This is a genomic window from Methanothermobacter sp. KEPCO-1, from assembly GCF_008033705.1.
GTDB lineage: Archaea > Methanobacteriota > Methanobacteria > Methanobacteriales > Methanothermobacteraceae > Methanothermobacter > Methanothermobacter marburgensis.
This window is the reverse complement of the sequence record NZ_CP042937.1, coordinates 287,357-342,112: the sequence shown is the minus strand read 5'-3', so window position 1 is coordinate 342,112 and position 54,756 is coordinate 287,357. Positions and strand designations below refer to the sequence as shown.

The window sequence follows — 54,756 nt, the reverse complement described above, 5'->3', positions numbered from 1 at the left end:
GATTCCAATGACATCCCCAGTAACTGGAGTCAGGCTGGGGGAGAAGATACCAATGGCAGCACCGGTTACAGAGGAGAAACTTGATTATGAGGGAGTTTACAGGATATCTTTTACCATGCCACCATCATACACCCTTGAAACACTTCCAGAGCCCGGTGACACACGTATAAGGTTCAGGGTTGAGAAGAATCAGAGATTTGCGGTCTATAAATTTTCAGGAAGGGTAAATGAGAGCATGGTGGAGGAAAGAACTGGTGAATTCAGGGAGTGGCTCAGAAAAAATTCCATAAAACCCAGATCCAGCTTCATAATTGCCCAGTACAACCATCCTGCAGTTCCTGGTTTCCTGCGAAGGAATGAGATCCTTGTGAAGATATGAATGGGGGGATTCTGATGAATGAGATTGAAAGGAACCGTTACTTCCTGAAGGACAGTATAAGGAAGAGGATAGATTTTTCAAAAACACCCCAGAGCATGGGTGTGGCTGCACCACCATTCGAGAAGCCATGGCCAGATGATGCTGAAATGGTTGACCTCCCGGTACTTGACTGGGCTGAAATGGTGGATGCGAATATTGTAAGCTGCATAAGAAACCGTGAGAGCCGCAGGAGTTACGCTGAAAGGCCCCTTAAACTTGAGGAACTTTCTTTTCTTCTCTGGGCCACCCAGGGTATAAGGATGGTTGCGGGTCACAGCGCCTTTCGCACAGTCCCATCAGCCGGCTGCAGGCACACCTTTGAAACTTACCTTGCGGTATTCAATGTGGAGGGCCTCGAGGAGGGCCTCTACAGGTACATACCATCGGTGCACCGGTTGCTGGTTGAGTACCTTGACGATAACCTCTCCCAGAGGATAGTGGAGGCATCCTTCCACCAGCGCTTCACAGGAGAATCCGCTGTGACATTCATCTGGACCACGATACCATACAGGATGGAGTGGAGGTATGGTCTTGCAGCCCACAGGGTGATCCTCATTGACGCAGGACATGTCTGCCAGAACCTCTACCTTGCCTGTGAGGCCATAGGTGCGGGTACATGTGCGGTCGCAGCCTATGACCAGGAGTACCTTGATGAGGTGCTGGGGGTTGATGGTGTGGATGAATTCACCATTTACATGGCGCCGGTTGGAAAGGTTTAAGAAAAAAATTGAAGTGTGGTGTTACCTTCACCTTATGAGGAGCCACTAAAAAATTAGATTTTCACGGATGATGGTAGCTGCATTTTTTTACTGGATGTGTGGGTCCTTGTAATCCCTGAGTACATTCTGAGGAGGTCCCTGTAACCTATTATTCCATTTTTAAACCGTATATAATTCGGTGCCCTCAGATACCTTCTCATGTAATTGTTGACATCGGCTGCAAGTTTCCGGTATTCGGTCCTTGAGAGGTAACCATGGAATGTGCTCTTAACACCAGGATTTGAGGGTCCCCTTACCTTCAGGTATCTTATGGGTCCGTTCATGTAGTCTGTTACCATGAGAAGGAATGTCTCTGGTCTGTAACCATTGTAGGTCCTTTTGAGTTTTCTGCCGTTTTTCAGGTCAGTGTGTATTCCATTAGCCACACGGGCCATAACTGCAGGGTCAATGCTGTGGTAGGCTATGAGTTTGCTGTTGTAGAATCTCCCCTTCTTCTGAGTTATCCCGGGGGTTTCATTCAGGATTCTCATGATTTCCGATGCTATGAACCGGCACTTCTCTTCCCAGGATGCGCCGGGACAGTCAATGTTCGGCTGTATGATTCTTACACCTGCGGAGGTGAGGAACCTGTAGGGGTACCTGATACCTGCAAAGTACCTGGTGGAGAAGTTATCGTCCCATGCCCTCCTCAGCATGTAGGTATTTTTGAGGTTGAGTTTCCCGGTGTTTACAAATATCACACCCTTGGATGTGGTTGCTGCAAGTTTAGCGACTTCTCTCATTGCCCCAGGGCAGGAGGCTGCAAGGTAAATCGCTACTCCCCCCTGAGGAGTGCAGCTTATTGCACGGCCACCCTCACCAGGTTTCGGGGCTTTGGGGTCCACTGTAACATTGTGTTCACTTTCGTTTTCAATGCAGCTCTTGATGAGGTTGAGGTTTTCAATATCAGAGGAGCTGTTGCCTGTTATGCAGTCTGAGGTGAGGAATATATCAACTGCCGCAGCATCACTGATATTCACTGAAAAAAGGACAAGGGCTGTCATGAACAGTATAATTCCCTTTAATTGCAAACTATCACCTTTATAAACCTCTATTCATGGCCCTTTAAGTAATTTTTCAGGAAGATTTATATAAGATGAGGTTCTACATATAAGCCCCGAATTTTTTCTTATAATCCTCTAATGGTGATAATTTGGTTCCTGAGATAAAACAGAAGTGTTTGATCTGTGGCGAGCAGTGGATTGATGGAAAAGATACCTGTCCATACTGCGGAGGCAAAAATAAGACTGCAAGTATAGATTCCGAGAATGATCTTGCTCTGCTGAGATCACTTAACAGCATCCTGAAAAAGGAGAAGGTTTCAGAGTAAACTTCTCAAACCTTTTTATTTGTATATCTGAAAAAGAAAATCAGATAACCCATATCATGTACTGTTTTATGTTTTCCCGTACTGTTGCTGATGCTCTGAAGCCTATCTTATGTACTGTTTCACGTTTTCTCGTACTATTGCAGACGCTCCGAAGCCCTTTATCTCTTCAAGCATTTCAGGGAATCTCCTTTTATCTATGAGGACGTTGATCTGTGAAAATTCCCCGCCTGGAACGACGGTCGGCTCATCTGAGCAGTACTCCATCTTCATGAGGAACTCAACCACATCCTCTGCCCTGTGGTTTGCTATGTTGAACTTAACATCAAAGTAGTTCCTGGCCTTGGTGGCGCCGTAGAGCTGTTTGAATATCATCTCAGCCTTTTCAAGTTTTTCACCGGTGCATGATGGTCCAGCATAGAGCCCGGCGCTTGATTCCATTATGGTATCAATTATCTTGAGGCCCGCCTTTCTAAGACTGCTTCCTGTCTGGGTGTTGTCCACTATGAGGTCTGCGCCCTTGGCGATGTAAACCTCGGTTGCACCATCAGAGTTTATTATCTGGACCATCTCATTGTCACCATCCCTGAGGCCCCTTATCTGCACCACTGGTCTTGAGTCACCGAAGAGTTCCCTGTAGCCAGGATTATTCATGAAAAAGTCCCTTGTGAGGTTGGGATACTCTGTGAAGCAGAGTATGGGAGTGTTCCTATCAGCATTTTTCAGGAAGAAGTCCTCCAGTGAGGTGTAGGGTTCCTCTCTGGGAAGTGCCACTATAAGCCTTGTCTGACCGTAATCAAGATCCCCTATCTTTTTTATGGACTCATCGCCACTGTTTATGGATTCCTCACGCACCCAGTCCTCGCCGATTATTGCAATATCAAGCATTTCACGGTTGAGCTCCACCGGGGCACTCTGGGGCCTTGTGAGGTAAGCCTTTATTTCAGGATCGTTGGTGATCTCTATTTCGTTTTCTTCACGCCCGGGCTCGTAGCCCTTAACCTCATAACCGGCGTCCTTGAAGAGCCTGTAGGTGTTTCCACGGTTAACATTGTTTAAACTACCCTTGGGTAATCCCAGAACTATCTTCATAGTTTCACCTGTAATCAGTTGATGATCTTAACTTTTGCAAATCTTTAATTTCCAGTCACAATTAAAGTGATTTTCTTACCATTTCTCAATATGTATCCTTTCAGGGTCAAAAAGGTCCCTTGTCCCAGGGTCCTCTGCAGGGTAACCTATGGGTATCACTGAGAAGGGTATAACGTGGTCTGGAATCTGGAACAGCCTCCTTATACCCTCAACACGGTCTTCAAGGGGGTATACGCCTGTCCAGACCGCACCAAGACCAAGGGAGTGGGCCGCAAGCAGTATATTCTGTGATGCAATGGAGCAGTCCTGCACCCAGAATCCAGGGAATTTTTCAAGGCTGGTGTCACAGCATACTATGATTGCAACGGGGGCATCCTTTACCATTGCCCCGTAGGGATGCACCTCTGGTATCTTCTCAAGCATATCCCTGTTTTTCACCACTATGAAGTGCCAGGGTCTCTGGTCAACCGCTGATGGTCCGCACATGGCCGCCTCCAGTATCTTATGGAGTATTTCATCTGGCACGTCTCTCTTGGTGTATTTCCTTATGCTTCGTCTTGTTTTAATTGCTTCGAGGACTTCCATTTTCCTCACCCTAAAACCTATATGGATGGTGACCTTTATATGTTGGAAGGTTCATAATAGTTCTATAGAATACGAACGAGTGATAACATGAGGGTTGAGGATTTAAAAAAGCCATGTCCTGAGTGCGGTGAAGTGGATAAGGACGTCTCAACGGTTAAATACCCCCAGAATAAGGAAAAACTGAAAGAGGCAGGCATACCTGAGGACCAGGAGATAGTTGGGGCCATAAAGTGCAGTAAATGTGGATATGTATTTGAGTACTGTGAAGGAGGAAAGTGCAGCATAGAGGTCAAGAGGGTTTCCATTGATTAGGAGATTTCAATCGGCGGATGTTTAAGAAGCCTTTAGATTCATTGCCTTAGGAGATTTCAATCGGCGGATGTTTAAGAGACCTTCAGATTCAGTTCCTTCTTATGAATCCAAGAATATCCCTGAAGCCTGACCTTTCACTTTTTCTTTCTACCTTTATGTCCTTCACAAAGTCGGCGAGCCAGTCTGCAAGTCTGTATTTCGAAAGACCAGCCGGTTCAACCCATGCAAAGCCCTCATGTTCGTGGCTCAGCTTCACATTACCTGCGGCTTTGCACTGGATTATGATATGAACAGCGTTTATTATCGGGAACTTCTGTTCAACAACCCCCATAACATCACCGGGGGTTATTTCAAGGCCGGTTTCCTCCCTGACCTCCCTTTTAAGGGCCTCCTCAAGGGACTCGCCGGTACCCACCTTTCCACCGGGAAGCTCCCAGGTGGATGGGTTGGTCTTTGAATTTTCAGATCTTTTGATTATGAGAACTCTTCCGTTATCATCCTCAATGAATGCCCTCACAGCCAGTATATAAACACTTCCCACCATAAAAATCCCTGTTTATGATTGGGGCTCTAAATATATAAACTGGGTATCGATTGCAATGTTTGCTGGGCTACTTCCAGTCCCTGAACTCAATTGAGAAACGGGTCCCACCCTCTGATTCAACTTTGAGGTTACCATTTAGCTGGTCAGTAAGGCTTCTTACAAGCTGCATACCCATACTGGATGTGTTCTGGAGGTCAAAGTTCTCTGGAAGACCCACCCCGTCATCTTCAACCGCAAGAATGTAACTGCCATCCCCTTTTTTAAATGAAACCCTTATTTTGCCTTTTTTTCCCTCAGGGAATGCATGTTTGATTGCATTTGTGAAAAGCTCATTTACAATGAGTGCCAGGGGGACAACCGTGTTTATATCGAGTTCAGCTTCATCTATATCTGTCTCAAGGGCTATGCGGCCCGGATCCGATAGGAATGTCTGGTAGAGGTCCCTCACAAGTCCCCTCAGGTATTCACCGAAGTCCACCCTCCTGTGTTTACCTGAAGTGTAAAGCCGCTCATGAAGCATGGCCATTGCTCTGGCCTTTGACTGGGCCTCCCTGAAGAGCATGAGATCATCCCTATCCTTCACATACCTTGACTGGATATTGAGGATGCTTGAGATTATCATGAAGTTGTTCTTGACCCTGTGGTTTATCTCCCTTAGAAGCATCTCCTTCTCCTTGAGGGCTTTTTCCAGTTCCATGTTCTTCTTTAGAAGTTCTCTTCTGGCTGCAGAGAGCTGGTTGTTTAGCCTTGTGAGTTCATCAAATAGTTCTTCTCTCACATCCCCACCAGCAGATGGACCCATTTCTGGTGTTTCAGGCAGCTCAGTATCAACAAGGCGGTAGATTTTTATCATATCCTCCTTTCTGGCCGCACCAACAGCGTAGATCCTTTCATCAGCCATGAAACCTGAAAAGTGGTAGGTCTTAAGGTTCTTTAAATTCAGTTCCCAGTTATAGGCGGCCCCTTTATCATTGATTTCCTGGATGAAAAGGGAGGCCTTTGCCTGGCTACCTATGTCCATGAGGTCAACGAAGGATTCCATGGTCAGGGGTACGTCGGAGCCATGGTCTATTATCTTCTCAATGAATCCATCCTTCCTCAGGATAAGGAAGATACCCTCAGGTCCATTATTATTCATTTTATAACCTTCAATAGCTTAAAGTCTAAACAGGATCTCCTATTCTGTTTTCAGGAATTCTTCAGCCACCCTCACGGCGCTGGAGGCACTGGCGGCGTGCAGATCGGCTCCGACCTTCCTCCAGAGTTCAGTGTCCACATTGAATGGGTAGCCACCCACCATTACAGGGGGAGAATCATCCAGCTCTCCAAGCAGTTTTATGAGATTTCTCACATGTCCAACATTGAAGGTCATGGTGGCTGATACAGCAACAAGGTCAGGCTTCAATTCGTCCACGATCTTCCTGAAATCCTCCGGTGGTATGCTGGCCCCCAGGTAAACAGAATCCCAGCCATTGATTTCAAAGAAATCACTGACCATCCTTATTCCTATCTCATGAAGCTCATTGTTAACGCATGCAGCAACAAGCCTGAGGTTTTTTCTGTCTGATGCCCTGTATATGTATGGGTAGAGTTCTGACATTATCATCTGTGTCACTGACGTTGCATAGTGTTCATGGGCAACCGATATCTGGTTTGTTTGCCATAGCCTGCCAATTCATGCTGGACAGGCTCAAAAACATGGAGGTATATATCCTCAACAGTCACACCGGATTTCAGGGATGAGATTATGATGTCCCTGGCCTTTTTTGCCTCTGTATTCAGAACAAGTTCAAGGTACTTCTCTGCAAGGTCCCTCAGGGGCTGATCCCTGATGTAGCTTGGCGGTTTATGTTCCATTTCAAGTTTCTTCAGGGACCCCGAGATGTAACTGGAAGCAGTGGAGGCAAATTCATCGTCTAAAACTTCCACTATAACCTCTTCCATACTTTTAAGCGAACCCCTGAGGCACTCTTCAGGGAGTCCAAGGTTCCTCAGAAGGACATCGGCCCAGAGGACGTAGTCCTCAAAGAGTTCAGGACTTGAATTTCTGATGGCCTCCTCCAGGTAGTCCAGATGGTAGTTTATGTCCTGTATGCACAGTTCCCTATCTTCAGGACTTACAAGCCCCTTACCCTTAAGATCGTCATATACGGCGGATACAAGGGATTCCCTTGGGACATTGACCCCCATTAATAACACCCCAATATATTTAAGTTGGAACCTCAATAAGAGATTTATCATTTTTTGCAGTGTTAAATATGAAGTCATCGGAAGGTTTCAGAATAATTTCAACCACAGGAGAATGTCCGGAATGTGTCTATAGATGCGAGGTTGTCCTTGAGGATCTTGGAGAGATTAAGCTTTACTGCAGGCACCCCCTGGGACCGGGTAGCCCCGCACACTGCATATACTTTAAGAGGGATAGAAAAATCAGAGGATGATCAGCTTTCAGGATATTGATACAACATAAAAAAACATATTAGTTAAAAATAATTATAATTATTGTTCATAATAGATCATCAGGTGTTAAGATGCTTACCTCTGTTCAGAAGGAGATACTCCAGACACTCATCAACCTCTACAGGAATTCAAACGGTAAATCCATCAAGGGCGAGGAGATAGCGGCCATAATGAACCGCAATCCGGGCACAATAAGAAACCAGATGCAGTCTCTTCGTAGCCTGGGACTTGTGAAGGGCGTTCCTGGACCTCGCGGGGGATACAAGCCAACCATAAAGGCCTACCATCAGCTGAACATATCATCAAGTGGGAGGGAAACCGCCGTCCCCATCTACAGGGACGGTGAGAGAATCGATGACCTCTCTGTTGCAAAGATAGAGTTCACCAGCATCCCTGATCCCGGGGAGTGCGAGGCCGCAATAAAACTGGTTGGCAGCATAAGGAAACTCGACCTGGGTGATCGGGTGCGCATAGGCCCAACACCCGTTAACAAACTCATTGTTGATGGTGTTGTTGTGGGAAGGGATGATATGGATAACATAATCCTCCTTGACACCACAGCCATAAGGAGCATACCAAAGAGGACGGTTGAGGAGGTTGCAACCCATGACATCATAACTCTCACCCCGGATGTCAGCGTGAAGGATGCCGCGGTTAAACTATCATCACTGGGAATCGAGGGCGCCCCGATAGTGGAGGATGATGAGGTGAAGGGCATAGTTACCCTCAGTGACATAACAGCATCCATAGCGGAGGGCACCGAGAATCTATCGGTTTCAGAGATCATGTCAAGGAATATAATAACAGTTGAACCTCAAATGATGATCTCTGATGCAATAGAAATCATGAACAGACACAATATAGGAAGGCTGATTGTTACAGACAGCGAGGGTAAACTTGCGGGTATAATAACCCGTACAGATATCCTTGACAGTATAGCAGGTCTCGATTGAGACTTCGCTTCATTTACGGTGAAACCAGGAGACATCCAGGGATCACATATTAATGGAGATAGATGATTAACCGGATCTGTATTCTATAAGTGTCGTGGCATGGTTAACATACCATCTCATTCATCATAGAGGAAGTGTTACTTTTGAATGTGAATCATATGAATATAAAACCGGGCATGAGTGCAGGGGACCTTATAAGGGAGATGGGGAGGTCAGGGGTCCTTGGAGCGGGCAGGGTCCACAGGGCAGCAGTGCTGCTCCGTGAGATGATTGATGACAGCGAAATGGCATTATTCATGAGTGTGGCGGGACCACTGGTGCCCGGCGGGATGAGGAGGATCATAAGGGATCTCATAGATCAGGAACTTATAGCAGCACTCATAACAAGTGGGGCTAACCTTACACATGACCTCCTTGAGGCCTTTGGAGGGGCACATTACAGGGAATATGGATTTGATGATGAAAGGCTTCATGAAGAGGGCATAGGCCGTATAGGTGACATATACACAAGGTCAGAGGACTTTGAGGTCTTTGAAGCCAGGATGCAGGACATTTTCTCATCCATATTCAAATCAAAACCCCATATTTCAATTCAGGAGCTCATTTACGAAATAGGGGGGCATCTGAAGGATGAGATGTCCATAATAAGAACGGCCCGCATGAGGGGTGTTCCCATCTATGCCCCCGGGATCATCGATAGCATGCTTGGCCTCCAGCTCTGGATGTACACACAGGACAACAGGGTATGCCTCGATGCTGTGAGGGATATGCACAGCCTCTCTGACCTTGTGTTCAGCCATGAGAGGATAGGGGCTGTTATACTTGGAGGGGGACTTCCAAAGCATTACACACTTGCATCCACACTCCTAAGGGGTGGTGTGGATGCTGCGATCCAGATAACCATGGATCGAAGTGAAACTGGAAGCCTCAGCGGTGCCCCCCTTGAGGAGGCCAAGTCATGGGCTAAGGCACAGGCGGGTTCGAATCTTGTAACGGTGGTTGGAGATGCAACAGCCCTGTTTCCACTTATACTTTCAGCTGCACTCTCTGACGGTGATTGATGGAGGTTTGAGGTCCTTTCATGATCGAACTTCTTTTTCCTGTTTCAGGTTTCCTAATGAAGGTTGCGGATGACGCTGAGGATGAGTGGGGAAGGCCCCTCACAGGCATGGTTGCAGGTTCCCTCTGCGGTCTTTCCTCTGGTGTCCTCTCCACGGCTGATACTGCGGCTGCATGTATATTCCTTGGCATATTTGCGGGCACCCTGCTGTCATGTAAGATAGACTGTCCCAGCCATGTGCTTGCCGCAGCGGTATTCATCATGGTTCTTCTGTTGGGTGGACTGCCCTCACTGAGCATCCCTGCCCTTGTTGCATGCACAGCAGCGGCATATGTTGATGAATATGGTAATGATAACCAGAGAGTATACGAAAAAGGCCCTTTTTTCAGGCTTTTCTTTGATTACAGGTTCTCCCTCAAGGCTGTAATAGTCATCCTTGCTGTTATCTCACTGCTTGGAATTTCGGATACGGCTTTTGGCCCCTCAACGGTCCTTTTTTTCATACTCTTTGAGCTCGCCTACGAAATCGCAGGAAGAATCAGGATTTAGGGTTCGATTCGACCCTGATTGTATTTTAAAACTGTTATAGTGGATAAAATAGTTTTTGCCGGCTGTTTTTATGGACATTAAAAGTTAAAATGAGTCATCTACCTTTTATTGCATCCAGAATCTCACCTGCAGCAGCAGCGGGGTCCTCTGCAAGGTAGATTGACCTTCCAACGATCACAGCATCTGCAAATTTCAGTGTTTCAGATGGGTCTCCGCCCTGGGCACCCACACCGGGGGATATGAGGAATGCTTCGGGGCCGATGATCTCTCTGAGTCTTGAAAGCCTTTCTATCCTTGTGGAGGGGCCCACATAGTTCCTGACACCGAGTTCAACGCCCATCTCTGCTATTCTATCTGCGGCTTCCTGTATGAACATCTCTGCACCTGGGTGTGACATCTCTGTCAGCAGGAAAACGTCTCTTTTCATTTCATCTGCAACAGTGAGACATGCAAGAACGCTATCTGAACCTGTGAATCCATGGACTATCACCGCATCGGCCCCTGCCCTGAAGGTGGCCCTGCATATCTTCTCATTGGTTTCGGGTATATCCGCCACCTTGAAATCGGCTATCACCCTGCACCCAAAGTTCTCCCTGAAGTCCCCTATAACCTCGATACCTGCTGAGAGTACCAGGGGGTAACCTATCTTAACCGTGTCAATGTATTCGGCGACCTCTCCTGTGACCCTGAGGGCTTCACCGGGGTCCATGAGGTCCATTGCAAGGATGAGTTTGTTTTTGATTTTCATGTTAACCACTCTATTGGAGTTATGTTATCTATTTTTCTGGGATGGTGTGTTTGGTGGTGTGTTTGGTGGTGCATAGGGTCTGGGAAATCATGCCTCTCAAGAAAACTTTAATTTAAATCAGAAATTATAGAAAATGTTATATACCCGTATCTTAAAGTTTACTTTAGAAAGATTCAAGAAGGTGATAAATTGCATATCATGGAAGGATTTCTGCCACCGGAGTGGTGTCTCTTCTGGTATCTCCTATCGGCGCCTGTCATAGTTTATGGTTTAATAAGGATAATAAGGATTTCAGATGAGAGACCCGAGGCAAAACCTCTTCTTGCAGTTAGCGGGGCATTCATGTTTGTTCTCTCATCCCTTAAACTTCCATCTGTAACCGGTAGCTGTTCACACCCCACAGGTAATGGTCTGGGGGCCGTACTCTTCGGCCCTGCCGTCACATCTGTCATGGCACTCATTGTTCTCATATTCCAGGCGCTGCTCCTTGCCCATGGTGGCCTAACAACCCTGGGTGCAAACGTGTTCTCCATGGGTATCATTGGCCCGGTCTGCGCCTGGGGAATCTACAGGATCACAAGGTCAGCCATACCATCATCTGCCGCGGTGTTCCTCGCAGCGTTTCTGGGCGACCTGATGACCTATGTGACAACATCAGTCCAGCTTGCAGTTGCATTCCCTAAACCAGGGTTCATGGAAGCCCTTATGAAGTTCATGGTGATATTCGCCTACACCCAGCTTCCACTGGCGGTGGCTGAGGGCCTTCTCACCGTGGTGATATTTGAGAACATCCTCAAACTCAAGCCGGATATAATGGAAAAACTTCAGGTTATAGGAAAACCTGCTGCGGAGGGTTAAAATGGATAAAAGACACATCATAATGCTCATTGCAGTTGCGGTGATTGCCATCACACCCCTTGTGATCTACAGTGGACTTGGAGAGGATCAGGGATACTTTGGAGGGGCAGATGACAGTGCCGGTGAGGCAATATCTGAGACAGGGTATAAACCCTGGTTCCAGCCCATATGGGAGCCACCAAGCGGTGAGATAGAGAGTCTCCTATTCGCGCTCCAGGCCGCCATAGGTGCCCTCATAATAGGATACGTCTTTGGCTACTACAGGGGGAGGGGAGAATCCCCTGAATAAAAATTTTTTCATGGTGAAGGACGATGAACATATCTGTTGACCACTATGCACATACCAATGGCCTCAGAAACGCGAGCCCAGGCTTTAAGATGGCCCTGGCCATTATCACAATGCTCATTTCAGTCCTATCACCAAACCCTGTTATACCCCTCATCATAGCATTTTTAATGACACTCCTGATTCTCTTTGCAGCAGATATACCTGCCTCATACTACCTGCGGTTCGCCGCCATCCCTGTGGGATTCGGTGTCCTGACACTTGTGCTCATGGCATTATTCTTTGGTGTGAACCCGCTTGTAACATTCATGGGCCTAAGGATCTACAGTGACGGCCTGCAGACGGGTATTCTAGTCTTCTCGAGGATACTTGGCGGGTTTTCATGTCTCGCCTTTCTTGCACTCACCACACCCCTCAATGAGGTCTTCCATGAACTTGGAAGGCTGGGTCTTCCAGCGGCCTTCACTGAGATAGCCCTCCTCATGTACAGGTCCATATTTGTTTTCCTTGAGGAGGCGTCAGTGATGTACAATGCCCAGGATTCAAGGCTAGGCTACAGTGGTGTTAAAAATTCCTACAGGTCCCTGGGGCTCCTTGCAGGCAACCTCTTTATAAGGTCCTGGCTTAGGGGTGAGACGGTGTACCGTTCCATGGAGGCGAGGTGCTATCAGGGGACAATGCCATCCATCAGAAGGCAGCCCATTGGAGCCCGTGAAGCGGTTATGATAGCATTATTTGATGGTTTACTTTTAATGGGGCTTCTTTTCACATCAAAGGGTGTCATCTTCTACTGATTCTGTGAGGATACCACCGGGCACAGTTAAATATTAAATGAACACTATTCATCATATGGTCAGTTTCCAGTGGTGTGAACATGAAGATTATTGAGGCAGTAAATATCAGGTACACCTACCCGGATGGCACCGAGGCGCTGAAGGGTATAGATTTCCATGCAAAAAAGGGTGAGGTCGTGGCCCTTCTCGGCCCCAACGGCGCAGGAAAGTCCACACTCTTCCTTCACTTCAACGGCATACTGCAGCCAACCAGCGGGAAGGTACTGGTAGATGGGAAAGAAATCGACTACAGCAAATCAGGTCTCATAGAAGTCAGGCAGAAGGTTGGAATTGTATTCCAGAATCCTGATGACCAGCTGTTCGCACCAAGGGTTGACGAGGACGTTGCATTTGGACCCCTCAATATGGGACTTGATGAGGACGAGGTTGAGGAGAGGGTTAATGACTCCCTCCGGAAGGTGGGAATGTCCGGCTATGAGGACAGACCCCCCCACCACCTGAGCGGGGGTGAGAAGAAGAGGGTTGCAATAGCAGGTATACTCGCCATGAAACCTGACATAATGATACTTGATGAGCCAACCTCTGGCCTTGACCCCCGCGGGGCATCGCAGATACTCAGACTCCTCCATGAGCTGAATGAGGAGGGCATGACCATAATCATATCCACCCATGATGTTGACCTGGCACCCCTCTACTCTGACCGGATATACATAATAAGCGGGGGAGAGATAATAAGTGAGGGAACACCTGGAGATGTTTTCTCAGATATAGATACCATAAGGGGCGCCAACCTCCGTCTTCCAAGGATAGCGCATCTGGTGGAGATACTTCAGAAGGAGGATGACCTCCCGTTCAGGGGACCATACCCCCTCACCATAGGGGAGGCCAGGAGAAAACTCCGTGAACAGCTGAAATAGGGTGATATCATGATAAAGGTCGGGATCTGTGACACAACCTTTGCAAGGTATGACATGGGTGGCGCAGCCATCGATGAACTTAAAAAGCATGCCACAGGTATAAAGATCATAAGGAGAACCGTCCCTGGGATAAAGGACCTTCCGGTGGCCTGCAAGAAACTGATCGAGGAGGAGGGCTGTGAGATGGTCATGGCCCTCGGGATGCCCGGTCCAGAGGAGAAGGATAAGGTATGTGCCCATGAGGCATCCACTGGCCTCATACAGGTCCAGCTCATGACAAACACCCATATACTTGAGGTATTTGTCCATGAGGACGAGGAGGATGACCCCGAGGATCTAAAGGTCCTTGCAGATAACAGGGCAAGGGAACATGCCCGGAACCTCATCATGATGCTCTTCAGGCCAGAGAGGCTGACACGTGATGCAGGGATGGGTATGCGTGAGGGCAAACCTGATGTGGGGCCCCTCTAAATAGGATAGGAGGTGAATCTGATGGTTAAGGTTATTGGAATCTGTGGAAGTCCAAGAAAAAATGGTAACACTGAGATCCTGCTCAGGGAGGCCCTTGAGGCCGCTGCAAGTGAAGGAGCTGAAACCGAGCTTGTGAGGCTCGCAGGCAGGGATATAAACCCCTGCAGGGCCTGTGACTCATGTAAGAGTAAAGGGGAATGTGAGATTGACGATGACCTCAATGAGGTGATTGAGCTTGCAGCAGAGGCTGATGGGATAATAATCGGGAGTCCGGTGTACTTTGGCTCTGTAACGGCCCAGACCAAGATGTTCATGGACAGGACAAGGCCCCTCAGGAGCAATTTCAGATTATCAGATAAGGTTGGCGGGGCCATAACCGTTGGAGGGTCAAGGAACGGCGGCCAGGAGACAGCATGCGGCGATATACACAACTTCTTCCTGATACACGAGGCTGTTGTTGTGGGTGATGCGGCACCAACAGCCCACTATGGGGGTACAGGTGTCGGCGGCGCAAAGGGGGACTCTGCAGAGGATGCAACGGGTATCGAGACATCCAGAAACCTTGGAAGAAAGGTAGCGTCCCTTGCAATGAAGATTCATGGTTAATTGAGGTATGAGTATTCGCTGTTCGACTGTACCATGCCACATAATCCCATGAAGATTCATGGTTAATCGATATATGAGTGAATGCCGATGGTACCAGGGAATTTCACTGTGGTTGTACCGGCCTATAATGAGGAGAAGACCATAGAGGATGTCCTGACAGCCCTCCTTGAAAGGGGTTACAGGGTTCTGGTGGTTGACGACGGCTCAAGGGATTCAACTCCAGAGATACTCAAAAGGATGTCCTCCAGGAATGACAGGATATCTGTCTATACCCACGTCATAAACAGGGGCCTCGGGGCGGCCCTCAGGACGGGCCTCAGGGCTGCCCTGAAGGAGGGGGCAGACTACGTGGTGACCTTCGATGCCGATGGGCAGCATGACCCCGACGACATTGAAAGGGTCTTAAAACCCCTCCTGGAGGGTTCTGCAGATGTGGTTATTGGAAGGAGAGATTTCGAGGATATGCCCCTCTCAAGAAACCTTGGAAACACCATAATGAACCTTCTTACCCTCCTTTTCTATGGGTGCAGGGTTTCGGATTCCCAGTCAGGTCTCCGGGCATTCACATCCAGGGCAGCATCACTTATTGATATAAAAAGCAGGGGCTATGGTGTTTCATCAGAGATCATCGGGGAGATCCGCAGGAATGGCCTCAGAATGCGTGAGGTTACCATAAGGACCATATACACGCCTGAAACAATTGCCAAGGGGACAAGCACATCGGTGGGTATAAGGATACTCCTGAGGCTCCTGCTCAATATATTCCGGAAGATTTAGGGTTTTTTTACCATGAATACTTAAAAAGGTGGCGAATTCATGATATACCAGGTTCTGGGAATTTTAACTGGGATTGCAGGGATACTCATCTCTATTCTGAGGTTCAGGGATTCAAGGACATCCCCTGGCGGCCTCATACTGTGGCTGATACTCTGGGTTTCCGTCATATTCTTCTCACTGAGACCCTCCTTTTCGACTGAAATCGCAAACATCCTTGGAATAGGGAGGGGACTTGATTTTCTCCTCATAATAGGTATACTTGGGGCCTACTACCTTCTCTTCAGGATATACCTCATGGTGGACAGGCTACAGCAGGAGATAACGGAGCTTGTACATGAGATTGCACTCAGACGGGATGATGAGTAGATACACCTCCACACTTCAGTGATTGATATGAGAATATGTATTGTAACAGAGTACTTTCCAGCAGGTGAGAAACTCGACATCCGCGGCGGTGCAGAGGCCTGTGCATTCAACGAGGCCCTTAAATTATCAGAGAAGCATGATGTGACGGTTCTAACCTCAAGGACACCTGAAAATCCCGATGGATACACCAGCGGAAACATGGATGTCATATGCTGCGGTCCCATGAGGTCCTATGTTCAGGCAGGCTCCATAGGGGAGAGGCTCTCATTCATGCTGTCGGCCTACAGGGAGGGCATGAAACTTGAACCTGACGCTGTTATAGGGTACAACTTCATAACACATCCTGTGGCCTGGATGATAGCGGGTAAAACGAATGCAAAGGCCCTGGCACGTTACCATGATGTCTGGATTGGCGAATGGCTCAAAAACATTGGTTTTTCAGGAATACTCGGCGAGATACTTGAAAGATACACCCTATCAAGGAGGTTTGACAGGATAATAGCGGTGTCAGAGTACACCGCCAGCAAGATACTTGATAGGTACCCCTGGCAGAGGGTCTCGGTTGTCCACAACATGGTTGACTTCAGGCCGCCCCTGGTTGAGAAAACCACCAGCCCATCCATTGCATGCGTTTCAAGGCTCGTTGAATACAAGAGAGTGGGGGACCTCATAAGGGCGGCTTCAGTTCTCGCAGACGAATTCCCTGATCTGAAGTGCAGGATAATAGGTACGGGTCCACTGGAGGGGGAGCTCCGGGACCTTGCAGCTGAACTGGGAGTGGATAATAGGGTTGAGTTTCTGGGGTTCGTGGAGAAACATGAGGATGTTCTGCGGGTTATAGCGGAGTCCTGGGTCTTCTGCCTTCCAAGCGTGGTTGAGGGTTTCGGTATAGTTGTTGTGGAGGCAATGGGCTGCGGGACACCCTTTGTGGCTTCACGGATACCCCCTGTAATGGAGGCAAGCAGGGAGATGGGGGGACTCTTCTTTGAACCCTGCAACTGGAGGGACCTGACTGATAAACTCAGAACACTTTTATCTGACACAGAACTCCACGGAAGACTCACAATGGAGGCAGCAGATGTTTTCAGGGATTACGGTGCAGATGCAATCGGGAAAAAACTTGAGGAAATCCTGAGGGAGGTTACAGGGTAACATTTGATCTTTTCTCTGAGATGGTAACATCTCCTTCTAAATCAGAGGACCTTTCATTTTCTGAAAACTCCAACATATTAATAGAGCCTCTTGCATAACCTATATCATGGTTATCTACTTCAGGGGATGTCTTGCAAGGGAAAGGCTCACAGCAATAGAGGAGTCCACAGAGAAAATCCTCCAGGTAGCAGGAATTGAGTACAGGGTTATGGATGATGAAACGTGCTGTGGCTCGGTACTACTTAGAACGGGATTTCTGAAGGAAGCTGAAAGGCAGATTAACAGGACAGGGAAAATGCTCCAGGGAAGGGAAGTTATCGTCTCATGCGCTGGATGCTACCGGACACTCAATGAGGACTACAGGAGGAGGGGATACAGCATAGGGGTGAAGCACATCTCACAGGTCATCCTTGACCTTGTAAATTCAGGGAACATCGAATTTGATAAAACCGTGCTGAGGGTGACATACCATGACCCGTGTCACCTGTCAAGGCACACAGACGAGAAGGACGCCACCAGGGAGATTTTAAAGGTGTTTACAGACTTCAGGGAAATGGAACACCATGGAAGGGACTCAAGGTGCTGCGGGGCAGGGGGCGGCTTGAGATCAGCCCACAGGGACATATCAGCCAGGGTTGCATCATCACGCATAGATGAGGCTGAGAGGACGGGGGCCGATATACTCTGCACATCCTGTCCATTCTGTCGCATGAACCTTGAATCCACCTCCATGAGGGTAATGGACATAACAGAGCTTCTATCTGAAATTATCAGGGAGGATAAAGGTTGAATGATGATGAGGTTCGTTGGATGGGGATCTTTGAAGTTGTCAGGGAGGATAAAGGTTGAATGATGATGAGGTTCGTTGGATGGGGATCTTTGAAGTTGTCAGGGAGGATAAAGGTTGAATGATGATGAGATCCGTCAGATGAGGATATCATTCAGCAAACTTGACGAGAGGCGCCTTGATCTCCTGGAGACTCCTGAACTTGATGAACTGAGAGATAGGGTGGCGGGGATACGTGAGCTGGCAGTTGAAAAAATGGAGGAGCTCCTGTCAGAGGCACAGAGACGATTCAGGGAGAACGGTGTTGAATTTCACCTTGCAGAGGATTCAGATGAGGCCTGCGGGATAATTCATGAGTCACTTGATGGGGGTCCTGTTGCAAAGTCCAAATCCAACACCCTCTCTGAGATAGGACTTCCTGATTATCTCCGAAGAAAAGGCGTGGAGGTTATTGAGACAGATCTGGGGGATCGGATACTTCAGCTTGCCGGAATTAAGAAACCAGCACATCCCGTTGGACCTGCACTTCACCTGGGAGTTCCTGAAATAGCTGAAATAGTAAGGGATAGGCTGGGGGTTGATATTCCGGATGATCCATATGAGATAATGGCGGTGGTCCGGGAGGATATTCTAGGTAAAATCGAATCCTGCACCACGGGGGTGACAGGGGCAAATTCCGTGGCAGCACATGATGGAGCGGCTGTGATAGTCCACAATGAGGGTAATGTGGGAAGGCTATCCCTCATGGACACCCACATACTGGTATTCGGCATAGATAAGTTTGTACCTGAAATAGAGGATGCGGTGTCAGTTGTGAAACTCGAAACCGCCTATGCAACGGGTACAGGGGTTCCCTCCTACATCAATGTGATCTCAGGTCCATCAAAGACCGCAGATATAGAGAAGATGCTCCTCAGGGGCATGTACGGGGCATCGAGGGTCATTGCAGTTGCAGTTGATAATGGCAGATCCTCAGCTTACCCTGAGGCTCTCCTCTGCATAGGCTGCGGGAGCTGCATAGTGAGCTGCCCAGTTTACAGTGCCGTCGGTAACAGGTTCGGGTACAGGGGTTACCTGGGGGGTCGGGGCGTTGTTATGAGCTCCTTCCTTGCCGATAGAAAAACTGCAGTTGAGTCAGGACTCTACCTCTGCACCCTCTGTGGCCTCTGCACAGAGAAGTGCCCGGTGGGGACGCCAACAGCTTCACTCATGGAGAGGCTAAGGGGTGAGTGCAATACCGCGGGCCTCTACCACAACTCACATCTGAGGGTGGCTGAGAGGATAAAAAGAAGGGGTTCACCACTCTGAAAAGAAAGGTATAAAAAGGGTGCTGTTCTAGATAAATTAAAAAAATTATCATGTAATGTTTCTTGGGATATCATTCCATAATTTTTACCAGGAGGTTATTGGTTTGCTTCTATTGATAAGTCCAGTTAACACAGAGGAGGCACTTGAGGCCATAGAAGGCGGTGCAGACATAGTTGACGTTAAGAACCCCAGTGAGGGATCTCTTGGGGCCAACTTCCCATGGGTTATCCGCAGGGTCAGGGAGATGACACCTGATGAGATGCTTGTGAGCGCCACCCTCGGCGATGTACCCTACAAGCCAGGAACCGTGGCGCTGGCAGCAATGGGGGCCCTTGTATCAGGGGCAGACTACATAAAGGTCGGCCTCTACGGGACAAGGAACTACGAAGAGGCGGTTGATGTCATGAAGAACGTTGTGAGGGCAGTTAAGGATGAATCCGACGCAATCGTCGTCGCGGCTGGCTACGCCGACGCCCACCGTGTGGGTGCGGTTGACCCAATGGAGATACCCCGTGTTGCCGCAGATTCAGGGGCTGACCTTGCAATGCTTGACACCGCTGTGAAGGATGGTAAGTCACTCTTTGATTTCATGGACATGAAACGGCTGGAATCCTTTGTCTCAGAAACCAGGGACCATGGACTGAAATCTGCCCTTGCAGGGTCCGTTGGAAGGGAGCACCTCAAACCACTGCATGATATTGGATGTGATGTGGTCGGCATAAGGGGTGCCGCATGTGTTGGCGGAGACCGCAACACTGGCAGAATCCACAGGACAGCTGTGAGAGAACTCAAGGAACTGATAGAAAGCTTTTAAAATAACCCTGGTGGCCTCTCAGGTGGTTAGTAATGTACGTGAAAAAATTGAAGGAAGCAGAAACCGGTTACACATTTGATGATTTTCTCCTTCTTCCCCAGGCATCATATGTGGAACCGAAGGATGTGGAGACATCTGGAAGGGTATCAAGGAACATCAGCCTCAAAATACCCATAATAAGCTCCGCGATGGACACCGTTACAGAATATGAAATGGCCATCGCAATGGCCCAGGAGGGCGGAATGGGTGTTATCCACCGGAACATGAGCATCAGGGACCAGGTGGAGCAGGTCAAGAAGGTCAAGAGATCCGGTGATCTCACCATAAGGGATGTTATAACAATCTCACCGGACTCCACCCTCAGGGAGGCCCATGAGATAATGGACCAGGAGGAGATCAGCGGGCTGCCGGTGGTTGAGGATGGAATACTCATAGGTATAATAAGCCGGAGGGACATTGAGCCCATATTCAACTCCGAGGCCGACAGAAAGGTTGACCAGGTGATGACAAGGGATGTCGTCACGGTTGATGAATCGGTAACCCCATCAGAGGCCCTTGACATAGCCTACGAGAACAAGGTTGAAAGGCTCCCTGTTGTGAAGGACGGGAAGATCGTTGGCATACTCACCATGAAGGATATACTTGAGAGGAAGAGGTACCCCAACGCATCAAGGGACAGTGAAGGTTACCTCATGGTTGCGGCAGCCACAGGGCCATTTGACCTTGAAAGGGCCCATGCGCTTGATGAGGCAGGGGCAGATATACTGGCAATCGACAGCGCCCACGGACACAACATGAACCTTGTTAAGAGCGCCGGAAAAATGAAGAGGGAGATAGACGCGGACCTCATAGTGGGTAACATCGCAACCAGGGAGGCTGCAGAGGACCTCATCGCACAGGACGTTGATGGCCTCAAGGTTGGTATAGGTCCCGGGTCAATGTGCACCACAAGGATAATTGCAGGTGTGGGCGTGCCGCAGCTCACCGCCATAGCCGAGGTGGCTGATGTGGCAGCAGAGTACGATGTTCCTGTGATCGCCGATGGTGGTATAAGGTACTCAGGGGATATTGCAAAGGCAGTGGCAGTTGGGGCGGACTGTGTCATGCTGGGGAACCTGCTTGCAGGTACCTATGAGGCCCCGGGGGACGTTGTTGTTATGAATGGCCGTAAGTACAAGCAGTACCGTGGCATGGGATCCCTGGGCGCAATGACCGGTGGTATAGGTGCCGGGACAGACAGGTACTTCCAGGAGCCCAAGGGGCACATGAAACACACCAAGGTCGTCCCTGAAGGTGTTGAGGGCGTTGTCCCCTATAGGGGAACGGTGAGCGAGGTCCTGTTCCAGCTAATCGGGGGTCTCAGGGCATCAATGGGATACTGCGGCGCCGCAGATCTCGGTGAGATGAAGGAAAGGGCAAAGCTTGTGAGGATAACCTCAAGCGGTATCAAGGAGAGCCACCCGCACGACCTCCTCATAACCAATGAAAGCCCCAACTACCCCACCCTCAAATAAATCATTTTTTTCTGTAATTTCAGATCCAATGAAGAACCGTGAACTGAACTCCTCTGTGGTCCTCTGTGGAGGGATGGGCAGGAGGATGGGATCAGATAAGGGCCTTCTTGTGATGGATGGAAGGCCATTCATTGAGATAATAACAGATAGGCTGCTGGAATATTTCAGTGAGGTGGCAGTGGTCTTCCGTGACAGCAGCCAGGCAGGTAATTACAGGGATCTTCTTGATTCCAGTATCAGAGTCCTCACAGATGAGGTGCCTGGTGTCGGCCCGCTGGGGGGTATATTCACAGCCCTTGGAAGAATATCAGGTTCCGCGGCCCTCTTTCTCCCCTGTGACTCCCCCCTTGTTACCCGGGAATTTCTTCTGAATATGAAGGATGCCTTCAGGGTGATGGGGGATAGGTGTGATGCCATTGTACCCTGCAGGGATGGTCTACCAGAGCCGCTACACTCAATCTACTCGGTAAAAATAAGGGACCATATAGAGAGTCTGCTCGCCAAAAATGAAAGGAGAGTTAGGGTTCTCCTTGACTCCATTGAATCCTGCCGCCTAGACGCTATCAGTCTGGATCCAACCCTTCGGAGTTTCAGGAACTTCAACAGACCGGAGGACCTCAGGATCTGATATCAACTGTGCGTGGATTCCTTCCCATCTCAAGAACAAACTTATTTACCCTCTCGATCATGTCGATGTAGTGTTCTTTGTGGATTTTCTTCCCATCGACGAGGGCATATTCCGGTAAAGACCCGTACAGATTCTTGAATTCAATTATCTCATTAACCATTTCCCTATACTGCTCAAGGGTCAAACGTTCCATGGATACCAACCATTGGAGTTTTTTTATAATCTCTCCGTCATAATATATAAGTTATACGATTTTATTTTCAAAACAAGGCATTATTAAAAATTTAAATTAAAATATGAATGAATATGTCTCCTTATATTCCTCTTTATGGGGCCTCCTTTAGGTAAAATTCTCCAGTGTACTGAAATCATCACTCAAGAATTTCCACCCTCGCGTCCCTGTTGAAGGGGTTCTTCCTCACGGCAAGTGAGAAGAGGTAGGGGTAGTTTTCACTGAGGTGTTCCATGTATCCCAGCCACTCAGAAACAACGGCAGAGTAGGCCCTCTGGAGGTCACCGGCCAGGTGATCATAGTCTGTGGGAGGTAGAGATGAGAGGTCCTCTCTTGCCTCAAGTTCCTCCATGAGATGAAAGACCGCCCAGAGCATGTCTGTGAAGCTTTCATGCTCAAGTAGATTGGGGTTTTCAAGAAGCCCCAGTAGAAACTTCCTACGGGACGTTAGGAAAACTTTGAGGTACTTGAGGAGTTCAACACTTTCAGGGGACCCCAGCTCAAAATCAAATTCGCATCCCCTTATCTCACTGAGCATTCCCTTAAAGTCATCTGGGCTCCATGATGCATCTATCTTAAGTTTTGATGCAATTCTATCTGTATTTGACTCGAAGGTGGATACCCTCTTAAGGAATTCGGTGCCCACCTCACTGAAGAACGCCCCCACGACCATGTTGAGTTTTTCGAGTCTCTCAACAAGTTCACGCCGGGATATGGTGGCCTCCACGATTATAACAACGATCAGAATTTCCAGGGGCACAAATGCAAGGTCTATACCGATATAGAATAGTTCAGTCTCTGGCTTATGGAATATGAAGTAGAGGAGAAGGTAGATGGAGGATGATACAAGTAAAAGCAGAATACCCAGCCTGAATTTCCAGTTTAGCCTTGAGTTCATATCATCACCTGAGAATCTTAATCTGAATTCTCCGTGTAAACCACTGCAATGGGGTTCTTTGAAACCATCATGGTCCCCCTTTCAAGTACACGACCCCTTGTTATGCTAAGCTCGGTTATGTTCACGTCAAATCCAAGCTCCTTCAGGTACTTAACGGCCTCGCACCTTGTCTCAAGGAGTATTGCGGTTATAAGGATCCTTCCACCATCTCTAAGTTTATCTGTAACCACTTCAAGTATTTCCCCCAGTCTACCGCCGCTTCCCCCGATTACAGCAATGTCCAGTGCATCAATTTCAGAGAGAGCTTCCACCGCATCACCACATATAAGGGTGACGTTATCCCCCAGCCCATGCTTTTTAAGGTTCATCTCCGTTGTTGAAATTGCATCGGGGCTTTTATCGATTGCATAGACCCTTCCAGCCCTCCTTGAAAGTTCAAGGGTCACTCCACCGGTTCCACACCCCACATCAACCGCGGTGTCCCCTTTCCGGGGATCTGCAAGGCACATAAGGAGGCACCTAACCTCCATGGCTGTTGGTCCCGGTACAGAGGGGTTCTTTATAAATTCATGGTCAGGTATCAACTCACACCACCGTTACACTCACTTTAAGGCCTTTTCATGTCCTCACCGCTCCACCTTCTGAAGAGTTCATTCTCTATCCCCAGGACGTCGAGCACCTTACCCGCTATGAAGTCGGCGATTTCCTCTATTGATGATGGTCTGTGGTAGAATCCGGGCATGGCAGGGAGTATTATACCCCCCTCCCTTGAGACCCTGAGCATGTTCTCAAGGTGCACGCTTCTAAGCGGGGTCTCCCTTGGCACAAGGACGAGTTTACGCCTCTCCTTGAGGCACACGTCAGCGGCCCTTGTGAGTGCATTGCCTGCATATCCGTTGGCTATCGCTGATAGGGTCTTCATTGTGCACGGCGCTATGACCATGGCACTGAAACTGGAGGATCCACTGTTAACTGCTGATGTGAAGTCATCAGAATCAAAGCACTCATCAGCCATCTCCTCCAGGGTTTCAGGGTCATTTTCAAGTTCATATCTGATTATATCACGTGCAGTATCGGTTATCATGAGTCCAACATTTACCCCGGCGTCCTTCAGGGCCCTGAGTATTCTATCCCCGTAGATAACGCCACTTGCACCTGTCATTGCCAGTATTATCATCTGAATCACTTCTGAATGTTTTATGGATGATCATTTCTTTTTTGATGAGAATTTATCTGATTTGAGGTACTTGAAGGGTTTTATTTTGTTATGGCCATGATCGGGTATTATTTATCGGAATTTGAGGTAATCAGGTACCGTGAGGCGGAGCTGCCTGGGGTGTGCAGGTCTTCTCTCAGGGAGGTCCATGTAGTCGTGGAGGCTGAATTCCCTGAATGCCGCGGCGGATTCACGGGGCACGTAGACACAGATATCTGCATGGTTGAACCTCGCCTCCTTCAGTGCCCCCACCAGACTTGATATATGGCTCAGGTTCACAATGGAGTCCCCAACAGAAACCTGGGTCCTCATCTCATCAAATGCAGGGTACTCGGGAAGGTTAACCACAACATAATCAGGGTCCAGGTCCATGTCATCTGCAATTTCCTTTTCAGCCCTTCTTATCTCGGCATCTGTGATCCTGAATACCCTCTGGGGGTCCTCGAGTTCATTGAGCTTCACAGAGTCCACGGTCTTGAGGAGGTCACGGTTATCCAGTCTCCTGATCATATCCCCTGCGAGGCCCTCCTGATTCCTGCACATGACAATGAGGTCCATGTCATCGTACCTGTATATCCTGGACTCATCAAGCACCCCCTCAGATATGAGGCTCCTCAGGCACCTCCTGAACATGGAGTTAACGATCCTTGTGGTGTGGTGCTGGTAAACGCTGGGATACATGAAGTACCTTGCAAGCAAAGCCGACTCTGCGGCCTGAACACCCTTCCTGTCAAGGACAAGGTCGTTCTCCATCTTCATATTGTATATAAGCCTTTCAACGTCTATTATACCGTAGGCCACCCCTGTGTAGTGGGAGTCCCGCAGCAGATAATCCATCCTGTCAACGTCAAGCTCCCCGTTGATCGCCTGCCCAAGGACACCCTCGCCCCTAAGTATCCTCATAACCTGTTCAAGGTCGAACTCCTCTGATATTATGTCACCGAGCACAGATTCCCTTATGAGTTCCCTTGTGAGGCTCTCATGGGACCTTTCAAGGACACCCTCTGATACATGGGAGAACGGACCGTGCCCCACGTCATGGAGGAGGGCGCAGAGCCTCAGTATACTCTTCTTTTCAGGTCCAAGGTTGAGGTGCTCCGCCAGCCTCGATGCCAGGTACATGGCCCCTATGGAGTGTTCGAACCTTGAATGGTTTGCCCCTGGGTATATCAGATTTGTGAATCCCAGCTGCTTTATCCTCCTGAGCCTCTGAACATGGGGTGTGTCAACAATCCTCACCTCAAATTCGGTGAGTTTCAGGTTACCGTGGACGCTGTCCCTTATGAATTTCATTTTAAGACTCCTAGCCACCTGACATGATAACGTTCCTGCCGCTGGTGGTGTACTCCTCCTTTTTGAAGTCTATTTCATACTTTGTCCTCTCGATTATCTCTTTGAGGGCATCAAGTGTTTCCCCGCGGTGGGGTCCTGCAACCGCAACCATGAAGAGGGTCTCTGATACATAGAACTCCCCAACGTAGTGTACAACGGCCACGTCCTTCACAGGGTACTTCTCCATCACATCCTCAACTATCCCCTCAAGTTCCCTCTGGGCCTTTTCAATGTCTGGTGTTGTGAGTACAAGTTTCTCTGTCCTCTCATCATCAACACCACGGACGATACCCTCAAAGGTGAACACTGCTCCGCATTCATCAAGGTAGGGGCTCTTCTTCACATGTTCCAGGAGGTCATCCATTCTGAAGGCCTCCTTTTCATCTGTCACCATGACCATCATTTCTGACACCTACACCAGTTCACTAACTTCCTTTTTTGCAAGGTGTTTTATTCTCTCAACACCATTTATTTCCTCTATAACCTCAACCACAGAGTCTGGAAGGAGTGAGCGCCAGTCACCATCATCCAGCATCCTCCGCCTCACCTCTGTCCCTGAGTACCTGTCCCTGTAGAAAAGGGGGGGTGCAGTCACCTCATAGCCGTCCTCACTGAAGAGCCGCTGGACAAGGGGGTTCCCACTGTATACCCTGTCAAATGGGGGTGTCAGCATCTTTATATGTGCAACCCAGAGGGCGTTGCACTCTATGTCCTGGACAGGTATGATGTAGTAGCTTGATGCGGGGATACCGTTCTCACTGAGTGCCTTGGTCAGCATCATCACCCTCTCACCGGCGGTGAAGGGGTCCCTGAGGCTGTGGCTCAGCTGGGCGCTCCCGATACATATTATGAGTTCATCAACCTCCCCGAGCACCCTCTTTATAACCTGGAGGTGTCCCCGGTGGAATGGCTGCATCCTTCCAACCAGCAATCCCCTCATTCATATCACCGCATAAAGGTTATTATGTCAGTAAAACTATTAGAACTATAGTGGTTCTAGTATATATTCATGGCAGCACGTTGCTGTAACGATTGGAAATTTTCACTGGCAGTTTTTCAGGCACTGCCATGAGATCTGGTATCTTTGAACCTTGAAGGAATGGTTGCGGTGATGCAATGATAAGGGTGGAGAACCTCACAAAGACCTATAAACTTGAGAATGGAGATGAATTCAGGGCACTTTCTGATGTTAACCTTGAGGTTTCTGAGGGAGAAATACTGGGAATACTCGGAATGAGTGGTTCAGGTAAGACGACACTTCTGAGGATCCTGAGGGGTGTTGAACCCTTTGATTCAGGGAGGATAACCCTGGATGATGTAACCGTTGAGTCTGATTCAGGACAGTACTACTTCTCAAAGCTCAAAAAGAAGACTGCAATTCACCTCCAGAGGTCCTTTGGTCTCTGGTCGGAGACCGCCCTTCAGAATGTCATAAGGAAGCTGTACGCTGCAAAATATGGTGACGAGTCAATGACAGACTTTGACTTTGCCTATGATGAATTCGGTGAGGAGGCAATGGAACTCCTCAGGGTGGTTGGACTTGACCACAAGGCCGAGCACTTTGCACCTGTCCTCAGTGGCGGCGAGAAGCAGAGGCTCATAATGGCCAGGCAACTTGCAAAAAAACCCAGGGTACTCCTTCTTGATGAACCCGCAACCATGTCATGCCCGGGGACGAAGCAGGAGATACTGGATGCCATACGGAACATCAACAGGGAACTGGGTGTCACGGTGGTGCTGGTCTCTCACCTGCCTGAAGTCCACGAGTACCTTGCAGACCGCCTGGTTCTGATGGAGGACGGGCGCATCATTGATGAGGGGGAACCCTGGAGGATCATAGAGAGGTTCATGAGGGACATTGAGCCCCCGGTTGACTACACACCCCCCAGCTCAGATAGGGAGATCCTCAGGGTCAGGGACCTGTCCAAGAGGTTTGTACTCCTCAAGGGCGGGGCAGTCCTTGAGATGAGGGATGTTAACCTTGATATCAGGGAGGGTGAGATAGTATCCATAATAGGGCCCAGTGGGGCCGGCAAGACGGTGCTCCTCCGGATGATCGGTGGACTGGACCTTCCTGATGAGGGTACGGTGGAGTTCAGGCTCAACAGTGAATGGGTTAACATGCATGAACCTGGCGTTAAAAGGATGGGTGTGAGGAGGAAGATGGGTTTCATGCATCAGGAGTTTGCCCTTGTACATCACGCCACCATAAGGAGTCAGATAGCCTCAAGACTCGGTGTTAAGGGTGAACATGTTGTTGCAGAGGCAAGGAAGAGGGCCGAGGAGCTGGGAATAAGTGACATGGTCCTTGATGTTCTCTACCAGCTCACGGATCTTCCTGAAACAGAGGCCCGTTACAGACTAGAGAAACTTGGCCTCTCACCTGAGATACTTGAGGAGCTCTTCCCCAGCTTCCCTGACAGTGAGGTTAAGAGGTATGCTGAGCCCATATTCAGGGCCCTGAACCTCCCCCTGGACATACTTGACAGGAAATCCTATGAGCTCTCAGGGGGTGAGCGGGTGAGGGCGACCCTTGCCCTTGTCCTTGCATCAAGGCCCGATGTCCTTGTCCTTGATGAGCCGTTCGGGGACCTTGACCCCATAACACTCAGGATGGTTTCAAATTCCCTCAAGAGGATCAACATGGAGTTCGGGACAACCATAATCATGGTGAGTCACCATGTGGATTTCATAAGGGAGCTCAGCACAAGGGCTGTGATGGTTGAGGACGGCCGTCTTGTAATGGACGGGGAACCAGATGGCCTCTGCGACGAGTTTGTTGAAAGGAGCCATGCAAAATACCTTCAGAGGGTTAAGGGGTGATATAGTGGAATTTGAGAATTTTCCTGTTGAGAATGCACACAGAATACTTACTCCAAGGCCAACGGTCATTGTAACAACGGTGGATGGGGATGGGAATATAAATGCGGCCCCATTTTCCTTCACCATGCCTGTATCAATTGACCCGCCAATCGTGGCGTTTGCATCTGCACCGGACCACCACACTGCAGTGAATGTTGAGGACACCCATGAGTTTGTACTTAACATAACGCCGGTGGATATAATTGATGAGATGTGGATAACCGCCAGGGATCTCCCGGCGGGTGAGAATGAACTTGAGGCCGCTGGTCTTACCTGGATTCCCTCAGAGAGGGTTAAGCCCCCAAGGATAGCAGAGGCGGTCGCGCACCTTGAATGTGAACTCCTCCGGATGTGTGAGGTTGGCGACCACAACCTCATAGTGGGCTCAGTTGTGAATGCATCGGTCTGCTCTGGGTGCATAAGGGATGGGCTCCTTGATGTTGAATCTGTTAAGCCAGTTCTCCATGTGGGTGGCACAGTGTTTGTTGTGGGGGATCATGTGAGGCGGATTGAATAGGTGGTTTGTGATGTTTGAGAGGATCATGGTTCCAACCGATGGTTCAGAGTATGCAGCAAAGGCAGAGGACCTTGCCATTGAACTTGCAGGGCGTCTAGGGTCCGTGGTTGTTGCTGTGCATGTTATCGATGAGAAGCTTATCTACCCCTTTGATGTCCTTGAGGATGAGGGAAAGGAGATCCTGGCGGCTGTGCAGAGAAAGGGCAGGGAGGCCGGTGTCCAGGTGGATGAGGTCCTGGTATTTGGGAGCCCGGCGCATGATATGAAGAAGATCTCTGAGAAGACAGGGGCGGATCTCGTGGTTATCGCATCCCATGGGCGTTCGGGTCTTGAGAAGCTTCTTATGGGCAGTGTGGCTGAGACCACCCTCAAGACGGTTGAGGTACCGGTACTCCTTGTTAAATAAACCTTCCTTTTTTGCTCACCGAAAGATATATAAGGGATATATATCATTATTTGATATATCAAAATTTGATATATAATATTTCGATGTATGAGGTGTTATGTTGAGAAGGGTGTTTAGAGGAATCCGGGAGTACCTTACGGACTGGAAGAACCTGTTAACCCATACCGTTGTGGGTGTGCTTATACTTGCAGTGGCGGTTTATGCCCCTGTAAGTCCTTATGTGAGAATGGGTTTTGTTGGGTGTGTTGTGGGCTTCAATGTGGTGAGGATGAAGTATTTTGACTGAAAAAATTAACATTTTCTTATTATTTTATGATAAAAAAATGTAAAATGGGGTTTTTTTAGATACTCACGTAGCTGGGGAGTTTTCTGTAACTTCCGTAGAATCCCAGGACTTTGCTGTATAGGTGTACGAGTCTTGTGAAGGGTATTTTCCCATATCTGGTTGTTGCGTATTTGGGTGCCGTTCCGTATCTGTTTATTGAGTTTCTTATGGTGATTGCTGTGGATATGTAAAGTGATTTTGAGAGTCTGATTGATCTGGTGGTTCCTGTTGAGCCTGTGTAGCCTACGGTTCGTGTGCTGAGTGGTTTCAGGTTGCCTGCGTTGATCTGGATGGTTGCACGTACAAGGAGGTCCAGGAGCTGTGCCATTGTGAATTTTTTTCCTGAGATTGTCACTGAGGATGGGAGTCTTTTGTAGCGTGCATAGTATTTTATGACAGAATTTGCAGTTCCTGAAAGCTGATTTATTGTTATACCTGCAGTTACCAGTTTAGGTGGGAGTGTTCCGATGGTTACATTGTAATGGCCAGGTTGGGTGATTGTTAGTGTGAATTCGATTATTTTTGTTTCTCCGGGGTTCAGGGTGGTTGTCTGGTTTTGTATGGATCTCTGGTTTACCTTGAGGATTGCTGTATAATCGCCTGCAAAGTCTCCTGTGTTGGTGATCATGGCTTTGATTCTGATGTTTAGTGGTGTTATTCCGGTTGTGGGTGTGACTGTTAAGTTGCCTAGTGCGAATGTGGCTGGTTTCAGGACTGTGACTGTGGTGTTTACTGTTTCGTTGTCAACTTCGGCACATACCGTGGCAACACCCCTCGTGTTTAGGCCGGTTAGTGTTGAGGTGGCGGTGCCATCTGTGAAGTTTGTGTCTTCTATCGAACCGAGGGTTGTGGAGAAGTTTGCGGGACCTGTGTACGGGATTAATCCTTCAGATGGATCATGCAGTGCTCCGTTACTGTCGTGCTGGAGGTCCGCGGTTATCTGTGAGTTTCCACCTATTAGGACTGTGCCAGGGTTGGCATTGATTCTCAGGACGATCCATGGGTTGTATGTTACACTTCCTGAGACAAGGATTGAGAAGTCTGGAGTGTTGGAGCCCACCAGTTGAATCGGGCATCCACAGCACTATTATTTGCGTAGACGTTTATCCCGGTCTGGTCCGGGTTGTTGAATATCCGGCAGAACATGATTCTGGCGGGTTCTGGGCAATCACGCACAATTATTGCTCCAGCAAGGGGTGCTGTGTTGTTGGTGAGTGTGGTGTTTGTTATTGTTAGTGTGGAATTAGTAACTACTTCTATTGCTCCTCCTTGTCTATTTGCTGTGTTGTTGGTGAGTGTGGTGTTTGTTATTGTTAGTGTGGAGGATGAATATGTGATTATTGCTCCTCCTTGTCTATTTGCTGTGTTGTTGGTGAGTGTGGTGTTTGTTATTGTTAGTGTGGAGGATGAATATGTGATTATTGCTCCTCCTTGTCTATTTGCTGTGTTGTTGGTGAGTGTGGTGTTTGTTATTGTTAGTGTGGAGGATGAATATGTGATTATTGCTCCTCCTTGTCTATTTGCTGTGTTGTTGGTGAGTGTGGTGTTTGTTATGTTTACGTTTGAGAAATTATCTGCGTATATTGCTCCCGCTACATTGGTTGCTGTGTTGTTGGTGAGTGTGGTGTTTGTTATTGTTAGTGTGGAATAAGTAACTACTTCTATTGCTCCCGCTACATTGGTTGCTGTGTTGTTGGTTAGTGTGCTGTTAATTATCGTTACTGTGCAGAACTCTGCTAATATTGCCCCCCCATTTTTTGCTGTGTTGTTAAAAAATAGGCAGTTTTCGATTGTTAGGGTTGGGTTTTCTATTACTATTGCAGATTTATCGTTTGAGTAAGCATCCCTGATTGTTAAATTTGATAATTTGGAGTCCTTTGTGATTGTGAATAATCTTGGAGTTCCCTCCAGTTTTATGACGGTACCCTCTTTGACTGGCCAGTAATTGTCAGTTTCTTGTCGATGTTCACGTTCCTGTTATCTGGACCGGTGTATTCGCCGTCTGCAAGCCATATAACATCATTGTCTGCGGCCGATCCAGTTGCATTCTTTATGGTGGCCTTTGCTGCTGCCCATGAGAGTCCGTCATTGTTGTCATCCCCCCCAGTGGCATTAACATAGATATCCACTGCACTGGCCGTACCAGAAAAGGCTATCGCAATAAGACCCACTAAAATTAAAGGAAGATATCTTTTCATTAAATCAACTCTAAGTCTTGCCCGTACCTTTGGTACAATGTATAATATCGTTTCGGGAACTATTAAAGTTTTTTAGAAACCTTTAAATTTAGCCAGAATATTAGAAGGATTTTTTCGCTGAATTTTTAAACCATGTTACTGTTCAGCAATTTATTTTTAGTTTCTCTGACCTCTTGATGGGTCTCCCCTTAAGAAGGCAATTAAAGGTTTTCATGGAAACTCCATAGATAATTTTAAATTTTTAAAGAGTAATAATAATATAGTGTCCCTAAAATTGAAGAGAAAGGTGTTAAACTTGAAAAGATACAAATGCAGGGTTTGTGGATACATCTACGACCCTGAGAAGGGCGAACCAAGGACAGACACACCACCAGGAACACCGTTTGAGGACCTCCCTGAGACATGGAGGTGTCCGTCATGCGGTGCAAAGAAGAAGATGTTCAAACCACTTGACTGAGAGGTGAATAAATGGACAAATACGTCTGCCAGATGTGCGGATACATCTACGACCCTGAAGAGGGAGACCCCACATCAGGGATAGAACCAGGAACAGCGTTTGAGGACCTCCCCGACGACTGGGTATGCCCTGTATGTGGCGTTGGAAAGGACCAGTTCAAGAAGATGGATTAAATGAAAGCCAGAAGAATTGCAGATGGGGTTTACTACACCGGTATCCTTGACTGGGACCGGAGGACCTTTGATGAGCTTGTAGCCCTCCCAAGGGGCACAAGCTACAACTCATACATCGTCTCTGGAAGCAGTGCCACGGCACTCATTGATTCTGCAGAACCCTCAAAGAGCAGTGAATTCCTGGGGATCATAGGGGAAATGGAAACTGACATCGACTACATAATCTCCCAGCACGCAGAACAGGACCACTCAGGTACAATCCCGGAGCTCCTTGACATGTACCCTGACGCAGAGGTCCTGGGGACACCTGCCTGCATTGAACTCCTCAGGGAACTTCTAAGGATCGATGGAAACTTCAGGACAATTGAGGATGGTGAGACACTCTCCCTGGGTGACAGGACGCTGAGATTCATTGTAACACCATGGGTGCACTGGCCCGACACCATGGTAACCTACCTTGAGGAGGAGCGGATACTCTTCACCTGCGACTTCTTTGGATCACACCTTGCAACATCAGACATCATGGAGGTGCCTGAGGGTTTCCTGAGGGAGGCCAAGAGGTACTACGCCCATATCATGATGCCCTTCAGCCAGATGGTCACATCCAACCTCAGGAAGATCTCGGACCTTGACATATCACTCATAGCACCATCCCATGGCCCACTGGTATCCATACCTGACCTCATAATCGATGCATACAGGAGATGGACCTCTGGGGGCAGTAAAACGGTGATCGCATACACCACCATGCACAGAAGCACGGAGATCATGGTTGAGAGACTCACAGAGAAACTCATGGAACTCGATGTGAGTGTAAGACCCATCAACGTTGCAGAGTCCGATACCGGGGAATTCCTCACTGAACTCGCGGATGCCTCGGTCCTGGTTGTTGCATCACCCACGGTGCTCACAAGACCCCACCCGGCAGTTGCATCGGCACTCTACCTTGTGAATGCACTGAGACCGCCGGTGAAGCACATTGCACTGATGGGATCCTACGGGTGGGGGACACTCATTGAATCCGAGGTCAAGGGTCTGCTATCCAACCTGAACGTGGAGTACCTTGAACCAGTCCTTGTGAAGGGCCTTCCACGTGAGGAGGACCTTCAGAGGATAGATGAACTTGCCATTCAGATAAAGGAAATAGGGGGTGAATTAAATGGTAAGTGAAAGGATGCAGGAGGCCCTCAACAGGCAGCTCAACGCTGAACTCTACTCAGCATACCTCTATCTTTCAATGGCCGCCTACTATGAGGCCTCTGACCTCCCGGGATTTGCAAACTGGATGCGTGTCCAGGCCCAGGAGGAACTTGCACACGCAATGAAGTTCTACGACTACCTTGTCCAGAGGGGTGCAAGGGTCGTGCTTGAGGAGATAGAGAAACCACCATTCGAGTGGGAGTCCCCACTGGAGGTATCCAAGCATGTCCTGGAACATGAGAGGAAAGTGACGGGACTCATAAATGACCTTGTTGACCTTGCAATCTCAGAGAGGGACCATGCAACCAACAATTTCCTCCAGTGGTTCGTTGCAGAGCAGGTTGAGGAGGAGGAATCCGCGGGTTCAGTGCTCCAGAAGGTGCGCCTTGCATCGGATTCACCAAGCGGCCTCCTCATGCTTGATGCGGAACTCGGAAAGAGGGTTTACAACCCACCAGCAAATGAAAAGGGGGAATAGTTTATGGGGGAGAAGGTATACGAAGTCAGAAAGGTGAAGAAGAAGGGGCGCGGCATGCCCCTCATAGGGGATAAATTCCCTGAAATGGAGGTCCAGACAACCCACGGGCTGATGAAACTCCCGGCTGAATTCAAGGGGAAATGGTTCATACTCTTCAGCCACCCTGCAGACTTCACACCTGTCTGCACAACAGAGTTCGTGGCGTTCCAGGAGGTCTACCCTGAACTGAGGGAACTTGACTGTGAACTTGTGGGCCTCAGTGTTGACCAGGTATTCTCACACATCAAGTGGATCGAATGGATAGAGGAGAACCTTGATACCGAGATCGAGTTTCCTGTGATAGCGGACACGGGGAGAGTCGCGGATACCCTTGGACTCATACACCCGGCGAGGCCCACAAACACGGTGAGGGCGGTATTTGTGGTTGACCCTGAGGGGATAATCAGGGCTATACTCTACTATCCACAGGAACTTGGAAGGAACATCCCTGAGATCGTGAGGATGATACGCGCCTTCAGGGTCATAGATGCCGAGGGTGTGGCTGCACCTGCAAACTGGCCCGATAACCAGCTCATCGGTGACCATGTGATAGTCCCACCGGCATCTGATATTGAAACCGCCAGGAAAAGGAAAGAGGAATACGAATGCTACGACTGGTGGCTCTGCCATCGCAGCATAGGTGGTGATTAGATGGAGAAAAAATTCTATGAACTCCCTGAACTTCCATACCCCTACGATGCCCTTGAACCATACATATCAGAGGAGCAGCTGAGGATACATCATGAGAAGCACCATCAGGCCTACGTGGATGGGGCCAATGGCGTCCTCAGAAAACTCGACGATGCCAGGGAGAATGACGAAGAAGTTGACATCAAGGCGGCCCTCAAGGAACTCTCATTCCACGTGGGGGGCTACGTCCTGCACCTATTCTTCTGGGGTAACATGGGACCCGCAGATGAGTGCGGTGGGGAACCCGGCGGACGGCTTGCGGAGTACATAGAGAAGGACTTTGGAAGCTTTGAACGCTTTAAAAAGGAGTTTTCTCAGGCCGCTGTGAGTGCGGAGGGTTCAGGATGGGCTGTACTCACCTACTGCCAGAGGACCGACAGGCTCTTCATAATGCAGGTTGAGAAGCACAACGTCAACGTGATACCCCACTTCAGGATCCTCATGGTCCTGGATGTATGGGAACACGCCTACTACATTGACTACAGGAACGTGAGACCCGACTACGTTGACGCATTCTGGAACATCGTAAACTGGAAAGAGGTTGAAAAACGCTTCGACGACCTCTTCTAACTCCATTAATTTTTTAAGAACCTTTTATTCTAACTCCCAGGTAGCATTCCCGTGATGCATAACATTTATTTTTAAATCACCATAAACATCTAAGAGTTACACTGATTCGGGAATGATTCAGATGATCTGGAACAGGGAAATGGAATGCATAAGCAGGGAGGAACTGGAGGAAATTCAGCTTAAAAGGCTTCAGGACACAGTAAGGAGGGCATATGAAAACGTACCCTACTACCATGAGATGTTCGAGAAGGAGGGCGTGTACCCTGAGGACATAGAGTCACTGGACGACATCACAAGGTTGCCCTACACCACCAAGGATGACCTCCGCAAGGTCTACCCCTTCGGGATGTTCGCTGTCCCCAGGAAGGAGATAGTGGAGGTCCACACATCCTCAGGGACCACAGGAAAACCCGTTGTCTCAGGCTACACCCGGGAGGACATAGAGATATGGAGTGAGGTCATGGCCAGGGGCCTCACAATGATGGGCCTCACAGAGGATGACGTCATCCAGAATACCCATGGTTACGGCCTATTCACCGGCGGATTCGGGGTCCACTACGGTGCACAGAAGATTGGGGCGACCGTTATCCCCATCTCAACTGGACAGACAAGGAGGCAGATAGAGATAATGAAGGACTTCGGGACAACGGTCATGATATTCACACCATCCTATGGCCTCTACCTCTCTGAGGTTGCAGCTGAGGAGGGCTTTGACCCTGCCGAATCCCAGTTAAAGGCAATAGGATTCGGGGCTGAGATGTGGACAGAGGAGATGAGGGCCGAGATAGAGAGGAGGTTCAATGCACCGGCCTTCAACATATACGGCCTCACTGAAATCATGGGCCCGGGGGTTGCAATGGAGTGCGGTGAGAAGAATGGTCTCCACGTTGCAGAGGACCATTTCTACCCTGAGATCATAGATAAGAATGGTGAAAGGGTCGGTCCAGGTGAAAGGGGTGAGCTGGTACTCACAACTCTCACAAGGGTGGGGATGCCGGTTATAAGGTTCAGGACAAAGGATATAACCTCAATAGATTATGGGCCATGTGCCTGTGGCAGGACCCTTGCAAGGATCTCAAGGATCACAGGCAGGGTCGATGACATGCTCAAGGTCAGGGGAGTTTCAGTGTTCCCCTCCCAGATAGAAAAGGCGCTCCTCCGCATAGATGGTATTGAGCCACACTACCAGATAATAGTGACAAGGCCCCACCTCATGGATGAACTTGAGGTGAGGGTGGAGACCTCCCCTGAACTCTTCTCAGATGACATCCGGCAGATGGTGGAGACCAGGGACCGGATCGAGGAGTTCATAGAGAACGAGATAGGCCTCAGGGTTAAGGTGACCCTGGTTGAACCCGGCACAATACCAAGGAGTGAGGGGAAGGCAGTAAGGGTGATAGATAAGAGGAACCTTTAAATTAGTGGTGATACCATGAGGGTTAAGCAGATATCAATATTTCTTGAAAACAGGAAGGGAAGGCTCTGGAAGGCACTGAGTACACTTGCAGAGGCAGGTATAAACCTTAGGGCCCTATCACTTGCAGATACATCAGAATTCGGGATACTCAGGCTCATAGTCCCTGAACCTGAACGCGCGGCAGATGTGCTTGAAAAGAGCGGCTTTGTTGTTAAGCTGAAGGACGTCGTCGCAGTTGAGATGGATGACAGGCCAGGGGGTCTTGCATCAATCCTCGGGGTCCTCAAGGACTATGACCTGAACCTTGACTACATATATGCATTTGTCCATGAAAAGAAGGATAAGGCGATACTCTTCATGAGTACAGAGGACCTGGATGCACTTGAAAGAGCCCTGAGGGATGCCGGAATCCGGATGGTCCCACCAGAGGAGGTCTACTCCCTCTGAGCGGAATATTCAACCATATTAGCTTGGGGGTCTACTCCCCCTTAATCCTGACATCCTCAACCGAGTACTCTATGCCCTCCTCTTCCAGTTTCTTTGTTATGCTTCTGCTCATCTTACCAACTGCAAGTACGAGGACATTCAGGCCCCTCTTTGCGGCTGCAAGGGCAGCATGGGGGGTTGCAAATTCAAAATCAACATTTAAGTTTAACCTGGTCGCCGCTGCCCTTGAAACTGTCCCCATTATACCTATCCTGTCCTGGTCATGGGCGAGTTCCCTTATCCTTTCAAGGTCCGCTGCCCCTGAACCGCCCTCGGATATCCCCGGGAGAACCGCGATGGTCACCTTTCCCCTCTGAAGGGGTATGGTGCCGCTGAGTTCTGTGAGGGCCACATCCTCACCCTCTGAGGCACTTTTCATGACTGTGGCATGGGCCTCCCCGTTGGTCCTCCTCCGGGCGTAGAGGACGCCGTCGTCCATGAACAGTTCGACATCATCACCCTCGTTGAGGTCCTCCCAGGCGATGGCTGGCCAGATGGACTTGTAGGAACTCATGTACTCCAGGACCTCATCGGCGTATTGCCTGAGGCTCACAGCAGCCCTCTTGAGCTTCTCACCACCCCTCCTGGTTATCTTGTAGTGGGACCTCCCGCTTCCTGCCTCCACAAGGCCCTCTGCTATGAGGCTCTTAATGTTCTCAGACACTGCCTGAACCGTTATTCCGAGTTCATCTGCTATATCCCTTTGCCTCACATAGGGCTGACGCCTTGCTATCTCACTCAGCACCTGGAAACGTGTAAGTTCACCCTTCTTTCTGAAAGCCTTCATCCATTCACCTTAACCTTTTCTATGGCCCTGTTAAGGAGTCTGAGGAATTCTTCCTCATTCTCAGAGGGTATGTATGCTCCGCAGGCAGTCGCATGACCACCGCCGCTACCCCCAACCTTCTCAGCCACCCTCTGCATGATTGAACCGAAGTGTATGCCGTCAAATGCAAGTAGGCGGGAGCACCTCAGTGAAACCTTGAGGCCATCGCCGGTTTCAGCAAGGCCTATCATGGGCCTCCTCCAGTCACCGTAGCCCAGGAGCATACCTGCAACCGTACCCACCACAGCGGTTTTCACGCCGGGGGCGTGGAAGTACTGGAGATTATCCATATCCCTTATGAGTTCCTCGTCCATTATCCGGTCGAGGGTAACCGCAAGGTAGGCCCGGTGTTCCCTGAGGACATCCTCAAGTTCCTCCAGCTTTTCATGGCGATCACCCCCGATGATATCCATCGCAAGCTTCCACTTTGAGTTCCGGTTACACGCGTTAACTGCGGTTGAGAACTCTGAGAGGTCCCTGAATACCGTGTACCTCTCCTCTGATCTTAACTCGTAGACCTCACCGAGTATGAGCCTGGGGAGGTATTTATGGTACCTTCTGGGGACCTCGTTGACCATCATACGGTATATCTCGTTGAAGAGTTTCCTTTTCTCGTCATCTGTAAGATCACAGAGCCTCCTCTGGGTTTCATCGTTTTTCAGGGGTATGCCCAGGTTCTTAAGCCTTGCTATGCACTCGTTGGTGTTGTTTGTTGTTGGCAGGGTGACATCCCCGAAGTAGGAGAGTGCACTTACGATGGATCTGGTGTGTCTACCGTAGATTGTAAGGTCACTGCAGCACTCAACCGCACCCTCCATTATACTGTCCTCCAGGATCACCCGGTTGGCCCCAACCATCTTACCGGTCCTGATGTTCTGCATGTCACCCACCGCGGCAAGGAGCCCCATCCAGCTGAGATTGGTGTATCCAAACTGCCTTGCAAGGAGATATGATAGGCCCCCACCTGAGATGCTGGTTGAACCATCCATTCCATAGAAGATTGGATTTATTTCAAGGAGCTCACCCCGTGGAGGTTCAAAGTTTCTCTTTCGGAGGGGGGGATGGTGGTCGAGTATGAGCACACGGGAGCTCCTTTTCATGTTTTCATGGACCATCTGTCCGGATCCAAGGTCACTGAAAACTGTGAGATCCGGACCATGTTCAACCTCAGGGACCTCATTGATGTTTATTATGCTGATCTCATGGTCCTTCCCGAGACCCTCAAGGAGTTTGCTGAGGATTGTTGCCGCTGTTATACCATCACAGTCTGTGTGGCTGTAGACTGTAACCGTCTCAGCCTCCTCAATCAGCTTACGGGCCCTTCTGAGCGCACCTTCAAGTTCGTCCATGTTCATTATCCCATACCCTCAGTTCTTCTTTGAGGACCTCACAAGCCTTGCAAGTTTTATGAGGAGTTCCCTCTTACTCCCATCATATTCAACAAGAACCCTCCCTGATGATTCCCACCATGAGGAAGGGTATGACTTATCAGATTCCATACGGGCTTCAAGCTGGAGTTTTTTTGCGGCCCTGAGTATTTCACTGGCACTTGGGGATTCAACCGCGTATTCAAGGGGCACCCTTCGCCCCTGGCTCCGTGATTTCCGTGAATCGAGATAGGCTGGCCATATTATCATTATTTACCCTCCATCATCCTCTCTGAAAGTTCGGCTAGCATGTCCCTGACCGTGTACCTCTCTGGGATGACTGCATCAAGACCATACTCCTCAAGTTTACTGAGGGTTATGGGGCCTATTGCAGCCACTTGTATCCCCCTGAGGGCATGGATAAGATCCCCCTCCTTATCACCTGCAATTTTAAAGAGGTTTTCCACTGTGAGGGGACTCGTGAATGTAACAGCATCCACCTCCCCCTTGAGTATACCCTCTATCATTTCCTCCGCCGGTGCCGTGTCCTCTGGTATCCCCGAGTGGTAGGCCTCTGCAACAAGGACCTCCGCACCCATCTCCTCAAGTCCCATAGGGAGGACCCTCCTTGCAGAGAGCGTCCTTGGAAGGGCCACCCACATCCCCCTGAGGTCGTATTTTCTGAGGGCCTCAAGGAGACCCTCTGCGGTGTAATCCTCAGGCACCAGGTCCACCCTGAGACCCACCTCAGATGCTGCATGGGCAGTCTTGGGTCCTATGACCGCGACAATACAGTCATCCCTGAGTTTCTCATGGAAGTCCCTGCATGTGCTGAACAGGGATTCAACAGCCGCCGGGGAGGTGAATATAACCAGGTCCCATTCAGGGGCCCTCCTGCACACCTCCCTGAGGGAATCTGTTTTCAGGATCCTCAGCTCGAGGGTTGGGGCGACAAGGGCCCTTCCACCGGCACCCTCGATCAGTTTAACAGCAGCAGATACCCGCTCGGCGGGCCTTGTGAGGGCGATGGTCTTACCCCTGAGACCCTCTAATTTCCCGGTAGACATTAACAACCTCACCCACCACTATGATTCCAGGCGGCCTCAGATCCTTTTCTGCTATGTCCTCAAGGGTGCCGAGGATAACCCTCTCATCCTCTGTTGTCCCCCTCTCAATCACACACACAGGGGTTTCAGGGGGCCGGTGCTTCATGATCTCCTGCATGTTCTCCCGCACGTTACCCACACCCATGAGTATTATGAGGGTGTCGGCCCTGTAATCCCAGTGAACCTGTTTTTCAGGTTTTGTGGGGTCCTCGTGTCCTGTGACAACAGTGAAGGATGTTGCAACACCCCTGTGAGTCACAGGAAGCCCTGCAGATGTGGGAACGCCCACAGCGGAGGTCACACCGGGGATGACCCTTGCCTCAACGCCGGCCTCCCTGAGCGCAAGGAGTTCCTCGCCACCCCTCCCAAAAACGAATGGGTCGCCGCCCTTGAGCCTCACCACTGTTTCATGCTTCTTACCCTCCTCAACAAGGATCCTGTTTATCTCATCCTGTGTTTTGTGGTGTTCACCGGCTTTCTTACCCACGTATATCAGTTTTGTATCTTCAGGGGCGTATCTGAGTATCTCCTCACCTGCCAGCCTGTCATACACAACGACGTCAGCCCCCTCAAGAACCCTTATGGCCTTGAGTGTTATGAGCTCAGGGTCCCCTGGACCCGCCCCAACAAGATAAACCACCATGATAATCACCTTTTTGCTCTGAATCAGATCTTCATTATGCCCCTGAAGAATTTGAAGCCATCCTCTGATCCGAGTATCATCTCTGAGGCCCTTTCCGGGTGGGGCATCACCGCGCACACCATGCCTGATTCATCACACACCCCTGTTATCCCGTCAAGGGAGCCGTTGGGGTTTTCACCGTGGAACTGCAGCACGACCTGGTCGTTATCCCAGACCTCGCTGACGTTTTCATGGTAGTATCTCCCCTCTGCATGGGCAACAGGCATCCTTATAACCTCATCCCGTCTGAATAGCCGTGTGAAGGGGGTTCTCGTGGTCTTAACCTGGAGGCTGGTCCACTGGCAGTTGAATTTGGGGTGCTCGTTCACGGTGAAGACCCCCGGGACGAGCCCAACCTCTGCAAGGATCTGTGCACCGTTACATATTCCGAGGACAGGTTTTTCCTCCCTCACCAGATCCTTAACAGCGTCCATGACTGGCGTTATGGCTGCGATTGCACCTGCACGCAGGTAATCCCCGTATGAGAATCCCCCGGGGATTATAACCGCGTCCAGGTGTCCCAGGTCCCGCTGATTCCACCATACATACTCGGGCTCTGCCCCGGCAAGTTCCAGGACATGGTAAACGTCACGGTCACAGTTGGATCCAGGAAACCTTATAACTCCCACCCTCATGTTTCAGCCTTCCATCTCCGTTATACTGAAGTCGTAGTCGTGGATAACCGGGTTGCAGAGGAGGCGCTGACACATATCCTCAACCTCCCGCCTGACATCCTCAGAACTCTCCTCATCCATGGTGAATGTTATGATGTCACTTGTATCGGTATTTTCAACCTCATATCCAAGGAGTGCCAGGGCCCTCTCAATTGTGGACGCCTCCGGATTGAGCATACCCTTCTTGAGCCTTATTCTGACCTCAACCATAAATTTCATCCAATCACCTCAGATTTTAACGTTCCATCTTTCAATGTCTTCCCTGTCAAGTATCATCTCAGCAACCCTTCTGTAGGCGCTCACAACGCCCCCCTCTCCCCGTCGGAATATGTCCTTGTCCAGTGGTTTCCCGGTCTCCACTTCCCAGAGGCGACAGGTGTCAGGGCTCACCTCATCACCCAGGCGTATCGTTCCGGAGGAATCCCTTCCAAATTCCAGTTTGAAGTCAGGCAGAATTATACCCTTTTCCCTGAAGAACTCCACAAGGACGTCATTTATCTTAAGTGTCATCCTCCTTATCTCTGAGATCTCGTCCCTGGTTGCTATTCCGAGGGCGAGGATTATGTCCTCATTGAGCATGGGGTCGCCGTGCTCGTCGCTCTTGTAGTCCATCTGTATGATGGGGGGCCTGAATTCCTGTCCCTCAGTGAAGGGGAATCTTCTAACAATACTTCCAGCTGCAATGTTCCTCAGTATAACCTCTATGGGTATCATTTCCAGTTTCCTTGCAAGCATGCATCCTGGCTCCTTAAGTTCCAGGTACTGGGTTGGTACACCGGCCCCCTCAAGGACCTCAAATATCTTTGCTGAGATGACAGAGTTATAGTAGCCCTTCATTTCAAGGGTGTCCTTCTTTTCACCGTCACCTGCGGTTATATCGTCCCTGAACCTCACGGCAACGATTTCAGGGTCATCTGTCATGAGAACATCCTTTGCCTTACCACTGTAGAGTGGGCCGTCTATTTTCACGTTCATGCTATCACTTTTAGAGCCTTGGGATTAAATCTCTCCTCTAAGACTTATATATGTGTAAATCTTATTAGAGTTATATTACGATTCAGTTTATATAATCTTGTGAACCTTATCATGCTTCTAAGGGTGATTAAATGTGTGGCATTGTGGCTTGTATACTCAAAGATAACAGGGCGGCGCCGGTACTCCTTGAATGCGTCAGGAGGCTTGAGTACAGGGGCTATGACTCTGTAGGTATTGCAACGGCAGACCCAGTGATAAATATCAAGAAGGACAGGGGTAAAATCGACGAGGTGGACTCAGAACTGGATCTCGCTGATCTACCGGGCAGCATGGGGATAGCCCATGTCAGATGGGCCACACACGGTCTTCCAACCGCTGAGAACGCCCACCCACACACAGACTGCACTGGGGAGATAGCAGTCGTTCACAACGGGATAATAGAGAACTACCTGGAGGTTAAGGAGGAGCTTGAATCCGAGGGCCATGTCTTCAGGTCCGAGACAGACACTGAGGTTATACCACACCTCATAGAGAAGTACATGGATGAGGGGATGGACCTTGAAGCCGCAACAGCCACGGCACTCAGAAAACTTAGGGGTGCATATGCCATTGCAGCCATATCCTCAAGGGAACCCGGCAGGGTGGTGGGTGCAAGGAAGGAGAGCCCCCTCATAGTCGGTGTCGGTGATGGCGAGTTCTTCCTGGCATCTGATGTCCCGGCCATCCTGAACCACACCAAGAACATCATATACCTGGATGACGGTGAGATGGTCATAATTGACGGTGATGTGCGTATAAGGGACCTTGATGGTAACACGGTGAGGAAGGAGGTCCATGTAATTGACTGGACAGCCGACATGGCTGAAAAGGCAGGATACGATCACTTCATGATCAAGGAGATACATGAGGAGCCAGGGGCCGTCAGGGACACCCTCACAGAGATGGATGATGTTATGCGGGTGGTTGAGGAGATAGGTGAGGTTGAAAGGGTATGCTTTGTTGCCTGCGGAACCTCCTACCACGCATCACTGGTGGGCAAATACCTCTTTGAGAGCATCCTGGGCATACCCACCGATGTCATCCTTGCAAGCGAGTTCAGGTACTCTGCACGTGCCCTCACAGACGGGACCCTTGCAGTATTCATAAGCCAGTCCGGTGAAACAGCCGACACCCTGAACGCATTGAGATCTGCAAATTCAAGGGCCAAGACCCTGGCGATAGTCAATGTCCTTGGAAGCTCAGCAACAAGGGAGGCCCAGCATGTCCTCTACACAAGGGCGGGTCCTGAGATAGGTGTTGCAGCCACAAAGACCTATGTGAGCCAGCTCACCATCATATACATGCTGGTGGCTGCCATGGGCGCCCCTGAGCTCATTGAGAAACTCGAAGGGGTCCCTGCTATCATGGAGGAGGCCCTTGGGGATGAGGACAATATAAGGGCCCTTGCATCCCGCTACAGCAAGGTGAGCGACTTCTTCTTCATAGGGCGCGGGTTTTCCTATCCAACAGCCCTTGAGGGCGCACTTAAACTCAAGGAGATAACATACATCCATGGTGAGGGTTATGCTGCGGGGGAACTGAAACACGGGCCCCTGGCACTCATCGATGACGGGGTGCCTGTTGTTGCCATTTCACCCCCCGGGCCATGTCACGACAAGACCCTGAGCAACGTTGAGGAGGTCAGGGCGAGGGGTGCGAGGGTTATAGGTGTTGGGAGCACCCTTGATGAGGCCCTCAGGAAGGAGGCCGATGACTTCATAGGCCTGAGCCCTGAGGTCGATGAGGTACTATCGCCCCTTGTCTACATCGTTCCCCTGCAGCTACTCTCATACTATGTGAGTGTTGAGCGGGGACTTGACCCTGATAAGCCAAAGAACCTTGCAAAGTGTGTAACCGTTGAATGATGGAGATGACAGAAAGAATAAAGAAGTACTATGGGGCCCTGACGCTTTTATGCGTCCTTACAGGTTTATTATTCCCCCAGTTTTCAGTTTTATCAGGCTACACGCCTCTGCTTCTCGCATTTCTGGTGTTCTCCCTTGTCATTGAACACAGTCTCGAGGACTTTGGGAGGATCATCCACCACCCCCAGTTTCTTGGTCTGGTCTCTGTGTCCAATTTTCTGCTATATCCAGTTCTGGGGTTCATTTTTATTAAAACATTCAATTTCAGCGGTGATATTGTCTCGGGGATCATACTACTCTCATTTGCTCCATCACCTGTTGTTGCGGCCCTCTGGACGGAGCTATCCGGTGGTGACGGCACCCCTGCCCTTTCAGCTGCCCTTACATCGATGCTGCTATCTGTTGCAGTTTACCCTGCTGTCCTCTACCTCATGGGTGTGGCCTCACTTTCAGTGGCTTTCAGGGTATTTGAACTGCTTGTATTCACAGTATTCCTGCCTGCAGTCGCTGCACTCATCCTGAGGCTTGAGGAGGAGAGGTTTATACCTGCAAGAAAGAACCTTAACTTCCTGTCGGCGATACTTGGACTTGTGATAATAGTTGTTGCGGTTGCCCACATGTCAGGTTCAGTGAGAACTGGGGGGGTCATGGAGATTGTCATTACGGTGTCTGTGATGCTACTTGCAGGTTTCACCTACGGCTTTATTCTTGGAAGGCTGAGAGGGGATGATGGAGCCGCATATGTTTACACGGCGGGTATGCGTGATGGTGTGATCCCTGTTGGTGTGGCCCTCACCTACTTTTCACCTGGAGCAGCACTCCCAGCCACCTGCTCCTTGTTATCATGCCACTATTTACGGGTGTTGTATACTATCTTGTGAAATAAGTCCTTTTTAATAACCTTTATTAACACGCGTGCATGATCTATTCATGTTCATGAAATCTAATCAGCTGGTGAATTTGATGGATAATAAGATACTGTTCGTTCATCATGGACCTAATGGACCTCATGCAGTCCACAGTGCTTTTGCTTCTTCTATTACATCTGAATGGGTATTTGCTGGGGATAATTATCTTGAAATTCTTTTAAAGTTATTTAATGCATTAAAAAACAATAATTATGATGCTGTTCTTTGTGAAGGTGGATGGACGTTACCATATGGTCTGGTGAAAAAGTTTTTAAGACCTTCACTGAAAATTGTGCTTTTAGACAATGATACATTTTTTTATATCTGGCTTAACTCAAAAATAAAGAGATATGCCCTCAAATTTCTCCTTTCATGGGTTGATTCAATAATTGCTGTTCCCGATCTTAACAAAAGAATGGGTTCTATGGCTTTTAATGGACCTATTTATAAGGTTACTCCATATGGTGTAAATAACCACTTTGATATTAATTGTGATTTGCAATCTAAAAATGTTTTGTTCATTGGCAGTGATGGACCTTATAAAGGATATGATTTGCTTGTTGAGGCTCTAAGGATTGTTAACAATAAAGATGATGATTTTCATCTTTACTTACTTGGTGATTGCAGTAAAAAAGTAAAAGAAGATTATCAATGGCTTCATAAAGAGGGCTTTAAAAGAAATCTGAGGCGTTATTTTAAGAAGTGTTCAATTTATGTTCATCCCGCAGAATTTGAAGCATTTGGAGTAGTTGCGCTTGAAGCAATGTCCGCTGGAATGATACCAATATTAACAAATTCTACTGGGTCATCTGAAATTTTAAAGAGAAACAATCTTGATTTTTTAATCCTGGAGGATAATAACCCAAAAAATATCGCATCAAAGATTCTTGAAGTTTACAATAAACCATTGTCTTGGAAAAAAGAAATTTCTAAAGAATGTAAAATGATAAGTAGTCAGTTTTCAGAAGACCTTCAAGTGAAAAAATTTAAGGAAGCTTTTAAAATGGCTCTGGAAGGATGTGATGATGATTGAAGATTATGTAATCAATGTAATTAAAAATGAGAATTGATCTATATTTAGATACATAACATTAAATTATAAAGGCTTTTTTAGATTCTCTGCATGTAATGGATATAATAGACACTTAAAATGGAGGGCGTGTAATTTTGTAGTCGTGTTGAATCACTTTCTGGATCCTATCCATATATAAGGTTTGAATAACCACATCATCTTGAATGGTTAAATATGTATTGCAAACCTTATTAATCCATTTTCACTTTTGTGTGATGGACATTGATCCATCAGTTTGTGTCGATATTGTCAGATTGGGTGCCGAGAACAAAATTGTTTTGTAGGTGTAAAAAAATGAAGATTTATTTAATTTCGCGGTTTTTTGATTTGCGTAATGCAGGCATAGGAAGATATTCTATGAATTTACTTGAAGCGCTTGTAAACAAGGGTTTTGATGTAGAATATTTAAGTCAGGATTCTAGTCTTTTGCATAGTGATTTGGGCTATTTTGTCTACACGAGCCTTGAGATACCACTCAAGATTTCATCTGATGCAGATATATTTCATGCTTGCTCACCTATGGAAGCTCTTTGGGTATCTGGAAGGCCACATTCAGTTGTCACTTTTCATGATTTAATTCCAATAATTTATCCAAACATGTCAAAAGGAGGTATAATTAATTCAATTAAAGAATTTTTGAGTTCAAAATATTTTAAATTGGCGTGTAAAATGGCTACTAATAGCGAGTCTATTATATCGGTAAGTGAAGAAACAGCCAGAGATCTATTAAATAGTTTCCATATCGATGAAGATAAAATTAATGTGGTGAGGCAGGCGATAGCTGGTGGGTTAAAGCCACTTAATAAAAAAGAGGGTGATAAATATAGGATAGGCACTCTAGGCTATTTTGAGCCACGAAAAAGGATAGATGTTCTTATAAAGGCATTTCTGGATGCTGATATCGAAGATTCAGAACTCTTAATTGCAGGAAAAGGACCTCAAGAAAATAAGCTTAAGCAGATGAGCAAAAATGATGAAAGAATAAAGTTTTTGGGATTTTTAGCGGATAGTCAGTTATGCGACTTCTATAATTCTCTTGATTTGTTTGTATTTCCAAGTTTCCTGGAAGGATATGGATTACCTATAGTTGAGGCTATGGCGTGTGGAAAACCAGTCATAACATTATCAGATGCAATAATTCCGCGAGATGTGAAAGAACGTACATTTGTTGTTGAACCTTCAAATTTGAAAAGTGTTTTAATGGATAGAAGTTATGAATGTAACACTAAAAAAAATCTGGCGTTTGCTCGTGAACATTCATTGGAAAACATGATTGAAAAAACATTAAATGTATATAGATCTATCCTGGAATGAATATATTTTTCATTTTTTATATTCAAGCATGAGATCATTAATTTACAGGCACCGTTTTCAATTTTAAAATCGTAGGTGATATTAGCCCTATCTAAGATGCTTTACTTGCTTTATTAAAATCTGTTAGCGGAACTATGCATTAAAAAAGGTTTATTCAAGTCTTGAAATACAAACTGTAGCTTTTTTCTATGTGAGAAACAATATTAGCCCATATGAACTTTTTTTCAACCTTTTTTCTACCTAAAAATCCCATTTTATTTCTTAGTTTACCATCAGAAATCAAAAGTCTTACTTTATCATATAGAACATTCTTATTATAGGCTTCAACAAGAAATCCATTTTCGCCATCATCTATAACCTCAACAACGCCTCCTGACCTGTATGCCACAACAGGCACAGAGCAAGCGTTCGCCTCTGCAAGAACCATCCCGAAGCCCTCCCTTGTTGAGGGAAGGACAAGCACCCTTGCCCCTTTAATACGGGATATGACCTCCCTGTAGCTCAGGTTGTGATGAAATGACACCCTTGCACTGATCCCATATTCATCAACCATTCTTTTCAGCCTGGTTCTATCAACTCCATCCCCAATTATCTCAAGTTTCAGATTTGGGAACTCAGTTCCAAGGGCCTTGAAGACTTCGATAAGGTGGTCGACATGTTTGTGTGGGGCTAGTCTGCCCACAAATATTATGTATTCCCCATTGGTGGGGGACGTGGAATCAATAAGTTCAAGGTCCACGCCGTTGGGAATGATATGTATACCCTCGGGGGATCTACCATATAGTTCCATCAGCGCAGATGCAGTGCTCCTGCTCACCGTGATGACGCCATCGTAGGGTAGCCTCATGAGGATCCTCTCGAGGATTGATGCCAGCCCTGATGACTGTAACCACTGGTCTCCATTGGAGGAGCTCACATCATGGATGGTTGCAACCATTGGGATCCCACGAAGTCTTGCTGCAAGTAGGGATGGTAGGAGCGGCGAGTATGTCTGGGCGTCTATTATATCATAATCATTCCTGCATATCCATAGGAATACAGCCAGCATGAACCTCATAAAGTCAAGGGGTTTTCTGATGGGAGGCTTCCTTATTCTGGGGCCAACATGATGCACATGGATACCCTCAATTTCCTCATGATCAGGGACACCGTGAATTCTCATGGAAATCACGTCAACCTCGTGTCCCCTCCTTACGAGTCTCCTTGCAATTTCAAAGTATCGCCTTTCCCCTCCTCCATTGTAATGGGGTACAAAGAAATCTGACACTATTAGAATCCTCATAAAACCCACGTCTCACTTCCATGGATTGATTCACTTTCCTTAACTATATATCTATGATGGATAAATAGTGATAATAATACCCGGGTGGTCCCATGAATCCACTGGCCCTGATTTCAATCACTGCTTTTGTGACTGCAACCCTATCTGGAATATACATCTTTGTGAAGAACCCTGAGAGCCGTTTCAACAGGACACTCCTTGCTTTTTCGGCACTTGTCGCATACCTTTCACTCACAGATTTCGGCCTTTACATCTCAGAATCCTATGGGATGGCAGCCCTCTGGGTCAGAATGGGGTTCCTCTGGCCATTTGTGGTTCCTGTGATCCTCCATATGGTAATGATATTCACGGGAAGAATGAGAAGATGGTACACTCTCGCAGCACTCTACGTACCTGCATTTATATTTTCAGTCCTTGAGCTTACAACTGGCCTCATAACGGCGGGCCCGCTGCTTACACCATGGGGATGGACCTTCGCAGCATCCAGATCACCAGCATATGACCTTTCAACCATCTGGGGACTCGTCGTGGGGTTGATTGCACTTATACTTGTTGTGATTCACCTCAAGTCATCCTCCAGTAAAGGGAGGACCCAGGGACTCTACCTTTTCACGGGCCTCCTACTTCCCATTATAACTGGGTTCCTGACTGACTTCATGCTCCCATTTACGGGTATTGAGGTCCCATCACTCACAAACCCTGCTGCCGCAGCAGGGGTGGCAATAATAGCCTACGGGGTACTCAGGTTTCACATACCAGTGCTCAGTCCAATAAATGCAGCGATGGACATTGTAAGGAGCATGAACAGTTTCCTCATCATAACAGACCTTGAATTCAGGATATCCTACGTTAACCCGGCAGCTGAGAGGTTAACGGGTTTCAGTGCAGCGGAACTTCTGGGAAGAAGGATAGATGAGGTCATGGAATTTGAGGGTAAACTATCTGAAATGATGGGATCCATGGCGGAGTCAGCCCTGAAATCAAGGGATGGGCTGGTACCTGTTGTTGTATCCGCTGGTCACATTCATGGAAGTGGAGGTGAACACGTTGGCCTCCTCTTCACAGGCTCAGATATAAGGCCGATAAAGGAGATGGAACAAAAACTTAAAAGGAGGGAGGAACGCCTTGTGCTGCTCACAGAGCACATGGCTGATGGCCTCGGGGAATTTGACAGGGACTTCAACTTCAGATACCTCAGCCCATCAGTGAAGAACATAACAGGTTACAGCCATGAGCACCTCATCAACAGGTCCGCCATCGATTTCCTGGATTACGTGCACCCCGATGACCGGGAAAATGTCAGGGACCTTATCATGAGTGATGAGGAAATGCACAGGGCAACATTCAGGATAAAAAGGCCAGATGGGAGCTACAGGTGGGTGGAGTACGTTGACAGGCCCATCCGCAGAGATGGTGGTATCAGTGGCTATGTATTCGGCCTGAGGGATATACATGAACATAAACTCGCAGAGGAGGCCCTCAGGGTGAGCCGGGAGAAGTTCAGGGAGCTTTTCAGGAACATGAATGCAGGGGTAATCGCTTTAACTCCTTTTAAAGGAGGGTTCAGGGTTTTATCCATGAATCCTGCCGCTGAGGAGATGGAGGGTGTCGTCTGCGGGGACGTGAAGGGAATGGAACTTGAGAAGGCACTTCCAGGAATCGCAGAATCCAGTATCAGAGAAGCCCTTGAAGGGGTGACTGGGAAGGATGGACCACTGCACCTCCCTGAGGTTAAACGTGGTGAGAGATGGCTTGAAGTGTACATATACAGGCTTTCAACAGGTGAGGTTGTTATAATATACTGTGATATAACCCTCAGAAAGGAGTATGAGGAGAGGCTGAGATCCTCCCTAAGGGAGAAGGAGGCGCTTCTGAGGGAGGTGCACCACAGGGTCAAGAACAACTTCCAGATAATATCCAGCCTCATAAACCTCCAGTTATCTGAAATCCAGGACCCAGCACCCCTCCTGGACCTTCAGAGCAGGGTTCAATCCATGGCCCTAGTACATGAACTCCTCTATGAATCTGAGGATATTACCAGCATCGACATGAGGCGCTACATTGAGAGGCTCACATCATCCATCCTGGACAGCTACCATGCAGCGGGAATAGAACTGAATGTCTCGGCCAAGGATGTGACTCTCCCCATCGAGACAGCAGTGCCCCTGGGCCTCATAATAAATGAACTCATCACAAATTCCGTGAAATATGCATTCAGTGAGGGGGGCGAGATCACGGTGAAACTGGAATCAGAGGGTGATGATTTCATACTCACCATCTCAGATAATGGTGTGGGTTTTCCACCTGACTTTGTACTTGAGGAGTCTGATTCACTGGGCCTGAAACTTGTAAGTGGCCTTGTGGATCAGCTGGACGGGGACCTTGAAGTGGATATGGAGGATGGAACCCAATTCAGGGTAAGATTCTCGGTTGTGCCCTACAGGCCCAGAATATAGGAAGGGCAAACTTTAAGTTAAAATGCACTGGATCATTTAACATGATACTCACACCAAGGGATGATGTTCTGAGGGCGGTTAGAAGTTACTTTGAAAGTGAGCGCCAGGATGGGAGAAACAGGCGCACTGAAGCATGGCGTTCACTTTCAGATAGTTTCATAAGAACCGCTGATGGCTCATACACCCTGGAGTCAGATTCCGGTGGGGAGGCCATGCACACCAGGAGCGGCGCCATAACAGAGTCCTTTGAAAAATTTGTAAGGCCCTCGATACCACCTGATGCAGAGGAAATCAGGGTTCTCGACCTATGTTCTGGCCTCGGGTATAATACAGCGGCGCTCCTTGAATTCACATCTGCCGGTGAGGTTACAGTGGACATGGTGGAGGTCTCCCCTGAGACAATGGCAGCGGCCCTTATCGTCCCCTCGCCGGTAAAATCCCATGAATTTGTCAGGGCTGCCTATGAGGACCGCCTGATGGATATGGGAATCATCGGCATGAGGGCATCTCCCCCACTGCCCCCTGGGGTTAACCTGCGGGTTCACTGCGGGGATGCAAGGGAGACGCTCCAGAAACTTGAGGCTGAATACTATGATGCCGTCTTCCTTGACGCATTCAGTCCAGGGGTTTCACCTGAACTCTACACTGTGGAGTTTCTATCACAGATAGCCAGGGTTATAAAGCCAGATGGAGTCCTTGCAACCTACACCTCCGCGGCTCCCCTGAGATCCGCCCTTATAGATGTGGGGTTCCATATCGGGGCCGGCCCGGTATTTGGAAGGAAATCTGCAGGCACACTGGCCTCAATGGATCCCTCAAAGATTAAAGAGCCCCTGGACTGGAGGGATGAGAGAATGGTGGCCCTCAGTGATGCAGGGGTACCCTACAGGGATCCCGCACTTTCTTCAGATGGTGAAACCATAATTGAGAGACGTAGAATTGAGCGCATGGTAGTTCGTGGTGTTACAAGGATATCATCCGCGGTTAAAACCCCGATCTACCTTGGGGGTTCCGTTGAGGGGGACAGGATCGGGCGCAGAGTCCGGCGGAACCTTGAGGGGATGGGCATATCCGATCCGAAGGGAGGGGAGGCACTCTACATAATATGCCCACAGATGGATGAATGTGTATGTGGCTGTGGAGAGGAAAGGTTGGCAACATCAAGGGAAAGGATACTCTCAATGAGGAGGAGACTGCTGGAAGTGGCCAGTTTCAGATGGATGATACAGGAGAATTCAATCGGATAGTTTCATCGGGTTTTTAGTGTTCTACTGTAAATTTCATATTAAAGAGGATTCAATGCGTTAATATAAGAATTGATAATTGCATATTTATTAGCGGATTCACTGAGTTTAATGTTAACATTAAGGTAATTTCATATTTTTCAGAGCGGATTCGATGAGTTTAATGGTTTAATATCGGGAGGATTTCATGTTTGAAATAAGATCAAAGGACAACCTGGGAAGAACAGGTATCCTCAGGACAGAACATGGAGATGTCAGGACACCGGCGCTGATGCCTGTTATACACCCAGGTAAGCAGACAATCGACGTTAAGAGGTTCGGCGCTGAGATTGTGATAACCAATGCATACATAATCTACAGGAACCCTGAACTCAGGGACGAGGCACTGAGAAAGGGTGTTCATGGACTCATAAACTTTGATGGGCCTGTAATGACAGATTCGGGGTCATTTCAGCTCTCAGAGTACGGCGACGTTGAGGTTGAAAACCATGAAATAGTTCGCTTCCAGGATGAGATAGGAACAGATATAGGCACATCACTGGATATACCGACGCCGCCTGGTGTTAGCCACAGGAGGGCCCTTGAGGAGGTTGAAGTCACACTTCAAAGGGCCAGGGAGTCCCTTGAGTACAGGGAGAGGATGATGCTCAACGCCGTTGTACAGGGATCAACCCACCCTGACCTCAGAAGGTACTGCGCCTCACAGCTTGCAGAGCTCCCGGTGGAGCTCCACCCCATAGGTGCCGTCGTACCTCTCATGGAGTCCTACAGGTACAGGGAGCTGGTTGACGCTGTACTATCCTCTGTTTCAGAACTTCCACCATCAAGGCCAAGGCACCTCATGGGGGCTGGGCATCCAATGATATTTGCCCTCGCTGCCTCCATGGGATGCGACCTCTTTGATTCGGCGGCCTACATACTCTATGCAGAGGATGATCGTCTTCTGAGCACAGAGGGGACATATAAACTTGAGAACCTCCAGGAAATGCCGTGCTCATGCCGGGTATGCACGGATTATACCCCATCTGAGCTTCGCGGGATGGAGGCTGAGGATAGAAGGAACCTCATAGCTGAACACAACCTCCATGTGAGCTTTGCAGAGATAAGGAAGGTCCGCCAGGCAATTTATGATGGGAGCCTAATGGAACTTGTTGAGGAGAGATGCAGGGCACATCCAAGGCTCCTTGAGGGGTACAGGAGGATGTCATCTTACGTTGAACTCTCTGAGAGATTCGAGCCAAGGTCCAAACGCTCAGCATTCTTCTACACTGGACCAGAGTCACTGGGGCGTGTTGAGGTTCACAGGTATCTTCAGTGGGTTAAGAAAAACCTGAAGGGAAGGATGGCCATCGTAGGCCCATCAAGG

At 48.6% G+C, this 54,756-nt stretch carries 68 protein-coding genes (2 of these 68 only partly in view); 41 read left to right on the top strand and 27 right to left on the bottom strand.

Annotation, left to right across the window (positions count from 1 at the left end):
- Both FVF72_RS01725 and FVF72_RS01720 read left to right on the top strand, forming a co-directional pair.
- Nucleotides 1-379, top strand: the 3' portion of a protein-coding gene (locus FVF72_RS01725; RefSeq protein WP_052457264.1) for a heme-binding protein. It extends 176 nt beyond the left edge of the window; only the last 379 of its 555 coding nucleotides appear in the window; the start codon falls outside the window, past its left edge; it ends in the stop codon at nt 377-379.
- Between the two features lie 14 nt (nt 380-393).
- The gene (locus tag FVF72_RS01720) at nt 394-1,137 is read left to right on the top strand and encodes a SagB/ThcOx family dehydrogenase (RefSeq protein ID WP_048176465.1); all 744 of its coding nucleotides are present in this window, start codon (nt 394-396) and stop codon (nt 1,135-1,137) included.
- A gap of 53 nt (nt 1,138-1,190) precedes the next feature.
- Here the strand turns inward: FVF72_RS01720 and FVF72_RS01715 are convergent, their stop codons facing one another.
- On the bottom strand, nt 1,191-2,207 hold the full coding sequence (locus FVF72_RS01715; RefSeq protein WP_147671040.1) for a pseudomurein-binding repeat-containing protein: 1,017 nt from the start codon (nt 2,205-2,207) through the stop codon (nt 1,191-1,193).
- 122 nt (nt 2,208-2,329) lie between these two features.
- Between FVF72_RS01715 and FVF72_RS09235 the strand changes: the two genes are divergently transcribed.
- Nucleotides 2,330-2,506 (top strand): hypothetical protein, encoded by a 177-nt coding sequence (locus FVF72_RS09235; protein WP_013295386.1) that lies wholly within the window; start codon nt 2,330-2,332, stop codon nt 2,504-2,506.
- 102 nt (nt 2,507-2,608) lie between these two features.
- Here the strand turns inward: FVF72_RS09235 and FVF72_RS01710 are convergent, their stop codons facing one another.
- Together FVF72_RS01710 and FVF72_RS01705 are read right to left on the bottom strand one after the other, a co-directional pair.
- A complete protein-coding gene (locus tag FVF72_RS01710; protein ID WP_013295387.1) occupies nt 2,609-3,595 on the bottom strand; it encodes an ATP phosphoribosyltransferase in 987 nt (328 codons plus the stop codon).
- Nucleotides 3,596-3,670: 75 nt separating this feature from the next.
- Nucleotides 3,671-4,180, bottom strand: coding sequence for a nitroreductase family protein (locus FVF72_RS01705; protein ID WP_147671039.1), 510 nt, complete (start codon nt 4,178-4,180; stop codon nt 3,671-3,673).
- A gap of 87 nt (nt 4,181-4,267) precedes the next feature.
- Here FVF72_RS01705 and FVF72_RS01700 point away from each other — a divergent pair, with 87 nt between their 5' ends.
- Nucleotides 4,268-4,492, top strand: coding sequence for a TIGR04165 family Cys-rich peptide (locus FVF72_RS01700; RefSeq protein WP_048174901.1), 225 nt, complete (start codon nt 4,268-4,270; stop codon nt 4,490-4,492).
- A gap of 88 nt (nt 4,493-4,580) precedes the next feature.
- Here the strand turns inward: FVF72_RS01700 and FVF72_RS01695 are convergent, their stop codons facing one another.
- From FVF72_RS01695 to FVF72_RS09365, 4 genes are all read right to left on the bottom strand, one after another.
- Nucleotides 4,581-5,036, bottom strand: a complete 456-nt coding sequence (locus tag FVF72_RS01695) for an NUDIX domain-containing protein (RefSeq protein WP_147671038.1) — start codon at nt 5,034-5,036, stop codon at nt 4,581-4,583.
- 67 nt (nt 5,037-5,103) lie between these two features.
- The gene (locus FVF72_RS01690; RefSeq protein ID WP_147671037.1) at nt 5,104-6,174 is read right to left on the bottom strand and encodes a sensor histidine kinase; all 1,071 of its coding nucleotides are present in this window, start codon (nt 6,172-6,174) and stop codon (nt 5,104-5,106) included.
- Between the two features lie 39 nt (nt 6,175-6,213).
- Entirely contained in the window at nt 6,214-6,684 is a 471-nt protein-coding gene (locus tag FVF72_RS09370) for a B12-binding domain-containing protein (protein ID WP_370511844.1), read from the bottom strand.
- Nucleotides 6,648-7,226, bottom strand: coding sequence for a hypothetical protein (locus FVF72_RS09365; protein ID WP_255503763.1), 579 nt, complete (start codon nt 7,224-7,226; stop codon nt 6,648-6,650). Before FVF72_RS09365 ends, FVF72_RS09370 begins: the two co-directional genes overlap by 37 nt.
- A 68-nt stretch (nt 7,227-7,294) precedes the next feature.
- Between FVF72_RS09365 and FVF72_RS01680 the strand changes: the two genes are divergently transcribed.
- From FVF72_RS01680 to FVF72_RS01665, 4 genes are all read left to right on the top strand, one after another.
- Entirely contained in the window at nt 7,295-7,477 is a 183-nt protein-coding gene (locus tag FVF72_RS01680; RefSeq protein ID WP_147671036.1) for a hypothetical protein, read from the top strand.
- 90 nt (nt 7,478-7,567) lie between these two features.
- A complete protein-coding gene (locus FVF72_RS01675) occupies nt 7,568-8,449 on the top strand; it encodes a CBS domain-containing protein (protein WP_147671035.1) in 882 nt (293 codons plus the stop codon).
- 158 nt (nt 8,450-8,607) lie between these two features.
- Nucleotides 8,608-9,510: a deoxyhypusine synthase gene (locus FVF72_RS01670; RefSeq protein ID WP_187239655.1), complete on the top strand. Its 903-nt coding sequence runs from the start codon at nt 8,608-8,610 to the stop codon at nt 9,508-9,510.
- 20 nt (nt 9,511-9,530) lie between these two features.
- The gene (locus tag FVF72_RS01665; protein WP_147671033.1) at nt 9,531-10,058 is read left to right on the top strand and encodes a hypothetical protein; all 528 of its coding nucleotides are present in this window, start codon (nt 9,531-9,533) and stop codon (nt 10,056-10,058) included.
- A gap of 94 nt (nt 10,059-10,152) precedes the next feature.
- On the opposite strand, the gene pyrF is transcribed toward FVF72_RS01665, so the two are convergent.
- A complete protein-coding gene (pyrF, locus tag FVF72_RS01660) occupies nt 10,153-10,806 on the bottom strand; it encodes an orotidine-5'-phosphate decarboxylase (protein WP_147671032.1) in 654 nt (217 codons plus the stop codon).
- Nucleotides 10,807-10,995: 189 nt separating this feature from the next.
- Between pyrF and cbiM the strand changes: the two genes are divergently transcribed.
- The 14 genes from cbiM (at nt 10,996) to FVF72_RS01590 (ending at nt 22,084) form a co-directional block, all read left to right on the top strand.
- On the top strand, nt 10,996-11,664 hold the full coding sequence (cbiM, locus tag FVF72_RS01655) for a cobalt ECF transporter S component CbiM (RefSeq protein WP_147671031.1): 669 nt from the start codon (nt 10,996-10,998) through the stop codon (nt 11,662-11,664).
- A 1-nt stretch (nt 11,665) separates the two neighbouring features.
- Nucleotides 11,666-11,953, top strand: coding sequence for an energy-coupling factor ABC transporter substrate-binding protein (locus FVF72_RS01650; RefSeq protein WP_147671030.1), 288 nt, complete (start codon nt 11,666-11,668; stop codon nt 11,951-11,953).
- Between the two features lie 23 nt (nt 11,954-11,976).
- Nucleotides 11,977-12,744, top strand: coding sequence for a cobalt ECF transporter T component CbiQ (cbiQ, locus tag FVF72_RS01645; protein ID WP_048174929.1), 768 nt, complete (start codon nt 11,977-11,979; stop codon nt 12,742-12,744).
- Nucleotides 12,745-12,824: 80 nt separating this feature from the next.
- On the top strand, nt 12,825-13,661 hold the full coding sequence (locus FVF72_RS01640; protein WP_048174931.1) for an ATP-binding cassette domain-containing protein: 837 nt from the start codon (nt 12,825-12,827) through the stop codon (nt 13,659-13,661).
- 12 nt (nt 13,662-13,673) lie between these two features.
- Nucleotides 13,674-14,132, top strand: coding sequence for a riboflavin synthase (ribC, locus tag FVF72_RS01635; RefSeq protein WP_048176466.1), 459 nt, complete (start codon nt 13,674-13,676; stop codon nt 14,130-14,132).
- A 21-nt stretch (nt 14,133-14,153) separates the two neighbouring features.
- A complete protein-coding gene (locus tag FVF72_RS01630) occupies nt 14,154-14,738 on the top strand; it encodes a flavodoxin family protein (RefSeq protein WP_048174933.1) in 585 nt (194 codons plus the stop codon).
- An 81-nt stretch (nt 14,739-14,819) separates the two neighbouring features.
- Nucleotides 14,820-15,515 (top strand): glycosyltransferase family 2 protein, encoded by a 696-nt coding sequence (locus tag FVF72_RS01625; RefSeq protein WP_048174936.1) that lies wholly within the window; start codon nt 14,820-14,822, stop codon nt 15,513-15,515.
- Nucleotides 15,516-15,554: 39 nt separating this feature from the next.
- Complete coding sequence (locus FVF72_RS01620; RefSeq protein WP_048174938.1) at nt 15,555-15,881, top strand: DUF2304 domain-containing protein; 327 nt, start codon at nt 15,555-15,557, stop codon at nt 15,879-15,881.
- A 27-nt stretch (nt 15,882-15,908) separates the two neighbouring features.
- On the top strand, nt 15,909-17,033 hold the full coding sequence (locus FVF72_RS01615; RefSeq protein WP_048174940.1) for a glycosyltransferase family 4 protein: 1,125 nt from the start codon (nt 15,909-15,911) through the stop codon (nt 17,031-17,033).
- Nucleotides 17,034-17,139: 106 nt separating this feature from the next.
- Nucleotides 17,140-17,823 carry a (Fe-S)-binding protein gene (locus tag FVF72_RS01610; RefSeq protein WP_147671029.1) on the top strand — a complete coding sequence of 228 codons (684 nt, stop codon included), beginning with the start codon at nt 17,140-17,142 and terminating at the stop codon, nt 17,821-17,823.
- Nucleotides 17,824-17,937: 114 nt separating this feature from the next.
- On the top strand, nt 17,938-19,128 hold the full coding sequence (locus tag FVF72_RS01605; protein WP_048174945.1) for an LUD domain-containing protein: 1,191 nt from the start codon (nt 17,938-17,940) through the stop codon (nt 19,126-19,128).
- Between the two features lie 103 nt (nt 19,129-19,231).
- Nucleotides 19,232-19,942 (top strand): (5-formylfuran-3-yl)methyl phosphate synthase, encoded by a 711-nt coding sequence (locus FVF72_RS01600; protein WP_048174947.1) that lies wholly within the window; start codon nt 19,232-19,234, stop codon nt 19,940-19,942.
- A 32-nt stretch (nt 19,943-19,974) separates the two neighbouring features.
- Nucleotides 19,975-21,456, top strand: coding sequence for an IMP dehydrogenase (gene guaB / locus FVF72_RS01595; protein ID WP_048174949.1), 1,482 nt, complete (start codon nt 19,975-19,977; stop codon nt 21,454-21,456).
- 28 nt (nt 21,457-21,484) lie between these two features.
- A complete protein-coding gene (locus FVF72_RS01590) occupies nt 21,485-22,084 on the top strand; it encodes a molybdenum cofactor guanylyltransferase (RefSeq protein ID WP_048174952.1) in 600 nt (199 codons plus the stop codon).
- Here FVF72_RS01590 and FVF72_RS01585 read toward each other — a convergent pair.
- From FVF72_RS01585 to FVF72_RS01555, 7 genes are all read right to left on the bottom strand, one after another.
- On the bottom strand, nt 22,074-22,277 hold the full coding sequence (locus FVF72_RS01585) for a pseudomurein-binding repeat-containing protein (protein WP_013295413.1): 204 nt from the start codon (nt 22,275-22,277) through the stop codon (nt 22,074-22,076). The two genes, FVF72_RS01590 and FVF72_RS01585, sit on opposite strands and share 11 nt — an antisense overlap.
- Nucleotides 22,278-22,455: 178 nt before the next feature.
- Nucleotides 22,456-23,214, bottom strand: coding sequence for a hypothetical protein (locus FVF72_RS01580; RefSeq protein ID WP_147671028.1), 759 nt, complete (start codon nt 23,212-23,214; stop codon nt 22,456-22,458).
- A gap of 17 nt (nt 23,215-23,231) precedes the next feature.
- On the bottom strand, nt 23,232-23,798 hold the full coding sequence (gene cbiT, locus FVF72_RS01575) for a precorrin-6Y C5,15-methyltransferase (decarboxylating) subunit CbiT (protein ID WP_147671027.1): 567 nt from the start codon (nt 23,796-23,798) through the stop codon (nt 23,232-23,234).
- Between the two features lie 23 nt (nt 23,799-23,821).
- Nucleotides 23,822-24,391 (bottom strand): UbiX family flavin prenyltransferase, encoded by a 570-nt coding sequence (locus FVF72_RS01570; RefSeq protein ID WP_048174958.1) that lies wholly within the window; start codon nt 24,389-24,391, stop codon nt 23,822-23,824.
- 111 nt (nt 24,392-24,502) lie between these two features.
- The gene (locus FVF72_RS01565) at nt 24,503-25,723 is read right to left on the bottom strand and encodes an HD domain-containing protein (RefSeq protein WP_147671026.1); all 1,221 of its coding nucleotides are present in this window, start codon (nt 25,721-25,723) and stop codon (nt 24,503-24,505) included.
- Nucleotides 25,724-25,733: 10 nt separating this feature from the next.
- On the bottom strand, nt 25,734-26,165 hold the full coding sequence (locus FVF72_RS01560) for a molybdenum cofactor biosynthesis protein MoaE (RefSeq protein ID WP_048176468.1): 432 nt from the start codon (nt 26,163-26,165) through the stop codon (nt 25,734-25,736).
- 9 nt (nt 26,166-26,174) lie between these two features.
- Nucleotides 26,175-26,702, bottom strand: a complete 528-nt coding sequence (locus FVF72_RS01555; RefSeq protein ID WP_013295419.1) for a nicotinamide-nucleotide adenylyltransferase — start codon at nt 26,700-26,702, stop codon at nt 26,175-26,177.
- Between the two features lie 176 nt (nt 26,703-26,878).
- Between FVF72_RS01555 and FVF72_RS01550 the strand changes: the two genes are divergently transcribed.
- From FVF72_RS01550 to FVF72_RS01535, 4 genes are all read left to right on the top strand, one after another.
- Nucleotides 26,879-28,585 carry an ABC transporter ATP-binding protein gene (locus tag FVF72_RS01550; RefSeq protein ID WP_147671025.1) on the top strand — a complete coding sequence of 569 codons (1,707 nt, stop codon included), beginning with the start codon at nt 26,879-26,881 and terminating at the stop codon, nt 28,583-28,585.
- A gap of 4 nt (nt 28,586-28,589) precedes the next feature.
- Nucleotides 28,590-29,141 carry a flavin reductase family protein gene (locus FVF72_RS01545; protein WP_147671024.1) on the top strand — a complete coding sequence of 184 codons (552 nt, stop codon included), beginning with the start codon at nt 28,590-28,592 and terminating at the stop codon, nt 29,139-29,141.
- 10 nt (nt 29,142-29,151) lie between these two features.
- Nucleotides 29,152-29,547 (top strand): universal stress protein, encoded by a 396-nt coding sequence (locus tag FVF72_RS01540; protein ID WP_147671023.1) that lies wholly within the window; start codon nt 29,152-29,154, stop codon nt 29,545-29,547.
- A gap of 100 nt (nt 29,548-29,647) precedes the next feature.
- Nucleotides 29,648-29,833: a hypothetical protein gene (locus FVF72_RS01535; RefSeq protein ID WP_013295423.1), complete on the top strand. Its 186-nt coding sequence runs from the start codon at nt 29,648-29,650 to the stop codon at nt 29,831-29,833.
- A gap of 55 nt (nt 29,834-29,888) precedes the next feature.
- Here FVF72_RS01535 and FVF72_RS01530 read toward each other — a convergent pair whose 3' ends face one another.
- The 3 genes from FVF72_RS01530 to FVF72_RS01520 form a co-directional block, all read right to left on the bottom strand.
- Nucleotides 29,889-30,932 carry a hypothetical protein gene (locus FVF72_RS01530; protein WP_147671022.1) on the bottom strand — a complete coding sequence of 348 codons (1,044 nt, stop codon included), beginning with the start codon at nt 30,930-30,932 and terminating at the stop codon, nt 29,889-29,891.
- Nucleotides 30,884-31,663 carry a right-handed parallel beta-helix repeat-containing protein gene (locus FVF72_RS09515; protein WP_370511843.1) on the bottom strand — a complete coding sequence of 260 codons (780 nt, stop codon included), beginning with the start codon at nt 31,661-31,663 and terminating at the stop codon, nt 30,884-30,886. Before FVF72_RS09515 ends, FVF72_RS01530 begins: the two co-directional genes overlap by 49 nt.
- 122 nt (nt 31,664-31,785) lie before the next feature.
- The gene (locus tag FVF72_RS01520; RefSeq protein ID WP_187239654.1) at nt 31,786-32,043 is read right to left on the bottom strand and encodes a hypothetical protein; all 258 of its coding nucleotides are present in this window, start codon (nt 32,041-32,043) and stop codon (nt 31,786-31,788) included.
- Between the two features lie 322 nt (nt 32,044-32,365).
- Between FVF72_RS01520 and FVF72_RS01515 the strand changes: the two genes are divergently transcribed.
- The 8 genes from FVF72_RS01515 (at nt 32,366) to FVF72_RS01480 (ending at nt 37,541) form a co-directional block, all read left to right on the top strand.
- Nucleotides 32,366-32,527 carry a rubredoxin gene (locus tag FVF72_RS01515; RefSeq protein ID WP_013295425.1) on the top strand — a complete coding sequence of 54 codons (162 nt, stop codon included), beginning with the start codon at nt 32,366-32,368 and terminating at the stop codon, nt 32,525-32,527.
- Nucleotides 32,528-32,538: 11 nt separating this feature from the next.
- The gene (gene rd, locus FVF72_RS01510) at nt 32,539-32,700 is read left to right on the top strand and encodes a rubredoxin (protein WP_013295426.1); all 162 of its coding nucleotides are present in this window, start codon (nt 32,539-32,541) and stop codon (nt 32,698-32,700) included.
- Nucleotides 32,701-33,870, top strand: coding sequence for an FprA family A-type flavoprotein (locus FVF72_RS01505; RefSeq protein ID WP_147671020.1), 1,170 nt, complete (start codon nt 32,701-32,703; stop codon nt 33,868-33,870).
- Nucleotides 33,860-34,378, top strand: coding sequence for a ferritin (locus tag FVF72_RS01500; protein WP_048174980.1), 519 nt, complete (start codon nt 33,860-33,862; stop codon nt 34,376-34,378). Before FVF72_RS01505 ends, FVF72_RS01500 begins: the two co-directional genes overlap by 11 nt.
- A gap of 3 nt (nt 34,379-34,381) precedes the next feature.
- Nucleotides 34,382-35,068 carry a peroxiredoxin gene (locus tag FVF72_RS01495; protein ID WP_048174982.1) on the top strand — a complete coding sequence of 229 codons (687 nt, stop codon included), beginning with the start codon at nt 34,382-34,384 and terminating at the stop codon, nt 35,066-35,068.
- Complete coding sequence (locus tag FVF72_RS01490; protein WP_048174984.1) at nt 35,069-35,677, top strand: superoxide dismutase; 609 nt, start codon at nt 35,069-35,071, stop codon at nt 35,675-35,677. It abuts the gene before it with no gap.
- 121 nt (nt 35,678-35,798) lie between these two features.
- Nucleotides 35,799-37,094 carry a phenylacetate--CoA ligase family protein gene (locus tag FVF72_RS01485; RefSeq protein WP_048174986.1) on the top strand — a complete coding sequence of 432 codons (1,296 nt, stop codon included), beginning with the start codon at nt 35,799-35,801 and terminating at the stop codon, nt 37,092-37,094.
- A gap of 15 nt (nt 37,095-37,109) precedes the next feature.
- The gene (locus FVF72_RS01480) at nt 37,110-37,541 is read left to right on the top strand and encodes an ACT domain-containing protein (protein WP_147671019.1); all 432 of its coding nucleotides are present in this window, start codon (nt 37,110-37,112) and stop codon (nt 37,539-37,541) included.
- Nucleotides 37,542-37,572: 31 nt separating this feature from the next.
- On the opposite strand, the gene FVF72_RS01475 is transcribed toward FVF72_RS01480, so the two are convergent.
- The 8 genes from FVF72_RS01475 to purC are packed head-to-tail and all read right to left on the bottom strand — an operon-like array spanning nt 37,573 to nt 43,210.
- On the bottom strand, nt 37,573-38,367 hold the full coding sequence (locus FVF72_RS01475) for a MarR family transcriptional regulator (RefSeq protein WP_147671018.1): 795 nt from the start codon (nt 38,365-38,367) through the stop codon (nt 37,573-37,575).
- Nucleotides 38,364-39,761, bottom strand: coding sequence for a single-stranded-DNA-specific exonuclease RecJ (gene recJ / locus FVF72_RS01470; RefSeq protein ID WP_147671017.1), 1,398 nt, complete (start codon nt 39,759-39,761; stop codon nt 38,364-38,366). The genes FVF72_RS01475 and recJ overlap by 4 nt, the downstream gene beginning before the upstream one ends.
- A 12-nt stretch (nt 39,762-39,773) precedes the next feature.
- Entirely contained in the window at nt 39,774-40,043 is a 270-nt protein-coding gene (locus tag FVF72_RS01465) for a signal recognition particle subunit SRP19/SEC65 family protein (protein WP_147671016.1), read from the bottom strand.
- On the bottom strand, nt 40,043-40,840 hold the full coding sequence (locus FVF72_RS01460) for a uroporphyrinogen-III synthase (protein WP_147671015.1): 798 nt from the start codon (nt 40,838-40,840) through the stop codon (nt 40,043-40,045). Before FVF72_RS01460 ends, FVF72_RS01465 begins: the two co-directional genes overlap by 1 nt.
- Nucleotides 40,806-41,522: a uroporphyrinogen-III C-methyltransferase gene (gene cobA / locus FVF72_RS01455; RefSeq protein ID WP_147671014.1), complete on the bottom strand. Its 717-nt coding sequence runs from the start codon at nt 41,520-41,522 to the stop codon at nt 40,806-40,808. The genes FVF72_RS01460 and cobA overlap by 35 nt, the downstream gene beginning before the upstream one ends.
- Nucleotides 41,523-41,545: 23 nt before the next feature.
- Nucleotides 41,546-42,196, bottom strand: coding sequence for a phosphoribosylformylglycinamidine synthase subunit PurQ (gene purQ, locus FVF72_RS01450; protein WP_147671013.1), 651 nt, complete (start codon nt 42,194-42,196; stop codon nt 41,546-41,548).
- Between the two features lie 3 nt (nt 42,197-42,199).
- Complete coding sequence (gene purS / locus FVF72_RS01445) at nt 42,200-42,454, bottom strand: phosphoribosylformylglycinamidine synthase subunit PurS (RefSeq protein ID WP_147671012.1); 255 nt, start codon at nt 42,452-42,454, stop codon at nt 42,200-42,202.
- 9 nt (nt 42,455-42,463) lie between these two features.
- The gene (gene purC, locus FVF72_RS01440; protein WP_147671011.1) at nt 42,464-43,210 is read right to left on the bottom strand and encodes a phosphoribosylaminoimidazolesuccinocarboxamide synthase; all 747 of its coding nucleotides are present in this window, start codon (nt 43,208-43,210) and stop codon (nt 42,464-42,466) included.
- A gap of 131 nt (nt 43,211-43,341) precedes the next feature.
- Between purC and glmS the strand changes: the two genes are divergently transcribed.
- From glmS to FVF72_RS01420, 4 genes are all read left to right on the top strand, one after another.
- Nucleotides 43,342-45,114 (top strand): glutamine--fructose-6-phosphate transaminase (isomerizing), encoded by a 1,773-nt coding sequence (glmS, locus tag FVF72_RS01435; RefSeq protein WP_147671010.1) that lies wholly within the window; start codon nt 43,342-43,344, stop codon nt 45,112-45,114.
- A gap of 5 nt (nt 45,115-45,119) precedes the next feature.
- Entirely contained in the window at nt 45,120-45,995 is an 876-nt protein-coding gene (locus FVF72_RS01430) for a bile acid:sodium symporter family protein (RefSeq protein WP_187239653.1), read from the top strand.
- Between the two features lie 82 nt (nt 45,996-46,077).
- Nucleotides 46,078-47,055, top strand: a complete 978-nt coding sequence (locus tag FVF72_RS01425; protein ID WP_074358672.1) for a glycosyltransferase family 4 protein — start codon at nt 46,078-46,080, stop codon at nt 47,053-47,055.
- Nucleotides 47,056-47,388: 333 nt separating this feature from the next.
- Entirely contained in the window at nt 47,389-48,408 is a 1,020-nt protein-coding gene (locus FVF72_RS01420; protein WP_074358673.1) for a glycosyltransferase family 1 protein, read from the top strand.
- 154 nt (nt 48,409-48,562) lie between these two features.
- Here FVF72_RS01420 and FVF72_RS01415 read toward each other — a convergent pair whose 3' ends face one another.
- Nucleotides 48,563-49,690, bottom strand: coding sequence for a glycosyltransferase family 4 protein (locus FVF72_RS01415; RefSeq protein ID WP_074358674.1), 1,128 nt, complete (start codon nt 49,688-49,690; stop codon nt 48,563-48,565).
- 92 nt (nt 49,691-49,782) lie between these two features.
- Here FVF72_RS01415 and FVF72_RS01410 point away from each other — a divergent pair, with 92 nt between their 5' ends.
- The 3 genes from FVF72_RS01410 to tgtA all read left to right on the top strand — a co-directional run.
- Nucleotides 49,783-52,146 (top strand): PAS domain S-box protein, encoded by a 2,364-nt coding sequence (locus FVF72_RS01410; RefSeq protein ID WP_147671008.1) that lies wholly within the window; start codon nt 49,783-49,785, stop codon nt 52,144-52,146.
- Nucleotides 52,147-52,187: 41 nt separating this feature from the next.
- Nucleotides 52,188-53,393 (top strand): tRNA (5-methylaminomethyl-2-thiouridine)(34)-methyltransferase MnmD, encoded by a 1,206-nt coding sequence (locus FVF72_RS01405; protein ID WP_147671007.1) that lies wholly within the window; start codon nt 52,188-52,190, stop codon nt 53,391-53,393.
- Between the two features lie 184 nt (nt 53,394-53,577).
- Nucleotides 53,578-54,756 carry the 5' portion of a tRNA guanosine(15) transglycosylase TgtA gene (gene tgtA / locus FVF72_RS01400; protein ID WP_147671006.1) on the top strand. It continues 759 nt past the right edge of the window, so the window shows 1,179 of its 1,938 coding nt (coding positions 1-1,179); the start codon lies at nt 53,578-53,580; the stop codon falls past the right edge of the window.

Bases quoted from the DNA above. Each gene is read 5' to 3' on its own strand.
- FVF72_RS01620 (WP_048174938.1), top strand. From the start codon at position 15,555: ATGATATACCAGGTTCTGGGAATTTTAACTGGGATTGCAGGGATACTC.
- guaB (WP_048174949.1), top strand. From the start codon at position 19,975: ATGTACGTGAAAAAATTGAAGGAAGCAGAAACCGGTTACACATTTGAT.
- FVF72_RS01590 (WP_048174952.1), top strand. From the start codon at position 21,485: ATGAAGAACCGTGAACTGAACTCCTCTGTGGTCCTCTGTGGAGGGATG.
- FVF72_RS01720 (WP_048176465.1), top strand. From the start codon at position 394: ATGAATGAGATTGAAAGGAACCGTTACTTCCTGAAGGACAGTATAAGG.
- FVF72_RS01490 (WP_048174984.1), top strand. From the start codon at position 35,069: ATGGAGAAAAAATTCTATGAACTCCCTGAACTTCCATACCCCTACGAT.
- FVF72_RS01700 (WP_048174901.1), top strand. From the start codon at position 4,268: ATGAGGGTTGAGGATTTAAAAAAGCCATGTCCTGAGTGCGGTGAAGTG.
- recJ (WP_147671017.1), bottom strand. From the start codon at position 39,761: ATGAACATGGACGAACTTGAAGGTGCGCTCAGAAGGGCCCGTAAGCTG.
- FVF72_RS01555 (WP_013295419.1), bottom strand. From the start codon at position 26,702: ATGAGGGGATTGCTGGTTGGAAGGATGCAGCCATTCCACCGGGGACAC.
- FVF72_RS01695 (WP_147671038.1), bottom strand. From the start codon at position 5,036: ATGGTGGGAAGTGTTTATATACTGGCTGTGAGGGCATTCATTGAGGAT.
- FVF72_RS01550 (WP_147671025.1), top strand. From the start codon at position 26,879: ATGATAAGGGTGGAGAACCTCACAAAGACCTATAAACTTGAGAATGGA.
- FVF72_RS01460 (WP_147671015.1), bottom strand. From the start codon at position 40,840: ATGTCTACCGGGAAATTAGAGGGTCTCAGGGGTAAGACCATCGCCCTC.
- FVF72_RS01560 (WP_048176468.1), bottom strand. From the start codon at position 26,165: ATGATGGTCATGGTGACAGATGAAAAGGAGGCCTTCAGAATGGATGAC.
- FVF72_RS01405 (WP_147671007.1), top strand. From the start codon at position 52,188: ATGATACTCACACCAAGGGATGATGTTCTGAGGGCGGTTAGAAGTTAC.
- cobA (WP_147671014.1), bottom strand. From the start codon at position 41,522: ATGGTGGTTTATCTTGTTGGGGCGGGTCCAGGGGACCCTGAGCTCATA.
- FVF72_RS01570 (WP_048174958.1), bottom strand. From the start codon at position 24,391: ATGATAATACTGGCAATGACAGGTGCAAGTGGCGTTATCTACGGGGAT.
- rd (WP_013295426.1), top strand. From the start codon at position 32,539: ATGGACAAATACGTCTGCCAGATGTGCGGATACATCTACGACCCTGAA.
- FVF72_RS01540 (WP_147671023.1), top strand. From the start codon at position 29,152: ATGTTTGAGAGGATCATGGTTCCAACCGATGGTTCAGAGTATGCAGCA.
- FVF72_RS01505 (WP_147671020.1), top strand. From the start codon at position 32,701: ATGAAAGCCAGAAGAATTGCAGATGGGGTTTACTACACCGGTATCCTT.
- FVF72_RS01705 (WP_147671039.1), bottom strand. From the start codon at position 4,180: ATGGAAGTCCTCGAAGCAATTAAAACAAGACGAAGCATAAGGAAATAC.
- FVF72_RS01420 (WP_074358673.1), top strand. From the start codon at position 47,389: ATGAAGATTTATTTAATTTCGCGGTTTTTTGATTTGCGTAATGCAGGC.
- FVF72_RS01465 (WP_147671016.1), bottom strand. From the start codon at position 40,043: ATGATAATATGGCCAGCCTATCTCGATTCACGGAAATCACGGAGCCAG.
- FVF72_RS01670 (WP_187239655.1), top strand. From the start codon at position 8,608: ATGAATATAAAACCGGGCATGAGTGCAGGGGACCTTATAAGGGAGATG.
- FVF72_RS01630 (WP_048174933.1), top strand. From the start codon at position 14,154: ATGGTTAAGGTTATTGGAATCTGTGGAAGTCCAAGAAAAAATGGTAAC.
- FVF72_RS01625 (WP_048174936.1), top strand. From the start codon at position 14,820: ATGCCGATGGTACCAGGGAATTTCACTGTGGTTGTACCGGCCTATAAT.
- FVF72_RS01710 (WP_013295387.1), bottom strand. From the start codon at position 3,595: ATGAAGATAGTTCTGGGATTACCCAAGGGTAGTTTAAACAATGTTAAC.
- FVF72_RS01675 (WP_147671035.1), top strand. From the start codon at position 7,568: ATGCTTACCTCTGTTCAGAAGGAGATACTCCAGACACTCATCAACCTC.
- cbiQ (WP_048174929.1), top strand. From the start codon at position 11,977: ATGAACATATCTGTTGACCACTATGCACATACCAATGGCCTCAGAAAC.
- FVF72_RS01425 (WP_074358672.1), top strand. From the start codon at position 46,078: ATGGATAATAAGATACTGTTCGTTCATCATGGACCTAATGGACCTCAT.
- glmS (WP_147671010.1), top strand. From the start codon at position 43,342: ATGTGTGGCATTGTGGCTTGTATACTCAAAGATAACAGGGCGGCGCCG.
- FVF72_RS01565 (WP_147671026.1), bottom strand. From the start codon at position 25,723: ATGAAATTCATAAGGGACAGCGTCCACGGTAACCTGAAACTCACCGAA.
- FVF72_RS01430 (WP_187239653.1), top strand. From the start codon at position 45,120: ATGACAGAAAGAATAAAGAAGTACTATGGGGCCCTGACGCTTTTATGC.
- FVF72_RS01615 (WP_048174940.1), top strand. From the start codon at position 15,909: ATGAGAATATGTATTGTAACAGAGTACTTTCCAGCAGGTGAGAAACTC.
- purS (WP_147671012.1), bottom strand. From the start codon at position 42,454: ATGAAATTTATGGTTGAGGTCAGAATAAGGCTCAAGAAGGGTATGCTC.
- FVF72_RS01485 (WP_048174986.1), top strand. From the start codon at position 35,799: ATGATCTGGAACAGGGAAATGGAATGCATAAGCAGGGAGGAACTGGAG.
- FVF72_RS01585 (WP_013295413.1), bottom strand. From the start codon at position 22,277: ATGGAACGTTTGACCCTTGAGCAGTATAGGGAAATGGTTAATGAGATA.
- pyrF (WP_147671032.1), bottom strand. From the start codon at position 10,806: ATGAAAATCAAAAACAAACTCATCCTTGCAATGGACCTCATGGACCCC.
- FVF72_RS01500 (WP_048174980.1), top strand. From the start codon at position 33,860: ATGGTAAGTGAAAGGATGCAGGAGGCCCTCAACAGGCAGCTCAACGCT.
- FVF72_RS01665 (WP_147671033.1), top strand. From the start codon at position 9,531: ATGATCGAACTTCTTTTTCCTGTTTCAGGTTTCCTAATGAAGGTTGCG.
- FVF72_RS01480 (WP_147671019.1), top strand. From the start codon at position 37,110: ATGAGGGTTAAGCAGATATCAATATTTCTTGAAAACAGGAAGGGAAGG.
- purQ (WP_147671013.1), bottom strand. From the start codon at position 42,196: ATGAGGGTGGGAGTTATAAGGTTTCCTGGATCCAACTGTGACCGTGAC.
- FVF72_RS01690 (WP_147671037.1), bottom strand. From the start codon at position 6,174: ATGAATAATAATGGACCTGAGGGTATCTTCCTTATCCTGAGGAAGGAT.
- FVF72_RS01410 (WP_147671008.1), top strand. From the start codon at position 49,783: ATGAATCCACTGGCCCTGATTTCAATCACTGCTTTTGTGACTGCAACC.
- FVF72_RS01610 (WP_147671029.1), top strand. From the start codon at position 17,140: ATGGTTATCTACTTCAGGGGATGTCTTGCAAGGGAAAGGCTCACAGCA.
- FVF72_RS09365 (WP_255503763.1), bottom strand. From the start codon at position 7,226: ATGGGGGTCAATGTCCCAAGGGAATCCCTTGTATCCGCCGTATATGAC.
- FVF72_RS01580 (WP_147671028.1), bottom strand. From the start codon at position 23,214: ATGAACTCAAGGCTAAACTGGAAATTCAGGCTGGGTATTCTGCTTTTA.
- FVF72_RS01495 (WP_048174982.1), top strand. From the start codon at position 34,382: ATGGGGGAGAAGGTATACGAAGTCAGAAAGGTGAAGAAGAAGGGGCGC.
- purC (WP_147671011.1), bottom strand. From the start codon at position 43,210: ATGAACGTGAAAATAGACGGCCCACTCTACAGTGGTAAGGCAAAGGAT.
- FVF72_RS01650 (WP_147671030.1), top strand. From the start codon at position 11,666: ATGGATAAAAGACACATCATAATGCTCATTGCAGTTGCGGTGATTGCC.
- FVF72_RS01640 (WP_048174931.1), top strand. From the start codon at position 12,825: ATGAAGATTATTGAGGCAGTAAATATCAGGTACACCTACCCGGATGGC.
- FVF72_RS01475 (WP_147671018.1), bottom strand. From the start codon at position 38,367: ATGAAGGCTTTCAGAAAGAAGGGTGAACTTACACGTTTCCAGGTGCTG.
- FVF72_RS01680 (WP_147671036.1), top strand. From the start codon at position 7,295: ATGAAGTCATCGGAAGGTTTCAGAATAATTTCAACCACAGGAGAATGT.
- FVF72_RS01415 (WP_074358674.1), bottom strand. From the start codon at position 49,690: ATGAGGATTCTAATAGTGTCAGATTTCTTTGTACCCCATTACAATGGA.